We start from the raw sequence: 57,671 nt of genomic DNA on the forward strand, positions 1-57,671 counted from the left end.
AGAATTTGATAAAGAAATCATCTTGGCTGATATACGCCAAGTGCAAGACTTAAACGATTGGGGAGTACAGGCAAAAATTAGGGTGGCAGACACCATGATGGCGGATCAACTGCTCATCTATGCAGATGTTAATGGTGGAAATGGAAATTACAAATACGACTGGGGACGAGGCTACGAAAAGAACTATGGCTTTACCTATTGTGATGTGAAAGACACGGTAATTAGACTTATCGTTTCTGACTATTGGATGGAACTTTCACAACGCGAAGAAGACAGCAGCATACCCGATACCGCCTACTTGAAAATTCAAGTTAAAGGAAATAAAAACATTCCGTGCGAAGCTAATGTAGATATGTTTGGGGAGATAGAAAAAGAATACCTCAACGAAGACGGAACGCAATTCGCCATACATTTTAAACACGGTAAATCCATGTATTTCGAATACATAGATGGCAAGGGAAGTTCTGAAAACTACATAGGAGGTTACGAAATTAGTGTGAAAGAATGGGACCAACTTTCTACCATAGTAGACAACATTAAAGACATGTTGATTACCCAAGAAACGGTGGACGTGAACGGTCAATCTCAAATGCTCCTGAACAAATACAACATTAGAAGTATAAAACAAGACAGAGAAGAAATCTTCTTATGGCTCGACTTTTTAGATTTGAACGTCTACATCATACTTATACTCATGCTCTTAATAGGTATAATTAACATGGGGTCTGGACTCTTGGTTCTCATCATAACTAAAACCAATTTCATAGGTTTATTTAAGGCTTTAGGCTCTAGTAATTGGAATATCAGAAAGGTATTTTTGTACCAAGTAAGTTTCTTAATCATACGCGGTTTATTTTTCGGAAACTTAGTAGGAATAGGCTTCTGTGTACTTCAAGAATACTTTACAATAATTCCATTAGACGCCAATATATATTACCTCAACGCAGTACCAGTAAACTTAAGTTTGTGGCATATTTTGGCCTTGAATGTGGGTACATTATTGGTGTGTGTTATCGCCTTGATTATACCGAGTTACGTGATTACGAAAATTAGTCCGGTTAAGGCCATGAAACTGAAATAGTGTACAATTATTTCCCGCCAAAATTACTGTAAAGGTGGCGTTCTGTCTGCCTCTACGCCCTTTTTCTAATTTTTTCTCTGACAAAGTGTCTTATTTCCCTTAATGGCAATATCTTTGCCTCCGCAAAAGCAAATTGAAATACATGGCAAAGCAAGAAGATAAAATACAAGAAGAAATAACTCAAGAAGAGATGGATGCGCAAGCAACTGAACAAGTTGAAGGCCAAGAAGAAACTCCTCAAGAACCTACTTGGGAGGAGAAGTACAATGAGTTGAACGACAAGTATTTAAGACTATACTCTGATTTCGATAATTTCAGAAAGAGAAACATCAAAGAGAAGGCTGATTTAATTAGCAACGCTGGTGCTGGAGTTATCAAAGACTTGCTCCCAATTTTAGATGATTTTGAGCGTGCAATTAAGAGCAATGCCACGACAGAAGATGTGAATGGTTTAAAAGAAGGTTTTGAGTTAATTGCCAACAAGATGAACAACATTTTAAGTTCTAAAGGACTAAAAATGATGGAATCTAAAGAAACGGCATTTGATGCAGACTTGCACGAAGCAATTACAAACATACCTGCTCCTACAGAAGAATTAAAGGGAAAGGTAGTTGATGTTATTGAGAACGGATACTACTTAAACGACAAAGTATTGCGTTACGCAAAAGTAGTAGTTGGTCAATAGGAAAAAGATAATATGAGTCAAAAAAGAGATTATTACGAGGTACTCGGTGTTTCAAAAGGAGCGGCAGCAGCTGAAATCAAAAAGGCATACCGTAAACTCGCCTTGAAATATCACCCGGATAAAAACCCAGACAACAAGGAAGCTGAAGAGAAGTTTAAAGAAGCGGCTGAGGCTTACGAGGTGTTGAGCGACGATCAAAAACGTCAGCGTTACGACCAATTTGGTCATGCTGGAGTTGGAGGAGCTGCCGGAGGAGGATTCGGTGGTGGAGGTATGAATATGGATGACATATTCTCTCAATTTGGAGACATATTCGGTGGAGCTTTTGGTGGATTCGGTGGCGGAAGTCGCGGTGGAGGACCAAGACGCTCGAAAGGAACCAACCTTAGAGTTAAGATTAAACTTACTTTGGCAGAAATCGCTGAAGGGGTTAAGAAGAAAATAAAAGTAAACAAGTTAGTAAACGCAGAAGGAGTAACTTTCAACGATTGTTCTACTTGTAACGGAACCGGAGCACAAACGCGTGTAGCCAACACTCCATTCGGAGCCATGCAAACGCAAACGACGTGTTCTTCTTGTAACGGTACGGGTAAAGTAATTGGTAAAAAACCTTCTGGAGCAGATAACAATGGTTTAGAGCGCAAGGAAGAGGTGATAGAAATCGACATCCCTGCTGGAGTTGAGGAAGGAATGCAACTTTCTGTAAGAGGAAAAGGTAATGCGGGACCCTTCAACGGTATACCAGGTGATTTACTGATTGTTATTGAAGAAGTACCACATGAAAGCTTACGAAGAGATGGTGACAACCTTCACTACGAAGCTTACATCAACTTTGCAGATGCTGCCTTAGGTGCAAGTGTAGAAGTACCAACGGTAAGTAGCAAAGTGAAAATTAAAGTAGATCCAGGAACACAAAGTGGCAAAATGTTGCGCTTAAGAGGTAAAGGTTTACCAAGTGTTCAAGGATATAGCAATGGAGATTTGTTTGTCCACATCAACGTTTGGACGCCGAAGAATGTTTCTAAGGAAGAAAAAGAGATGTTGGAAAAATTAAGAGAAAGCGAAAACTTTATCCCTAACCCAGACGGGAAGGAAAAAGGCTTTTTCCAAAGGGTGAAGGACATGTTCCAAGCCTAGTTTTATAGTTAGTACTTAAAAATCCCGATGCATTACAGATGTATCGGGATTTTTTGTTTCTGCCCCCGATAGCAATGGCACCCCGAAGGTTAAAAAGTTAGAAATATGGGAAAAGGGCAAGCGACTTTAGAAGCTTGGTATTTGACCTAATATTACTTGCTTTTAAAACGAGGAGTAGAATGGATAGCGGGAAAAGGCAGCCTAATCTAGGAAAGGATAAACTTAGCCTTCTATATGCTGTTTACGACGTTCTTCTAAGGCTAAGAAGATGGCACATATACCCCAGATAGGAATGGAGGCTTTATCGGTATCTAAATAGTTATTTAAGAAACCGTGAACGAAATAGGTTACCAAAGCCAGGACCAACAAAAGAATGATTCTTCTGTACTCCGTATCTTCTTGTGGGTACTTAATATAGAGGGTAATTCCTTGATAGAAAATAGCGGCAACCACCAACAATATACTAACGAGTCCGAGTAAACCACTCTCTGAAAGCGGACCCAAGTATTCTGAATGGGCATTACCTCCATCTCCAAAGTTGGTAGAAATAATGGTTAAATTTTCTGGATCTTGAAAACGTGCATATTCAAAGGCATAGGTTCCTGGTCCGTACCCAAACACCGGTCTGTCTTTAAACATTTCTATGGCACAATCCCAACGGTTTAAACGTTCCAAATTGGAAGCATCTGTTGTTACGTTGGTTGCAGACTGTAAACGTTCACCAAAATCTTCTGTGGTATGCTCCTTGTCGTTACGCGCCATTTCCATTTGTATGGTATCCCAAGAAAACAGTACAATTAAACCTGCAAAAACGGTGAGTCCTGCCAAATATTTAAACTTGATTTTAAAGTGTATACACAGATAAACCAAAAAGGCTGCAACCACAGATAACCAAGCGGCACGCGTATATGAAAAGTACAAACCAACAAGGTTCACCACCAGAAAAGACACCAATACCACCAAAGTAAGGGGATCGTGTTTTTTGGAGAGTAATAAGGCCAAAACGATGTATAAATTTAAAGCTACAGCTGCTCCGTAAATGGTGTGATCTTTAAAGAAGGGTGACATAACCCAGTGCCCTTCCTTTTCACCAAATGCATATAAACTATGATTAATTACGGTGTAAATCATGGTAATGACCATACCCGTTGCAAAGAGCCATAAGAAGGTTTTGATGCGTTGTTTTTTACGGAAAACATAGGTACCGTAGAGCAATGCAGGTATGATGAACCAGAGCTTGACCAACAAAAACTTAAAACTCACCAAGACGTGAGAGCTGGTTAGCGAGGTAGTAAACATCCAAAACAGGTAGAAACCTAGGGCCCAAACGATTGGTTGTTTCCACAGATGTTGCGGTAGGAATCTTTTGTGAAAATGCTGCATTAAAATCCACAACATCAATCCAAATAAAAGGGGCTCAGTAGGAATAAAGAGTCCCATTTTACCATCTGTAAATTCTTCTAAATTGACAGATAAGGGCGTTAGCAAGGCTACTAAAAGAAAGACCTGTTCGGTATGAAAAATAGCAAAATAAACGACCAACAGCACCAAGGGAATTACATTGAGGTAGTAATTTCCATCGAGCATAAAATAAGCATTGAGGAGAATAAAAATTCCCACCAAAGGCCAGATCAATTTATTTTTTAGTAGCAGCATAGAATTACGCTACCTTTTTTAATTCCTTAATTTTCTCCGCTACTAACAAGTAGAAAATTGTTAAAACAAAGGCAGAGAAAGTAATCAAAAGAACGATAATAGAACGCTTTGGTTTTGCTTTTTTATCTGCAGGAACCGCACTCTCTACAACGAATTTGTGCGTAAAGTTTTCGTAAGCATCCGATTCAGCCTGTTCGTAAGAAACCTCTTGATCTGTTAACTTTTCGATACGGAATTCTCTTAAATCTGCCAAGGCATCGTAGCGCGAACCATACTTCACGTTTACTTCGATTTGCTTTCTGAAAAACTCTCTGTCTTCCGGTCTAGATTCATTCAATGCACTAAACAAATTTGCTCTAGCTTCTGGTCCGACTACCCCCATAGCTGCCAAACTGTCCATTTCAGCAATTAGTTCTCTTTGAGATTCATTCAACTTATCTAACTTACGTTTGTTTACTTCGTAAGCAGGAATTGTTCTTTCCTTAATCAAATCGTTTTTAACCGTATCGATTAAATCTACAATCTTGTTGGCAATGTTTGCTGCGCGTTCTGGTTGCTCATCCAAAACATCAATTAAAATAGATCCGTAACGCGTACGCTCGAAAGCAATGTGTTGTTCGTAAGCTTTACCCAATTTAAAGTAACGGTTGGGATCATCTTGGTCTATTTCGTACACTTCCATTAAGTTGAAGCGCTCTACTATCTTATTACGGATTTTAGATGATTGTAAGATTTGGATCAACTGCTCTGCTTGCTCCTCTTCTCCGAAGTCCATAGCATTTGCCTTGGCATTTCTTTGTTCTGAGAAAGAAACTGTACTTGTTGCCGCTGGGAAAACAATAGCAGTAGATTGATACAAAACGGTCATCATTAAAGAAACTACAATTCCGATTACAAAAGCTACTGCCGAAATACCTATAATCACTTTTCGTTTCGCCCACAAAAAGATAAGTAAGTCTTGCGCTCCTGAGTTGTTGGTTTCTGTTTTTTCCATAGTCGAGAAATTTTGGGCAAAAATAATCTTATTTATTTTCTTTTATGAAGGAATAAACTATTAGTTACGGGTTTTATTGTACACAAAAAAATGTCGCACCCTAAGATGCGACTTTCAATTCATTAATTCGGGTTTAAAACCTATCGAATCAGGTACATTTTACCGAAATTATTTTTAAAATATTTATCGCTTAAGTTAACCTTTTCATTGTTTTCATCGGTAATATTCACCTCTCTTCGGGTAATGTCTTCACCATCAATTTGAACATCTACACGGTAGATATAAACTCCATTGGCCAATTGATCGCCAAAATCATCTCTACCATCCCATGCATACTCCGTGATGTTTCTACCTATGCGTATAGGACCTATTTCATCTTCCGTAATGGTTCTAACAACCGTACCTGTAACGGTCATAATTTGTATACGAATTTGATCGGGCACTTTACTTCCTGTTAAGGTGAACACAAATTGCGTAGAAGTTGAAAAGGGATTGGGGTAATTCATCATTTGCGTAATTGTTGATGCATTGATTACCTCAAAGTTCACTTTGTATTCTATATCACCCGATAAATTCCCTGATCTATCTGCACCCTGCACGTAAAGTTCATACATCCCATCTTTCTTAAACAAAGAAGGATAGATAATTTTAAAGCGCTTGTTTTGATCATTGGCAGGTATCCATTCCATCACAACAGTTCCGTTATGCATGAAAGGAATTCTCTTTTGTATACCATCAGGATCTGTGATGAAAATTCCAAATTGAGTAGTATCTGCATCACTATCCATCACTAAGAAATCATTGTCGTCTTTTAAAGTGATGAGTATCTCTGCTTGAGGATTCACAATGTCACCATTCAAAATATGAATTCCATCAAAGGTAACATCTAGTATAGGATGAACATCATCTCCAGTAACGTAGAAAGAGCGTTGTAACACATTGTTAAAGTGAGCTAATTCGGGTTGGTCTGTGGTAACTAAACTTCCATTTACATAAGGGTTGACCTCCATCCAAAGTGAATTTAGTCCACTCAAGCCAAGGGTATTAAACGTAATGGTATCGCGCAACACATCAATAACTCTTAAACTATCTTGCCTTGGATATGGAAGTGGAATAATATTTCTATCCTTATCTTCTATCCAGTATTTCACCAGCAAAGAGTCCATATCTATATCATCTATGTTACGCACATCTACCGCAAAACTGATGTCCTCCCCTTCGTTTAAGGTGTCTTTACCCGGAATCCAAGTGTAGTAATTTTGCGAACCATCTATAGCCGCCTCAGGTAAAGGAGAATATAAAACGTGCCACCTGTCTACTTGCGCCGGTGTTAATTTCAATTGATCTTCATACTTGGCAATCAACCTTAAGTAGGGATAATTTGCAGCATCAATGAACTGGTTAAAATTGGTAATAGAATCGTTGTGGGTAAAGAGTGTATCATAGGTTAAAACAACATTTTTACTGTGGTCCAGAGCCTGAATAATCAACCTTGTGGAATCTGCTGTAGGTGCTTCTAAGGCATCTTGTTTCCAATACATCGTTTTCCATTCTGCAGCCGGACCAATGATGGTAGATGTTTCTGAACCCTTGTAATCGAAACCGGAAATAACGGCTTCTAACTCTATAAAATCATATACATTTTGAGCAACTGTTTCTGTTGTAAATGCTGGGTTTCCTTTTTGACCTATGTGTATGAACGCCATATCATCTTGGCCTACAAAAATACTATCAGAACCTAATGTATTTTGGAAGGTATTGAACAAGTCAGGAGCTAAGTTTTGCCAGTTATCAAACTCAGCATTTCTAGCCGTGTAAACGATGTAATAATAACCATTAGGAATACCATTGAGTAACATATCATTCAACGCCTGCAACTGTTGTGCACTGTTTTGTCTGAAAATGAAATATCCTTCAGAACGCGGTCTACACGCACAGTCATCATTAATATTCCCGAAATCCATAGCAGGATCATAGGTACCTGCGGCACAACTACTCATCCACGGTTCTAGGGTTACCGGATCGACCACTGCAACGTGTATAGAAGTAACGGGTTGACAAATGGCGTAATCCACCATAGCTCCGTTAAGCTTCCACATGGTATACACAGAGTTACTATGATCATACACCTCGGCAGAAATTGTTTTTTGTATAGGTCCGAATTCTCTTTTTCTGTGCGCACGAACGTAGTCTACGTTGTTAAAACTTCCGTTCTTAAACTGGAAGAAGTGGTCTTGTCCCCAACCTTCTTTTCCTTCTATGTATTGGAACGAATACTCGCGCCATTGCGGAACCGTACTGTCAACAGCCACTCTCCAGAAATAAGCAACACTATCTTCTAAAATTAAAGGATCTACTAGGTTCGAATTTGCGTTTTTCCATTCATCAAAGGCCACTTCATATACCCCACCTATTCCACTTTTTGTCAACTTTCTTTTTTCCGGACTGTTGAACAAATCAGTGGTGTCAATTTCGAACAAATAGGTATTAAAATCGGCAATAGGATTTACCGTGGATGCTTTGATTGTGATTCTATCCTTGGGAACCACAGCGTAATTATGTGGCAATATGGGTATGATTCCATCTACTTTATAGTAGAAAGTTTTGTCCACTTTGTTGTTCCCAAACTCATCATAGTTTTCAGGAATAAAGGAAGGTAAATCTACTTGTATTTGGAAATTGTTAACTCCCAGCGCTATGGTTGTTTGCAAGGGGATGGTTAACTTAAAAGTATCTTTATATAACAACCCATTGATGGCCAAATTATAGACACTGTCTACAGCACTAAGCGGAAAATCTCTTCTAACCTCTAAATTAAAGGTATCTGTTATGGCCTTTCCTAAATTCGTTAAAATGATGTTGACCGTTAAAGAATCGGTTGCCAAAGAAATATCTTCGGGTGTGAAGAAAACATCATCTATTTCTAAATCAATTTCTGGTTTCGCATGCCAATTTAAGCGCAAGCCGGGGTCTCCGTGGAAAATCATTTGAGCAGTTGTTGCCTGCAATAAGAAATTTCCAGCAAAATTCTGTTCATTAATTTTTATGGTTTCTTGAATTTGTTGGGCAAAGGTTTGTCCGTAATTCTTGAAGCCCATTTGTCTATACAATTCAGTAGTGTAGATATTCAACATATAAGGATATCCGTACTCCGAAGAAGATAAAAAACCTATGGTACCGGCGTTTTGCGCATGGTTAAATTCTTCGGATGCTGAAGAATAGTTGGGTAAGAAAATATTCCCACTCAAACATGCATTTCCGATTAACAAAGGGTATTTACCTTGGTTATTCCAATTTTGAGGATCTTCAACACTTAAGTCAAACCCATCTGGTGTGGCGTGACCAAAGAAGGTCATCAACGACACTCCCGTCTGCAGTTTATCAAACAACACATTCAAATCTACTGGGTTAATTGGGTTGGAAGTAGTTTTGTAAAAAGAGAAAACTTCGCCGCCAAAATCGGCACCTTCTATTGTATTTTCATAGATCCCTAAATAAGCTTTAAACAAGTTTTGCTGTGCTGCAGTAGACCCCCCCCAAAGTGGAGAATTTTCTTCTGCCATTCCTTTTCATCTTTCGTGTATACGCTGTTTTGATCTTGCGCCAGTTCAAATTCTTTTACCTTGTTGAGGTAATTGATTAATTCATTGTTGTCTTTTACGGAAACACGTCCAGTTGGAATTGCCGGCACCCAGCTGTACTGCGGAGTAAAGCCTGTGGTTAACAATATATCTGACGATGGGTAACCATAACTCGGAACCAGAGACATTTGATAGGCTCCGTTGTTTTTTCGCGTTCCTAGCCCAAAGGTTGAATTAGGAGGATTAGCTTCTCTCACCCCTTTTCCAAGAACCAATAGGGCAGCAGGTTTTACCTGAGCAATGTCGTAGATGTGGTGCAAGAATCTTTTAATCCCTAACACGTGCTTCTCAATTCCGCCTCCATATTGTAAATACAATTCCTTTACTTCGGCTGTGAGCACATTATTTTGTCCACCCGCCACAGAACCTCTATAGGCCGCATATTGAAAAGTACCTGCTTCTATTTTTTTGTTGTAAACAATAATATAAGCCGAGTCTGCATTTACCTGTGAGTAATCCGTAAAATATCCAGATGGTGTTACAGGTTCAATATCGGTAACATTACTAATTAAACTCGTTCTGCTGATAATGATTTTTTGTCGATTACCGTTGTTGGCATTAGGAATGATTGTGTGCCAAGCACCGTTAAAATATTCCATACGGGTTTTTCTGGGTACGTTCCCACCCAATACATAACATACCCTATCCGCACTTCCTCCACCGGCAAATTGAATGTAGTTTTTACCTTGAGAATGATCATCAAGTTCCACTTCTAAGTAATTGGCACTCGTGGGTGATTGGGGATATTCTATGGATAAATAATTTATGGCTTGTCGATCTGAAGCAACATTTAAATCTGGAGTTACTTGGAATAGAAAGCTGGAAGTTCCGTTGTTTAATTCGTTTACATTGAATTGCTTTTCATGATAAATGCTCTTATATCCGTTAAAGATTGTATCCGTTAAATCATAAAGAGTTCCTCCTCCTTGGTTGATAAACCATGCTCCATGATGATTACCCGGTCCGCTGAAACTTGCATTCGATGCTGAAATAGTTTTAGACTTAAATACTGCATTTGGTTGATTTAAATTTTGACCATAACCATAAATATTTGGAGTTGACAAATTGTGATAACCACCAGACCAATTCGCTCCTCCGTTATAGGTTCCACCTCCCCAACCTTCTCCAGCTTCGTAAATAGATCTATGTCCAACACCTTCTGTGGTTCCATAATAGTATTTGTTCGAATAGGCTTTAACGGATTTATTCCAAACATACCGCGTGGTATTATAGGCTGAATAATTATTATCAGTTTCTTTAAAATAACGCAAACTTGGGCTTGGAGACCAAGTAATGAAATAGATTAAGGTATCGTTATACAAAGAATATTCAGGGTTCGCAATATCACTTGGAGAAGCATACAATTGTTCATCTAACCACCCATTATTGCGCTCAGCATAAAATTCAATAAAATCTGTAGAATCAAAGGCAGGCGTACTTCCAAGTTCTATGTAGAGGGGCACTTCTTTTTCCTTTCCGAAAACTTTAATATGTTGGTGGGGAAAAGTATTCACTGGAATACCTGCTGCTAACAAGTCTTCATAGCTCAAGCGATAAATACCATCCTTTACAATTTTAAAGGAATAATACTTTTGGTTATAGTTGATCCATTCATTCCCATATTGAGAAAAAGCACCAAAACTGAGGAGTAGTAGAAGAAGAGTTAGTATTTTATTCATCGCATATTTTTAGGTTTATCCAAGCCAAATTTGAGTGAAATAATATGAGTATATGCATTCACCGCTCCACCGAGGTTGGTAAACGCGTAATCTAAAGTTACTCCTTTAAAACCTACACCTATACCAACATTGGGCTGAAAGGTGTAGCTCATATTATCGTCGAAATCTTTAACTTGTTGAACTTTATTAAGTCCTGCTCTCAAAGCAACATATTCTTTATACCCTACTTCAATTCCTAGGTGTGGATCTCCACTTAACAAATCCGTTTGAAGTAAAACATTTCTCCTTTTGTCTGTAGTCAGGTCTAAATTCGCCTCTGCATTGATAAACATTCCATTTTTACCAAGATCATGTCGGTAACTGGCTGCAAAAATCAAACGCGGTAGGGTAAGCTCTAAACCATTTTCTGGAATTTCATTACCTGTTTCGATGAAGACCTCTTTGGTGGCATCGTCTAAATTAAACATCCATGCATTGAAGGTAGAAGTAATATCTCTTCCCATCAAGGCGAAATTCCAATGTTTATTCATTTGATATTGCACACCGGCATCGAGTCCAAAACCCCAAGATTTTGCGAAATCTCCTGCTTTTCGGTGTACTACTTTAAAATTCCCTCCAAAAGACAAACCTTTTACATTTAATTCTCTTGCATAAGAAAAGAGAAAAGCCATGTCTGCCGCAGTAAATGTTGTTATTCTATCGTAGTCTATTCTACCTTCATTGTCGATAAGCTGAGTCGTATTTGGAATGTCATCTACTCCAAAACGAATAGCAGAAAATGCCACCGTACTTTTCTTATCTAATGAATGAGCGATTCCCAAGTAATCGTATTTGGCAATTCCAGCAAAATACTCTGAGTGCATTAAAGCCACCTCAGCCCAATCGTCGACTTGGGTTAAACCTGCTGGATTCCAATAAGCAGCCGTTACATCGTTTACATTTGCCACATTGGCATTACCCATGGCATAAGCGCGTGCACCTACTCCAATCTGTAAAAATTCATTCGAATATTTCGGGGCAACAGTACTTTCTTGCGCCGATGCGTTCATAAAAAATGAACTGAATAAAACAGTAAGGGCGGTTAACTTCAATGTATTTTTCATAGTCTAATAACTGCGAAAGGCTTTAAAAATTGTTCTAATCTACAGCAAAAAAAACTTCCTGCATAATATAAAACGATTTTTAGCATTAATAGTTAGTTCAACAACAATTATCTTCCTATTTTCGGGCTAAAAAGAATGTTTACACTTCCCAATATAACAACAGGTCTAAACCTCTTATCTGGATGTGCCTCAATTATTTTCGCCTTAGGTGGCAGATTAGAGCTTGCTGTTCTCTTCATCTTTTTAGCTGCGATTTTTGATTTTTTAGACGGGATGTTGGCCAGGGCCTTAAAACTTTCTGGCGAGCTAGGAAAACAATTGGATTCTTTGGCCGATATGGTGAGTTTTGGATTTGCTCCCGGCATTATCGTATTCGTCCTTTTCATACTTGGCGGAGCTATGGATATTTTCGTACAACAAGGTGGTAGCATGCAAAACTTTTGGATGAATGGTACTTTCGGGTACAACATCTCTTACTGGATACAAAGTTACTTCAACGACTTGTTGGGTAATCAGTCTGCTTTATATCCTCCTCACTTCAAAGGCTGGTACTTGTTTTTACCTTTCGTAGGTTTCATCATTCCTTTCTTTTCACTTTTCAGACTTGCCAAATTCAATTTAGACACCAGACAAACTACTTCATTTATAGGACTTCCAACACCGGCAAACACCATATTCTTTGCTTCTTTTGCCCTCATGCTATGGGATGGCTTTGGAACGGATGATTGGAGAGCAACTTTATCTACAGTACTCATACAAGATCAAGTCTTGATGACCCTAACAGTTGTTTTTAGTGTCTTACTTGTTTCTGAACTTCCTTTATTTTCATTAAAGTTCAAAAGCTTGAAATTCAAGGAAAACGGGCTTAGATACATCTTTTTATTAATAAGTTTAATATTAATTGCACTTTTATTAGTGTGGGCTCTACCAATTATTATACTTTTGTACCTGATTTTATCGATTATTGATAATTATTTGATTAAAAATAGAAAGCATGAAATTCAAAGCTGAGATTGATGTGATGCCATTAGAGGCTCTTTTAGACCCACAAGGGAAAGCTGTTAGTAACAGTATGAAAAATATTGGTTTACCGGAAATTGATGGTGTTAGAATAGGTAGACACGTAAGATTATTCGTAGAAGCATCTAACGAAACAGAAGCATCTGAGAAGGTAGAACAAGCTTGTAAAAAGTTGTTGGCTAACCAAATCATGGAGAGCTACACATTCCACATTGAAGAAGCTTAATTCGCTCAACATATTTATTAAGAAAGACTGTCTGTTTAGACGGTCTTTTTTTTTGAGGATAATTTAGGGACACAAAAAAGGGAGTAAAAACATTTACTCCCTCTTATCAATATCTTATGGAATATTACTCCATTTCATTTTCGATAGCCACGTGCAATTTAAATCCACGTAATTCATTTCCTTGAGCAACAATGTTTCCCTCTCCATCAATCAAGAAAGAGTATGGGATACTTCGAATTCCAAATTTCTTAGCTACCTCACTGCCTTCATCAAAACCGTGGTATTTCCATTTCAAACCGTCGTCTTTAATGGCTTTTTTCCATGCTTCTTTGTCTTTATCTAAAGAAACACTAAATACTTCAAAGTGCTTACCGTTTTTGAATTTTGCCTTCTTGTATTTTTGATAAGCTTCAACCACGTTGGGGTTTTCCTTTCTACATGGTCCGCACCAAGAGGCCCAAAAATCAAGAAGGACGTATTTTCCTTTGAGATCATTCAAAGAAATTTCTTTCCCTTTTTGATTTTTCAATACAACGCTGTAAGCTTTCTCATTGTTCTTGGGCATACTCGCCGTGAACAGAAAACTAACAAGGAGTATACTTAGTAATTTCATGTTTTACATTCTTCTGATATCGGCACCAAGGTTATTCAAACGTAAGTCTATGTCTTGGTAACCTCTATCGATTTGTTCAATATTATGGATAACACTTTTACCTTCTGCAGAAAGCGCTGCAATCAATAATGAAACTCCAGCTCTAATATCAGGCGAAGTCATTTGAATACCTTTTAACGAGTGTTTTCTATCCAAACCAATTACTGTAGCTCTGTGTGGATCACACAAAATAATTTGCGCACCCATGTCGATTAATTTATCCACAAAGAACAACCTAGATTCGAACATTTTTTGGTGAATCAAAACTGAACCCATGGCTTGTGTAGCTGTAACCAGAACTATACTCAATAAATCAGGCGTAAACCCAGGCCAAGGTGCATCTGCTATGGTTAAGATAGACCCATCAATAAAGGTATCTACTTGGTAAGATTCCTGACTTGGAATAAACAAATCATCTCCTCTTAATTCCATATCTATACCCAAACGTTGGAAAGTTTGAGGAATGATTCCTAAATTTTCGTAGCTCACATCCTTGATGGTAATCTCAGATTGTGTCATGGCTGCCAACCCAATGAAAGAACCAATTTCTATCATATCAGGAAGAACTCTGTGGAAACATCCACCCAATTCGCTCACCCCTTCTATGGTCAACATATTACTACTAATCCCTGAGATTTTAGCTCCCATTTTATTCAACATCTTACAAAGTTGTTGCAAGTAAGGCTCACAAGCGGCATTGTAAATTGTTGTTTTACCTTCGGCTAAAACAGCGGCCATTAATACGTTGGCCGTACCTGTAACTGAAGCTTCATCTAAATGGATGTAGGTACCCTTTAATTTTTCAGCCGTTACAGAATAAAAGTAAGCTTGCTGATCGAAATTAAATTTCGCACCTAGTTTGGCAAAACCTTCAAAGTGTGTATCTAAACGTCTACGTCCAATTTTATCCCCACCCGGTTTAGGCATAAAACCTTTACCATATCGGGCCAATAAAGGACCAACAATCATGATAGATCCTCTCAAAGACGAGGCTCTATTTTTAAAATCTTCTGTTTGTAAGTAGTCTAAATCTATATCCTTGGCTTGAAAAATAAAGGTCCCCCTTTCCACCTTCTCAATTTTTACCCCCATTGCTTGGAGTAGGTTGATGAGTTTGTTTACATCTATGATGTCGGGCAAATTGGAAATGGTAACTTTTTCAGGTGTCATTAAAACCGCACACAAAACTTGTAATGCTTCATTTTTTGCTCCTTGTGGAACCAGTTCACCTTGAAGTCTTTTACCTCCGTTAATTTCAAATGATGCCATGAATATTTATTTTTTTCTTTTTTTCGGTTTAACTACTTTCTTGCGTTTGTTGGGTTGTATACCGTATTGCTTTAATACTTGGTTGGTCGCAGTAAATACATTGAGATCATCTATTTTCAATTTCCCTTTCGACAATTCTGACAAGTGATCTGCAATTACTTTATCCTCCACGTTTCCTGTATGGAAAACGAGGTAGTGACGTTTCATCAAGTTCGCAATGGTATATTTCAAGAACTCCTTTTCTTCCCCGTCTTCTAATTTAACCGCTTCTTCTATCATTTTTTGAACATAGTTTCCAAAATGACCGAATCTGATTTTATTTTTCGGGTACTTCATTCTCGCTGGCTTCTCAGCCAATGATTCTGGAGTTGGTTTTTCATAAGGAGAATCACAATCCATTTTAAAATCGGACATGATAAAAAGGTGCGTCCACAATTTATGCTTGTAGTCGTCTACATCTCTTAAGTGAGGATTAAGTTGACCCATCACCTCTATGATTGCCTTTGCGGCTTTATTTCTTTCCTCTCTATTCTCGATTTTTACGGCATAGTTAATCATGCGTTGCACGTTACGGCCGTATTCGGGAATCTGCATTTTTCTTCGTTGAGTATTGTACTCAAGACTGTTGTATCCCATACTTTCAAATGTAATAAGTTAAAATGGTTTAGGCGACTGTAAGGTAGGTAAAATTATTGTTAAGTATCAACAATGCAGGGAGGGAAGCGCAGAGTTGTTGACACCAAAAAGTGCGTGGAGTGATCTCCACAAAACAAAAAAAATGGTTAGAAAAATTTTCTAACCAAACATTAAGATACCACCGATAATTGCTAAAGCAATAATTGTGTAAATTGTACCTACTGCTGCTGTTGATTGATCAAAAAAGTTATCAGACATTCTATTTAATTTTGATACAAAAATAATTATTCTAGCCTACTAATGCCAAATGATTTAGAAGTTTTCTTAACCCTGGCCTTTATTTCGGCAAACTAAAAGTCGTGAGTTGCTTTAAATCAATTACATATAAATCCATACTCGACTTTTCATCTTGCAAACGAATGCTACTACAAAAAGCCACTCCGTACTCTGGATAGTATTGAAAATGCGTATCACTGGTAACAGAGTTCACTTCAGGACCTAAGTTTACAGGATCGCTCCATTTATCATCTCCTAAATATTTAGACACATAAATATCGTAATCTCCGTACCCCTCTAAACCATTCGACGAAAAGAACAAATACTTCCCATCAGGAGTTAAGAAAGGAGTAGTTTCGTTTTCTCTAGTATTAATGTTATCTGGTAAAGCAACAGCACGTGTCCACTTTCCTTCTTCTTTTCTAGAAATGTATAAATCCGATCTTTTCTCCATACCATTTCTATCTGAAACGAAAATCATCGTATTTCCAAATTTATCTAGGGTTGCAGAACCTTCAAAGAAAGAGGTATTGATGTTAGCATCGTCTATAATTACGGGTTGCATCCACGCACCGCTTTCGTCCTTTCGAGAGATAGCAATATCAGACCCCTTGGTTGTAAAACTTCTCCCTACCTCAACTGTACTCGTGTTTAAAGTAATGTAAGCTGCTCCTCCATTTCTATTGAAGGCATTAATCGCATCAAAACCTATGCTGTTTAATTGGGCCAAATCATTACTTACACTATCAAATGCTGTTGCGTTTTTATCCCAAGCCACGCTGTAAATATCTTCGTAAAACCTTTGATCATCCGGGTTTACTCCCCCACCCTTTGTATTTACTCTTCTTGAAACAAAATAAAGCGTCTTTCCATCTTTGGACAAGACCGCACCGTAATCGTCAAAACCAGAATTAATGTCTTCGGGTAAAATGTGTTTAATGGCATCGTTTCCAGCAGCTGTTAAACCAGCTTCCTTCGCTCGGGTACATTCGGCCATCCTTTCTTCTATCCTCAAAACACTTACGGCGTAAGAACTCATTTCATCCTTACATTTCTTGTAATATTCAAGGGCCATATCCAACTCATTCATGCGGTGGTAAGCATTCGCTATAATGTAAAACACTTCATCATCTACCTTTGGATCTATTCCCAATGCATCTTTCGCGTAACTCAAGGCATATCCATAGTTTTTGAATTCATTGTGACACTTACTCACCCAAAAAGCTGCCGCTGCATTTGCAGGATCTTTCAATAAGGCTTGACGAAACTTAACGATAGCTGTTCTTGTGTACCCTTCTGCAAAATCTTTTTTACCGTCTTCTACCATAAGTAAAGAAGCCGTTTTTTCTCTTAAAGAGATCTTTGTTGTATCTGCAGGAGCTGCGAACAAATAAGAAGCACTTATAAAAAGTGCACATAGTAGCATGGTAATATTTTTCATTCGTCTTTTCTTTTTTCAGTTACTTTCACTGAATATTTGTTGTTATTCAGATCGACAATATCATGCATAGAAAGCGTAGCACTTACTATGGCGAGTATAGGAGCAATGGAGGCCAGAAACCATAAAACCATATTTAAGGCTATGATTCCAAATTGTTTCAAAGGAGCTTTTCCAAAGTTCGAAAAATCAAACATCACCCCTAAATCAACTGGCACTAATATAAAAATAGAATATATACTTCCAATGGCTACAGCCAAACCTCTGTGATTTCTCACAAAGAAAATACTCTGATCTATGTCCAACCTTCTGCGTTCATTTACGTAGTCGATAAAACTAAAACCATAGTAAAAGAACCCTATAACAAAGGTAAGGTAGAAAATTGGAGAAGCCTTAGGATCGTCCCAACCTATGAATGAAAAAATTAAAATAATCAGGAAGAAAAAATATTCCCACATCACATTTCTGAAGGCTATTTGTATCCCACGTTGTACATCGTGTAGGGTTTGATTGAAGTCAAAAGGATATTTTTTACCCGTTAAAATGGTCTCCACTTTCTGAGAAATCAATGAAATCATGGGCGACAGTAATACCACTACAATGTACTTGGCGAATTTCATTAAGATGAGTCCGACCGTTATAGAAAGCAGTAACTTGAGCACAAACCAAATGGTATCGTTCATGGTTTCACATTCCAAACACCCCAATTGTTCGCTCCAGGTAGACTGCCAAGTTAGGGCTTGATTACCGACAAAATAAATTCCCAGCATCAATAAAGCAGGAATGGGGAAATACCAATACAATTTGTGAGCAATAATAAATCGTACTGCCTTGTAATAATTCTTTATCCCTAAAGCGAAATGTTTAAAAAACTCCATACGTTAAACCCAGAGCTATAAATATAATATTAAAGCCCCTTAATCAAAATGCTATGTGAGATTGATTTCTTATCTTTGCGCTTTCTTTTTAAAACGCCTCTTAGATATTCTAAGGAAGCTAAAAGGTTTGAAAAGAAAGCAATACATAATTGAATCTTAAAAAAAACAGAGATGGATTTAAATGCGCTTACAGCAATTTCACCAATAGATGGTAGATACAGAAGAAAAGTTAATGAATTAGCCCCTTATTTTTCGGAGTTTGGTTTAATCAAATACAGGGTATTGGTTGAAATCGAATATTTGATTGATTTGGTAAATTCTGGAATTGCTCCCTTAGCCGATTTTCCAAAAGACAAGTTTGAAGCCTTAAGAGATGTTTACAGAAACTTCTCGGAAGACAACGCTTTAGAGATTAAAGAAACAGAGAAAACTACCAACCACGATGTTAAGGCGGTTGAGTACTTTGTGAAAGCGAGAATGACAGACTTAGGTTTAGAAAAATACTTAGAGTTTGTTCACTTTGGTTTAACGTCTCAAGATATCAACAACACTTCTATTCCTTTATCTTTAAAAGAAGCTGTAAATGATGTTTACAAGCCAGAATTAGAAGCAATTTTAGCGAAATTGGATACTTTGAGCGAAGAGTGGAAAGATATTTCTATGTTGGCTAAAACGCACGGTCAGCCAGCTTCTCCAACGCGTTTAGGAAAAGAAATTAAGGTTTTCTCTGAGCGTATTAAGGTTCAATTAGCACAATTAAACGCTGTTGATTTTTCTGCAAAATTCGGTGGTGCAACAGGAAACTTAAATGCACACCACGTTGCCTTCCCTACAGGAAACTGGGTAGAATTTGCCAATAACTTTGTAAACAATACTTTGGGATTGTCTAGATCTCAAACAACAACTCAAATTGAGCACTACGATAACTTAGCTGCTTTATTTGATGCTATGAAGCGTATCAACACTATTCTTGTTGACTTGAACAGAGATATGTGGACGTACATTTCTATGGAATACTTCAAGCAAAAATTAAAAGAAGGAGAGATTGGTTCCTCTGCTATGCCACACAAAGTAAATCCTATAGACTTCGAAAACTCTGAAGGAAACTTAGGTATGGCCAATGCTATTTTCGAACACCTTTCTGCAAAACTTCCAATTTCTAGATTACAACGTGACCTTACAGATTCAACTGTATTGAGAAATGTTGGGGTTCCTATCGGACACACATTAATTGGATTTAAATCTACTATGGTAGGATTAGAGAAATTATTGTTAAACCCAGCTGCGTTGGCAGAAGATTTAGAAAACAACTGGGCAGTTGTTGCTGAAGCAATTCAAACAGTCTTAAGAAGAGAAGGTTACGAAAAGCCATACGAAGCATTAAAAGGTTTAACGCGTAAGAATGAGGCTGTAACGAAAGAAACGGTACACAATTTCATTGAAACTTTAAACGTTAGTGACCTTATAAAAGCTGAATTAAAAGAAATTACACCAAGCAATTATACAGGTATACAATTAGTGTAAATAATTGCTGGTTTTTTGTATTTTAAAACCATGAAATTATTTATCTCCCTTATCGTTGTATGTATTTCGACTTTTGGAATCTGTCAAGATTTTGAAATTGGCCAAGCTGTAAAAAACATCGGAGCTATTAAAGAAGTTCAAATTCTTGGTCCGAACGAATACATAGCCACTTCGATTAAACAACGCATAGGGAGAAACAAGATAGTACTTGAACATTTTGTTAACCACAAAAAGGTAAAAGAGATAGAAACTCCTTACCGGGTTAATAAAAGTTTAGGAAAATTTGAAGATTTCATCTTGGTCGATGGTAAGGGCTTTGCCTTTATCAGCGACCAAGTTGGAAAAGCCCGCAACCTTTACATCGAAGACCTAGATTTAGAAGACGGAGAATTTGGCAAAGCTGAATTCATTATGGAAGATCCCCTTCCCCGTAACAGACAACTTCCTTCTGCTTTTCAATTCAAAGTTTCAAACAACAAAAAATTTATAGGAATTATGGTTGATGTTTCTCTAAAAGGAGACTCCATCAACACCTATCAATTTGTGGTTTTAAACAATAAAAAAGAAATAATTAATAGAGGAAGATTCAACCTACGCTCTCCTAAAGCAAGAAATGTAGATTTCAATTTCTGGGTAACCAAAAGTGGTAAGATAGTGGTTTACCATAAAGAAGGTGTACAAGAAAGTACGGGTATTTTTAAAAACAAATTTGTTCTGGTAAGGAGTCATCTCTACAAAGTTGATGGCAAGGAAGTGTATCATCAAGTATTGAACAACGCTAAGGATGAAATTGCTTTTGAAATTGAAGTGGAAGAGGGAAATGATGCCTCTTTATATGTCCATGGGTTTTATCAAAAACAGAGTCACGATCAATACAACACAGACATCAATGGAGCTGTATTTAAGAAATACTCACCCCAATTAGTTTTAGAAATAGAAACCTACAAAGAATTCCCTACAGATATATTACTGATAGGCTTAACTGAAGAAGAGGTGAGCAAACAACGAGAAAATCTTTCTATGTCTGATTATTTGCTAAGAAATTCATTTATAGACACTCTTCATAATTGTATTATTGGCGTAGCCGAGCAGTACTACAAACTTGAAGAAAGCTATCCAGACTCGCGGGGATATTTAAGAACGGAAACGCGTTACTATTTCAATGATATATTGAGCTATAGATTTAATTTGGATGGCAGTTTTGAATGGATGAACAAAGCGCCTAAAATTCAGGTTACAGCAAATGATAAAGGGTATTACTCCAGTTTCTTTTCTTACATGAATGAAGACCAAGATTTAGTGGTAATTTTCAACGATGACTCTGCCAATTATTTAGAAAATGGCGATTATGTTGATCCTTCTAAACAGAAAATTAGTACTCAGCGAAAATCTGCTTATACTACAACAAAATTGACCATAGATAATAGAACGGGTGATAAGGAATTTGAAAAGTTTATCGTAAAGTTTGAAAGAAAGGCACTACTTGTTCCTCGCTTGGGTTATGTTAATGGTGATGGAAGTATACGTGTAGTTCTAATTGAAGGTCAACACACCTACAAATTTGTTTCAGTCTTGAATTAAACCTGCTTTCATTTTACCTTTTTCTTCTTCTGTACATTTAGAAGTTTCATTTTTTTCTTGGCCCGATAAAACACGGTCAATTTTTTCCGAACAGGACGTATAATCTCTGCAACATTTGCACATTAAAAGGTGAAAGCGAATTCTTGTTTTTCTCAAAAAACCAACGCCTTTTGCCAATTGCTCCTCGTGCAATATTTGTATTTCTTCACAATGCTTACTCATCTTCTAAAACCATTTTGTTCCCAAACATTCTCTCAAGGTTGTTTTTGCCCTATGAACGATTACCCAAAGGTTGGACGCTGTAATGTCAAACTCCTTACTTATCTCCTCCCCTTTTTTGTTCTCAAAGTACTTTGCCCGCATAATTCCTTGCCATTGCTCTGGTAATTTGGCCATACAATCTTCCAACAGCATTTGCTCTTCGTCAAAAATCAGAGCTGATTCGCCATCATTTTCGTGCTTTTCTCCGGTTTCCAATAACCAATCTTGCGATCCATCTTCATCAGATCCATAATGTGAAATCGGTTTAGTTTTCCTAGATTGTTGTTGCCTCCAGTGGTCAATAATTTTTCGATTCAATATACTCACCAACCATGTTTTAGGCGAGCTTTTTCCTTGGAAGGTATGGAGGTTTTTAAGGGCAGACACATAAGTATCTTGTAAAAAATCTAAGGCCAAATCTCTGTCTTTTATTTTTGACAATGCAAAGTTCAGCAAGTAGTCACTATATGCATCTACCCACTCTTCTAAAATTGCGGCATTGGATTTTTCCATAAAACGAAGATAGTAGAAAAATCTTTGCGTAGAGAACCCCCTTGGTCATTATGATTACAAGTTCTAAAATGGTCTAGATCTGTTTCTTTTTTGGAATTGTTTAACAATAATTCTAGACAAGCAACGTAATCTTCTTTAAATTTGTGGCATGACAAGATTTGTACTCCTTATTAGCCTTTTTGTTTTGGTAGGAAATACCTATGCTCAAAGAAATGTGAAAGATAAAGCCATAGGTACACCTTACATTGGATTGCAGTATACTGCATCCCTACCTCAAGCCGATTTGGCTAAGCGATTCGGATTTTTCAATCAAATCGGGAGTTTTGCAGGATATAAAACAGCCAAAAACTGGATTTATGGTGTAGATGGAAACTTCTTTTTTGGCGGTGATATCAAAGACAAATCACTACTCTCTAACTTTGTAGATCCTAATGGAAATATAACAGAGGCAGAAGCAGGAAATGCGGGTACTGTTTTGTTATTCATGAGAGGTTTCAATGCCAATGTGAGTGTTGGTAAAATCTTCCCTGTTCTATCTCCCAACCCCAACTCGGGAATTATGGTACAATTCGGTGCGGGTTACTTACTTCATAAATATAGAATAGAGACGAACGATGATTTCATACCGCAATTTGAAAATGACTATAGAAAAGGTTATGACCGTTTAACCATAGGCGTGAATACTTCTCAATTCGTAGGATACAGTTTTATGGCCAATACGGGAGTTTACAATTTCTACGCAGGGTTCTATTTCCAACAAGGTTTTACTAGAAACCAGAGAGATTTGAACTGGGACCAACCAGATGTACCTGTTTCTAAAGACCTCCGTTTTGATCATCAAATAGGTATAAGAGCAGGTTGGTTAATACCCGTATACAAAAGACAACCTAAAGATTTTTACCTAAACTAGATGCTCTTTTATTCCATAGGTATTCGCACATATGCACTTTTGGTAGCCGTGGCGTCCATATTTAACCCTAAGGCGAAATTATGGTTAAATGGACGTAAGAATTGGCGGGATAAATTACCAAAAACAGACAAAGATGTGGTTTGGTTTCATGCTGCTTCATTGGGAGAGTTTGAACAAGGTAGACCTATCATAGAAGACTATAAAAAGGAACACCCAGAAGCTTTTATCTTGTTGACATTTTTTAGTCCGAGCGGCTATGAAATACGCAAGAATTACGAGGGTGCAGACTACATTTGCTACCTTCCTCTCGATACTAAAAAGAATGCAAAAGACTTCCTTGCTCACTTTCAACCCAAGACTGTATTTTTCATAAAATATGAATTTTGGTTACGCTATATATTTGAAGCAAAAAAACAGGGAAGTAAACTCTATGTTATTTCAGCGCTATTTAGAGAAAACCAACGTTTTTTCAAGTGGTATGGAAACAATTTCAGAAAAGCCTTAAATCAATTTGATCAGTTCTTTGTACAAAATCAAAAGAGTGCAACATTGCTGGAAAGTATAGGGATAACAAAATATAAGATCACAGGTGATACCCGTTACGATCGCGTTATGGAAAATGCACGTAAGGTAAAATCCATATCCAAAATAGAAAATTGGTTACAAGGAGAAAAGGCATTGATTATTGGTAGTTCATGGAAGGCGGATGAAGAAATCTTAGCTCCATTTATCAATGAAAACTACGGGGGAAAAGTTATACTAGCTTCTCATGAAGTGGGAGAAGAAAGAACCCATGAAATTTTAAAAACATTTTCATTAAAGTCTCAACGATATACTGAACTTGGTGAGGAAATAAATACCGATACACAGCTATTGGTTATTGACTGTATAGGAATTCTGGCCAACGTTTATCAATATGGAAAAATGGCCTATGTGGGAGGTGGTTTCGGCACAGGACTCCACAATATTCTTGAACCAAGTGCTTTTGGGTTACCTGTAGTATTTGGCCCTATACATAAGAAATTTCCAGAAGCGCAAATACATATAGACCAAGGCATTGCTTTTTCAGTTTCAACAACTGAAGAACTTCAACGTAGTTTTGAGAACATCTCAGAAAATTTAGAGGTATTAAAAAGCTCCTGCCTTTCCTTTATGAAAGAAAGCACAGGAGCCCGAGAAATTATCAAAGGATTTGTTGCCTAATCATCTCTTCTTCCCAATAAAAGAGAAACGTAGTATAGAACAGTAACCACCGCGCCAATTGCTGCTACTACATAGGTCATAGCAGCCCATTTTAATGCATCCTTAGATCTTTCATACTCCGTTTGAGTAGAAATACCGGTTGATTTCAACCAAACCAAGGCTCTTTTCGATGCATCAAATTCTACCGGCAAGGTTACCAAAGCGAAGAGTGCAAAAATTCCATAGGTTATAATGAGTACCCATAAAATTAAATCTAAGGGAAAAGATTGAAACAAGACGGCACCTCCAAAGATGGATGCGAGCATGATAATGTTTAAAATCTTACCGCTTGCATTTTGTAAGGGCACTAATCTCGACCTCAATTCTAAGGGTTTATAAGCTTGCGCGTGCTGAAGAACATGGCCACATTCGTGAGCCGCGACGGCAGCAGCTGCTGCATTTGCACCATAGTACACATCTTTGGAAAGATTGACTGTTTTATTGAGCGGGTTGTAGTGATCACTTAATTGTCCAGGTACACATACAATGTCCACATCATAGATATTATTGTCTTGCAACATCGCCTCGGCAATTTGCTTACCTGTCATACCATGTTGCGAAGGAATTTTGGAATAACGCTGAAATTTAGCTCGGAGCACATTACTTACGACTGCACCGATAATCATAAATACAAAGCCAATCAGCATGGCCGGACCTATAGATACTCCCATTGTTTTTTTATTTAAAAATAGTGAATTGTTTGGTGAATTAGTCGGGTGAGGTAAAGGATTCTTAATGGTTTTTGGGGTGAAATTCTTAAGAAATGTTAAGGGGGAGGTGGAGGTGACTTTATGGGGGAAGTTGAGTAATAATATTATTGATTAGTCGCATGTTTGCCAAGTCTTAAAACTACCTAATAATACTGGGAATAACGACGAAAATCCTTTCCTATTCAACAGTAAATACACCCTAAAAATGATGAAATTCATAGAAATTAAGACAAATCAATTCTTTAAAGATCATTCGATTTCACTACACTACCTATAAACACTATACTTCCAGCCTCTGGCAAACATGCGACTAATCAAAGTATATCTCATCATTATTTTACTTTTAGATATTATAATCTTGATACATGCAAACGTTGAATTTTCTTAATAGTCCGCTGATTACGCACAATTTTAGCAACGAAGAAAAAGAGCATATTTCCACTTATTTCACATTTGAAAAACATCCTAAAAAAGCCACCTTACTTCATGGAGGGAAAATCTGTAAGAACCTCTATTTTGTAAATAAAGGATGTCTACATTTGTACTTTATCGATCAGAATGGAACCCAGCGTACAACCCAGTTTGCTTTGGAAAATTGGTGGTTGACCGATTTCTTAAATTTTCCATTACAGACCACAACAGAATTCTATATAGATACGGTTGAACGATCAGAAGTACTTCGCATTACAACGGATCAGTACAATCAATTACTTTCTGACCATCCACATTTAGAACCGTACTTCAGAAAAACTTTTGAAATTGGATATGGTGCAGCACTACAAAGAATTAAATACATGCAGTCTTACACCAAAGAAGAAATGTACCTTTACTTTGCAGAGGCTTTTCCTCATTTTGTGAATAGGGTTCCTCAATATTTATTAGCCAGTTTTTTAGGGTTAACCCCTGAGTATCTCAGCGAATTGAAAAAGAAAAACATTTCTTAAACTGGCTTAAGATTTAAGGTAATTGTACTCCCTAAATTTGTGAGAAAAAGATTATGAAGACAATACTTATCACCTTAGGGGTAGCAATTTTATTCGGTTCTTGTAAACAAGAAAATACTCCATCTAGTATAGAAACCCAAAGTAAAGTTCTAACGGATGGACTTATAAATACCGAACTACCAACCATAGGATTATTAATCTTTGAGGGAGTTTTGCAAAGCGAGGTTGTAGCTACCTCTGATGTATTTTCAAAGACAAATTTTTCAGGTTCAAAATTATTTAATGTTGTTACCATTTCAGAAACACTTTCACCCATAAAAACTGAAGAAGGTTTACACTTTGTCCCTGACTTCAACTATGATAATTGTCCTGAATTAGATGTATTATTTGTACCTAGTGGTTATGACATGTACGGTCAAGTTAACAACAAAGAAACCATAACATTTATTCAGAGGAAAAACAAAGAGGTTGACCATGTGGTTAGCAATTGTGCAGGTGCACAACTCATAGGAAAATCTGGTATTGCAGACGGACATAAAATCGTTACTTGGATAGGTGGTGGCAAGGATTTGCAAAATGATTACCCCAATCTATTGGTTCAAAATGACAGCCTAGTAAGCTTTGTGGAGGATGGAAGGTTTAGTTCTTCTAATGGTAATTTAGCCAGTTATATTTCTGCATTGAATTTATTAGAGAAAATGACTGACAGTGCACATGTTGAATTTGTTAAAAGTTACTTGTATTTGGATAGGTTGCAGGATTGGGAGAATTGATTGAAAAGCAGAAAAAATTTGTTGATTAGACGCATGTTTGCCAAGTCCTGAACGCCTTACCAATGCTGACTTTTATCTACCTCTAAGAGTTGATTGATACATGAATCTCAGCTTTATATTACAAAATATCGACTTAAGATCAGACTTCTTCTACGTACAAAACCTTTCAAACATCAGTATTCACAGGATGATTAGGCATTGGCAAACATGCGACTAATCAATATTTAATAGCATTAAAACAACATCCAAACAGCGATAGAAATGGCAGCGCCGCACACCGAGACTTTAGTATATATAAGCAAAAAAGACACGACCATAAGGAAGTGCCTTTCTTGCTTTAAATATTACTTAAGTCTTGGCGTGGGGACTACAATGGATAGCGCGCCCGTTTGCCCAATTAATCTCTGTTTAAAATTCTTAATAAAGACATGAAAAGGTTGATGAACAAAATGTACAGCTGCAACCCTCCAATCAAGGCCAGTTTTCTTTTATCTACTGCTCCTATGGAGGTATCTTCTGCAATGGCCTTAAAGTTTTGCATGTAATAAGCTGTTAAACCTGTAAAAACAAAAACTCCAACAATAGAAATAATCCAATCCATAGTTTCACTTCCCATCCAAAAGTTAACTATACTCGCTATAAATATTCCTATGAAAGCCATGTATAACAAACTTCCCATTTTTGTTAGGTCAGTTTTCGTAGTATAACCTAATACTGCCATTGCTGCAAAAGCTCCTGCACTAATAAAGAATGTACTTGCTATTTGCCCTATTGAATACAGTAAGAAAATAGTAGATAAACTCATTCCTATCAGCACTGCATAGGCTATAAAAGACACCAACAATACAGGCATAGACAATCTATTGTACGCCATTTGAACCAACAAGGCTAACCCTACTGGAGCAAAAACAACAATGTAGAAGAATGTGCTAATAGCACCTGTTTCTTGGTTAAGAAACCATTCAAAAACATTTCCAGATGCTGCCATCCAATAAGAAATTGCTCCGGAAAGAACCAAAGCTAGTACCATGTAAGAATAAACGCTTCTAAAGAACTCTTTAGATTGCGCTTTACTTAAGGATTGATTTGACTCGGTGAAGTCAAGTATTTCGTTACTCATAATTTGTGATTAATGTAATTTAGCTTGCACCAAATTAATAAATTCTTTTCTAGTTGAATCGTTGCTTAAAAAAAGTCCGGTAAAAGCAGAAGATGTAGTAGAAGAATTTTGTTTTTGCACTCCACGCATCTGCATACACATGTGGTTACATTCTAATACCACGGCAACACCTTTCGGGTTCAAAGTTTTCTCGATACAATCTCTAATCTCTATGGTCAAACGTTCTTGAACTTGTAATCTTCTTGCAAAGGCATCTACTACACGAGGCAGTTTAGAAAGTCCGACAATTTTACCATCAGGAATGTACGCGATATGCGCTTTTCCAAAGAAAGGTAACATGTGGTGCTCACACATAGAATATACTTCTATATCCTTAACGATAACCATTTCAGAATACTCTTCATTGAAAAGTGCTCCTTTAAGGATTTCTTCTGGATCTTCGTCGTACCCCTTGGTTAAATATTGTAATGCTTTTGCTACGCGTTCTGGTGTTTTAAGGAGTCCTTCCCTGTTTGGATCTTCTCCAATTTCACCCAATACCTCTTTGTATACTGCGCTTAATTTTTCGGTTACTTTATCGTCGTATATGAGTTTTTCTTGCACTTTCGAGTATTAAAATGTTAGTTGTTTGATGAACAAACTTAGAATTAAAATGGTTCGTTACCACCAAAATATTCTACAAAGTTATTTTCTGTCTCCACCAACTTAATTTTAGCTAACTCACCGCCAGCCCTTTGGATAGAATCTTTGATTTGCTCCCAAATTTCTATCACCAAGTTTTCTGTAGAAGCTAATTTCCCTTTCATGAAAGGAACATCCAGGTTCAAATTTCTATGATCGAGTTGTTCTACCACTTCTTCCTTTACAATTTTACTCAAATCTTTAAGATCAATTACGAATCCTGTATCTGGGTTTGGTTTTCCTTTTACGGTAACGTAAATCACAAAATTGTGTCCGTGCCAATTTTTGTTGGAACACTTTCCAAAAACGGCTTCATTTTTTTCGTCGCTCCACTCTTCTCTCCACAATTTGTGTGCGGCGTTAAAATGCTCTCTACGTGTAATGTATACTGTTTTCAAAGCTCTTTATTTAAAGAAAATGCAAAGATAGGGTTAATGTGGGAGATTTTGGGGGTTGGGGGGAGGGAGATTTTGGTAGAAAGAGCTATAAAATTGTTGATTAGTCGCATGTTTGCCATGAAACTTTATTTGAACTCAATTTATTTTTTTCGTAACTTCTTGACAACCTAATCTAAAATGTCATGAATATCAACCAATTCATTCGCCTTTATGGCTCCGAAAAAAAGTGCATTTCATTTATCAAAACTCACCGAGAAGCTTGCGGAATTAGCTGTCCAAAATGTAATTCGAACGTCACTAATTGGAAAGAAAAACACCTCTACTGGCGTTGTAAATGTGGTAAGAAAATCAGCTTGAAAAGTGGGACCTTACTGGAATCTACAAAATTAAAATACGCAGTTTGGTTCAAGGCAATTTTCTTAATGACCCACGTTAAAAAATCTTACTCTACGCTAGAACTAGCAAGACTCCTAGGAATTAAACGATATAGAACTGTATGGTATTTATGTATGAAGATTAGAACAGCTATGGGACAAGAATTACTCGCTAGAGAGTACTTTCAGTTTCTATATATTCTTTCCAAGGAAAATAAGTCTGAATACAACATCAACTCTTTGCGGCATAATTCAATCAGCGCCATCTTAAAAAAAGCAGAAAAAGGTCGAGATGAAATAAATTTAATTGCACCTCAAATTTTACATGAGAGAGTACATGCTAGAGAAGTGCAATTAGCACGAAAAAAGTACAGATGTTTGAAAATTTTAGGCGCTCATGAAAAAATAGAACTCAAACCTGCCTACACACCTACAAAACCAGGTATTCAGTTGTGGATGAAAAAGCTATTACGTAACTCCAATAAACTGCTCAATGGAATCCATCATGGCGTTAGTTTCCTGCACCTACAGAAGTATATGTTCGAATTTTCGTTTAATTACAACTATCGTTATAAGGACAAATTCAATCCCATTATTCAACAATTATTAACTTAGGATTTGGCAAACATGCGACTAATCAACAATTTTCTATAACCAACCCCAAATTTGTCCCCAAATCACCCAACCCAAACTTTCCCCGCGCTTTTTCCCATTTTAGCTCCTCCCTAACTCCCCTTTTTAATAAATCATTTTTATATTCGTTACATATTAATTGAAACACGAAATACAATGTTTGATAATAACGAGTTTAACAAATTTGCTACCAAGCACATGGGGATTAGCAGCATGCATTTAGGGCACTATGTTGAATCTTCTCTTACACCATATATCATCGAAGAAAGACAAATGAACATGACGCAAATGGACGTGTTCTCTCGTTTAATGATGGATAGAATTATTTTCTTGGGTACGGGTATTAACGACCAAGTTGCCAACATCATTAACGCGCAATTGTTGTTCTTAGAATCTGTAGATCCTAAAAAAGATATCCAAATCTACTTGAACTCTCCTGGAGGTTCTGTTTACGCTGGATTGGGTATTTACGATACGATGCAGTACATCAACCCAGATGTAGCTACAATTTGTACAGGTATGGCAGCTTCTATGGGTGCTGTTCTATTGTGTGCAGGTGCTGAAGGTAAAAGAACGGCTTTGAAACACTCAAGAGTAATGATACACCAACCTTTAGGTGGAGCGCAAGGACAAGCTTCTGATATCGAAATTACAGCAAGAGAAATCTTGAAATTGAAAAAAGAATTGTACGATATTATTGCACACCACTCTAAGCAACCTTTCGAAAAAGTAAGCGATGATTCTGATAGAGATTACTGGATGACTTCTAGCGAAGCAAAAGAATACGGAATGGTTGACGAAGTTTTGGTAAGAAAGTCAAAATAACGTAATTTTGTAAAAATTTATAAGAAAGGTCGTACCTAGGTTATGACCTTTTTTCAATTATAACTATGGCAAAAAAAGATAGTTCTTCTTGTTCCTTCTGTGGACGTCCTCGTGCACAAGTTGGCCTGTTGATCGCAGGAATCTCTGGTCATATCTGTGACCATTGTGTTGGACAAGCACAAACTATAATTAAAGAAGAGGTGGTGGATGATGGATACAACGGTGAAGATGCACCTTTGAATCTTTTGAAGCCGCAAGAAATTAAAGCTGCACTAGACGAGTATGTAATCGGTCAAGATGACGCCAAGAAGACATTGTCTGTTGCAGTTTACAATCACTACAAAAGGTTGAACCAAAGAGTTGAACCGGGTGATATAGAAATCGAAAAATCTAACGTTGTTTTGGTGGGTAGAACAGGTACGGGTAAAACTTTACTTGCAAAAACTATTGCCAAAATGTTAAACGTTCCTTTCTGTATTGCAGATGCGACGGTGTTAACGGAAGCAGGTTACGTAGGAGAAGATGTGGAAAGCATCTTGTCACGACTTTTACAAGCTGCCGATTACAATGCAAGTGCTGCAGAAAGAGGTATCGTATTTATAGATGAGATAGACAAGGTAGCGCGTAAGAGCGACAACCCTTCTATCACACGTGATGTTTCTGGTGAAGGTGTACAACAAGCTCTTCTTAAATTGTTAGAAGGAGCTACGGTTAACGTTCCACCGCAAGGAGGGCGTAAGCACCCAGAGCAGAAAATGATACAAATCGATACGAAAAACATCTTGTTTGTTTGTGGTGGTGCTTTCGACGGAATTGAGAAGTTGATCGCTAGCCGTGTGAACAGACAAACCATAGGTTTTGGGTCTTCTGAAGAAGAAAGAATTGATGGGGAAAGCTTGTTGAAATACATCAACCCTACAGATTTGAAAAGCTTTGGTTTAATACCAGAATTAATCGGTCGTTTCCCTGTGTTAACGCACTTAAACCCATTAGATGGAGCTTCTTTAAGACGTATTTTAACTGAGCCTAAAAATGCCTTGGTAAAACAATACGTGAAGTTGTTCGAATTGGACGGAATCGATTTGAAATTCGACGGAGAAGTATTGGATTACATCGTTGAGAAAGCCATAGAATTTAAGTTGGGAGCACGTGGATTAAGATCCATCTGTGAAGCCATCTTAACCGAAGCGATGTTCGATCTTCCTTCTAAAAACGAAACGGAATTCAAAGTAACCTTGGATTACGCGCAAAAACAATTCGCAAAATCAAAAATGGCCAAGCTCAAAGTAGCCTAAACTTTTTTTAAGAATATCGAAAGGACTGTCTGAAAAGATGGTCCTTTTTTATTAGACGCCTGGACAACTAGATGCCTAGACTGCTAGAAATGACTTTTTGAATTTTGATTTTTAAATTTTGAATTTCATTTGGCAAACACCCGGGTCTTCCGCTAAAGTTTACTTGTACAAATGTGTTTTTACCTCCTTCTTATTTTAGCTTCTTTGGTCGCTAAAAACAAAGCCTAAAAACTACCTTTCTACAGCGCAAAGCTACCACTCCACCCCCTGTTTGATAAAACTCTTTACTCTTGCTCAAACTCTTGCCTCCTCAATTCTCACCCTCTCCCTCAAACTGAATAACTCACACTCAACCTCACACTGACCTACTCCACCAATCCTTCTATCTCATCTTTTGCCACTACTCCAAAGGCAGAGTTTCTCCATTGCTTTTGCATCTTTCCATCCTTCACCAAAACAAATGTTGGATAACTCGAGGTAATTGTTCTGTAAAACGAATATGCCGAAGTCGTATCGACCTCATATTTACCTTCCGCTACTTCCTTATACAATTCCATATCTGAAATTCTATCCGAAAGCACAACCTGTCTTATCGCCAAATCAGGAGTTCTTTCCTTCAACTTTTTCAAAGTAGTCGTGGCTTCAAAACAATACGGACAACCCGGAATAGAAATCATTAACAATCCTTCCTCAAATCCATCTATGGTTGATTCTTCTTGCATCACAACTCCAGCTCCGGCAATATCTCCATCATAAATAGGATATTCCACAAAATGAAACGCGGCCATGGTTGTTGACAAAACAAAACTTAAAACAGGAAGTACAAATCGTTCTTTCCTTTGTTGTCTTCTACGCATATCCACTATATAGTAAATCGGTAAAATCCAAAGTAAAATGTATATCCACCATTTACTCATTGTCCAAGACCACCCCAAATCTATCAGGTACGCCGAAATAGCCTCACTGTAAAACGCCAATACGGCAACAGGAAGCAGAAGTATGTATTTTAAAAATTTCATCAGTCTATGATTTCTATATTGAAGTCAGGAGTAAAAGCCAATTTACCATCTACCTTTTCTTCACTACCTGGTTTTTCCAAGCCTTTGATCTTGGTTGTTTTTCCTTTTTGAATCAAATCCACCACTTGTTTACTGGTCAATTTTTTATTCAAGAATTGGAAAGGCAGTACAAATTTACATCCTGCTTTAAATTCGGAACAACCATAGGCTTTTTTACCTGTGAGTATGCTTCCTTGTTTACATTTCGGACATTTCAATTCGTCTATGCTTACCTTCTTTTTTGGAGCTGCTTTTTTCTTCGGCGCTTTCTTTTGCGCAGCCAATTCTTCGTCCGTTAAAATGGTGATTCCTTGCTCCACTTTTCTAAACATTACCTCATTGGTAATGCCCACAACCATTTCTATCAGCTCCTTTTTAAAGTCTTCTGCAGAATATTCTCCTTTCTCAATTAAACGCAACTTCTTCTCCCAATCTCCGGTTAATTCTGGAGATTTTAGAGTTTCATTGTGTATCGTATTGATCAAATCTATCCCCGTTTGTGTTGCAACTATATTCTTACGCTGACGCGCAATGTATCTTCTTCTAAAGAGCGTTTCTATGATATTGGCACGTGTAGAAGGTCTACCTATACCGTTATCTTTCATCAATTCACGCGCTTCTTCATCGTCTACATTTCTACCTGCAGTTTCCATGGATCGCAGCAGTGTTGCTTCCGTATAATACTTCGGAGCGGTAGTTTGCTTTTGGTCAACTCTGGGTTCATGCGGACCACTTTCTCCCTCTTCAAAAACAGGCATCAAGTTTTCTTCGTCCTTTTTCTTGGCTTTATCACCTGCATAAACTTCTCTCCATCCCGGACTTAAAACCTGTTTACCCGTCGCTTTAAATTCTAATTTTAAAACTTCTCCTAAAACCGTTGTATTACTTACGATACAATCTGGATAGAATACACTGATAAAACGTTTGGCCACCAAATCGTAAATCTTTCCTTCTTCAGGAGAAACACCACTTGGTACTACCCCTGTTGGAATAATAGCATGGTGATCGGTTACCTTTTTGTCGTTAAATACATTCTTCGACTTTGGAATAGGTTTCTCTAATAAAGGCGCCGTAAGTCGGGAGTAATACTGCATCTTTTGCAATATTCCCGGAACTTTTGGGTGTATATCTTCAGAAAGATAAGTGGTGTCTACTCTTGGGTAGGTCACATATTTCTTTTCATAAAGTCCTTGAATATATTTCAAGGTTAAATCTGCAGAATAACCATATTTCTTGTTGGCTTCTACCTGCAGTGCTGTAAGGTCAAACAATTTGGGAGGAGATTCCTTCCCTTCCTTTTGCTCAAAAGTTGTAATCGTAAATTCAGCTTCTTTGATTTTCTCCAAAGCATAATTTGCTTTTTCAACCTTTTGTATTTTCCCCAAAACACTGTTGAATTCGGTATCTCTGTACACCGTTCTTAATTCCCAGTAATCTTGAGGTTTAAAGTTTTGAATTTCTACTGTTCTGTCTACGATCATTGCCAAAGTTGGAGTTTGAACCCTACCTATAGAAAGCACTTGTTTTTGCTGACCATACTTCAAGGTAAACAAACGCGTAGAATTGATCCCCAACAACCAATCCCCTATAGCTCGCGAAGATCCTGCAGCGTATAGATTGTTGTAATCGTTGGCATCTTTTAGTTTTTCAAAACCTTCTTTAATTGCCTCTTCGGTCAAAGAAGAAATCCACAAACGCTTCACAGGAACCTTGCATTTTGCTAAATGCAATACCCAACGTTGTATCACCTCTCCCTCCTGGCCGGCATCGCCACAGTTTATAACTTCATCACAATTTTGAACGAGTCGAGATATGATAGAGAATTGTTTCTTAACCCCACTATCCTCCATCACTTTAATACCAAAACGCGAAGGAACCATGGGCAAATCCATGATGTTCCACCAGCGCCATCTTTCTACATAGTCGCGCGGTTCTTTCAATGTACACAAATGCCCGAAGGTCCATGTTACTTGGTAACCGTTTCCTTCGTAATAACCATCGTTGCGTTTCTTAGCACCTAATACTTCGGCTATATCTTTTGCTACACTGGGTTTCTCCGCTATGCAAACTTTCATAGAATACTTTAACCTTAGGCTTTGGTATATTTTTTAACTACAAAATCGTAAATGTCTTTCTCATCTTTCTGATGCGTCATCACCACTTCTTCCTTCCATTGAGAATAATCTACTTCCGGAAAAAAAGCATGTGCATCAAAGCTTTCTGCGATGTGGGTAATATACATCTCTTCCACTACCTCTTTTTCTAAAGCTAACTTATAAATCTCAGCTCCTCCAATTACAAAAAACACCCTATCATCTTTCAATGCTTGGTAATGTACAATGGCATCTTCCAAGGTATTGAATACAGTAGCTCCATCTAACTCCAAACCTTCTGAACGGGTTAAAACCACGTTCTCTCTTCCGGGTAAGGGTCTGTATTTTTCAGGAATAGAATCCCAATTTTTTCTACCCATCAAAACAACTTGACCTTTGGTAGAATCTTTAAAAAACTGCATGTCTTTCGGCAGGTGCCAAATCAGATCATTGTCTTTACCAATTTCTCTGTTTTCACCCATCGCAACGATTAGTGCTATCTTCATAAATGCGGTATTATACAGCTACTGGAGCTTTAATGTGTGGATGCGGTTCGTAATTCAACAACTCGAAATCTTCAAATTTGAAAGAGAAAATATCTTTCACATCAGGATTGATTTTCATTGTTGGAAGCGGTCTAAAATCTCTAGACAATTGCAATTCAGTTTGCTCAAAGTGATTTGAATACAAGTGTGCATCCCCAAAGGTATGGATAAACTCTCCTGCTTCTAACCCACAAACTTGCGCCAACATCATTGTAAATAAGGCATAACTCGCAATGTTAAAAGGCACACCTAAAAATACATCTGCAGAACGCTGATACAACTGACAGCTTAATTTACCATCCGCTACATAAAATTGGAACAAACAGTGACAAGGAGGTAAAGCCATGTTCTCAACATCGGCTACATTCCAAGCACTTACCAACAAACGTCTGGAATTTGGATTGTTTTTAATTTGATCTACTAATTGAGAAATTTGATCTATCGTCTCGCCATTCTTTCCAGGCCAAGACCTCCACTGGTGTCCGTAAACTGGTCCAAGATCTCCATTTTCATCAGCCCATTCATCCCAAATAGACACACCATTATCTTTCAGGTATTTGATATTTGTATCTCCTGAAATAAACCACAACAATTCGTGAATAATAGAACGCAAGTGAAGTTTTTTTGTGGTTACACACGGAAAACCTTCTGATAAATCAAATCTCATTTGATAACCAAAAACTGAACGTGTTCCAGTTCCAGTTCTGTCACCCTTGTCGGTTCCATTTTCTAAAATATGTCGAAGTAAATCGTGATATTGCTGCATCTCTTTCTGTATTAAGCTTTTGCCCACCCACTAAGAAAATAGGGATATAATTTGGCGTAAATCCGGTTTAAAAATAGTGAAAATAGCCGTTCATTACTAGGTCGAATATGAACACCAAAAGCCAGTTTTCAACAAAACAGCTCCGCCACTAAGAAGAACTTTCGTCTAACTAATTTATTAATGATTTATACAAAGAACTTCTATCTGTGATGATAAGGTTCATTTCGTAAAATTGTCATAGCCCTGTAGACTTGCTCCAAAAAGAACATTCGTACCATTTGATGAGAAAAGGTCATTTTACTTAAAGAAATCTTAGCATTTGCTTTCGCATACATCTCTGGTGAAAAGCCGTAGGGTCCGCCAATCACGAACACCAACCCATGTCCACCCTGATTAAATTTCTGTTGTAAGAAATCTGCGAACTGCTCAGAACTAAAAGTCTTCCCACCTTCATCCAATAAAAAGATCGTTTCACCCGCATTGATTTTAGAGAGTATCATTTCTCCTTCGGCTTGCTTAATCTGTTCTTCTGTGAGTTTCTTTGCGTTTTTCACATCAGGCAACTCTATGCGTTCGACAGGAAGGTAGTGTTTCAAACGTTTCAAATATTCGTTTTCCCCCTCCACTAAAAAGGACTTGGAAGTTTTCCCTACACAGATTAATTTTATTTTCATCGAACTTTGTATTTATAGAACAAAAGTAACATCTTTGAAAAACTTTACTAGTCTATTACTATGGGCATAATTATTGCGCTTAAGCAATAAAACACGAAGGAGAGAATGAAGTTATTACTTACTGTATTAACCACAATAATTTTTAGCATTAGCATAGCTGGAGAGATCCCTTATGATGCTCTCGCGAAAAATTTTAGTTCTCAACGGGCCGGTGAAATCATCAAATTAGGGAAGGAAAAGATTGCTATTACAGTTTACGGAAAGACGGGAGTATATAGTCACCAACAAGGAGAGCTTGTACTGAATAATTTTTTCAAAGCAAACCCTGCCCAATCCTTTAAGTTCATCTTTAAAGGAAAGAAACACGGAAACAGTTCTTATGCTATTGGAACCTATGTTTCCGACAAAAGTAATTTTCGGATCACACTTCAGTTTAAACTGGGTTCGGAAGGAAATTATTTAATTGAGCGGTTGACGATAGAAAAGGAATAAATGAGCTTTAGAGATTGGGCTCATTTTTTTTGGTTTTCACTTTGATTGGTCGCATGTTTGCCAAAACCTGAACTAGCCGTAAACACTATGCTTTGAACACGTTTTCACTCCTACTAGAGCACTTTTAAACGGATACAAAATCCATTATTGAGAGAAAATTCTAGCTATCACCTCGATATGTAAGATCAAAAAGCCCCGAAACTCCTTATGAATATTGACTTTTGAGGATTGGCAAACATGCGACTAATCAATAAATATAATCTTCTTCATCCACCAACCTCCTCAATAATTCCAAAACAAAAAAAGTCCGTACACCAAAAGCATACGGACTTTAATATTTTAAAACAAAGACTGAATTAAGCCTCAGCTCCTTCAAATGGAACTATAGATACGTAAGATCTATTGTTTTTCTTTTTTCTAAATTCAACTACACCGTCAACTAACGCGTATAATGTATGGTCTTTACCAATACCTACGTTGTTACCAGGGTGGTGCGCTGTTCCTCTTTGACGAACGATGATGTTACCAGCGATTGCTGCTTGTCCTCCAAAAATCTTAACTCCTAATCGTTTCGATTCTGATTCTCTACCGTTCTTCGAACTACCGACTCCTTTTTTATGTGCCATCTTTTTAAGTTTTTATTTCCGACCTGCGGAATTTATTTCTTACTAAGCTTTAATATCTGTAATAGTGATCGCAGTTAAATACTGACGATGACCATTTTTCTTTTTGTAACCTTTTCTTCTTTTCTTTTTGAAGACGATTACTTTATCTCCTTTCAAGTGCTCTTCAACTTTCGCTGAAACTTTTGCACCTTCTATAGCTGGGGCGCCAACATTTACAGCTCCTTTATCGTCTGTTAACAAAACTCTGTCAAACTCTACAGTTGAACCTTCTTCTGCTTGCAAACGGTGAACGTAAACCTTTTGGTCTTTTTGCACCTTAAACTGCTGCCCTGCTATCTCTACAATTGCGTACATAGCTTAATTATTAAATTAATTTCAAAAATCGAGCTGCAAAGATAGAAAATTAAATTCAACCATCAAACTCTTTTCACCGCAATTTTATTCGCAATATAGACTCCAGCCAATATAACTGTCATGGCCAAGACCTGATAAACGGTAATTCTCTCACCGTCTAACATGCCGAACAATACTGCTACCATTGGGATAAAGTAAGTTACACTACTCGCAAACAGAGCTGTTGAATTGGCTATCAATTGATTAAAAATAATTACAGCCAAAGCCGTTCCCACAAGAGAAAGTATAGAAATATATCCTAAACCACTCAAAGCGTGTGGATTGCTAGACAAGGTATCTTGCACCCCGAAATACCAACCTAAAACAAGGGCGGGTAGCAAGGTAAACAAGAAGGCCATACTCGTAATCGCAAAGGGCTTTATGCCTTGTAGGTTGTTTTTTATAGTATTCACCGAAGTTGCATAACACAAGGTAGCTAAGACTATGGCCAAAATATGCCACCATGATCCAGAACTGCTCAAATCTGCTCCGGCCATCATCAACCAAACAATACCTACCGCGCCTATTACAACTCCAACTACCTGTAGTCGGTTTAAGCGTTGTTGAAAAACAATCATACCTATTAATAAGGTAAAAATTGGGGTGAAGCTGTTCAACATCCCTGCATAACCCGACGAAAGTTCCGTTTCTGCGTAGGTAAACATAAATGCCGGAATAAAGTTCCCTAAAAACCCTACTACCATAATACTTAGTACGGTTTTTAAATTCTTAATTTTCGACAAATGTTGAAATGCGAACGGACCTAATGCTAGTCCTGCTAAGGCCATACGTAATGCCCCGACTTGTGTATTGGAAAAAATCTCATCTCCAGAAGCCTTGTCTATCATCCCCCTTTTCATTAAAATAAAGGAAGACCCCCAAACACAGGCCAGAAATAAAAGCGTTAACCAGTTTTTTGTTTCTTTTTGCATGGCGCAAAGATAGTTCAAGTATCTAGATTAAGAAGCGCACTTTTACACCTCCCCGAGGATTGCTATTTATTTGTATTTGAACATCAATCCGGTTCCTATAAAACTTAATTCACCACACTGCGATATATCACAAATCATTTGTATATTTGTTGGAAATTAAACAGCGATGAAACCCTTCACCCTCATAGCATTACTAGGTATAGTTTCCTTAAGCGCATGCAACAATGAAGCGAATACAGAAGAGATTACTTCCGAGCACAATGAAGTGGTGAGGCAAGAACAGGCGCATGACCCTGCTAGTGTTGATGCCAACGCAAGTGTTAATCTTGAAGTTGAAGGCATGATGTGTGTGATGGGCTGCGGTTCGGAAATCAGAAAGCACTTATATGCCACCAGAGCCGTGAAAAGCGTAAGTTTTGATTTTCTAGAGGGACGTAAAAAAAATACGGCAACCATACACTACAACGCCAACGCAATAACAGCTGATAAATTAATTGAAACCATAGAAGATATCGAAAGTTCTGACTTTAACGCAAATCTTCAAGAAGAAAAGGAAGAGGCTAAAGATAAAGCAGAAAATTTTGAAAACGATGAGGACGCGAGTTTGATTAACGTAAAAACTAAAAATATTTCTTTACCTAATCTTACAGAAATTTTACACCATTTGTTCTTCTAGGCTCCAACCACTATTTTCCACCATCAATACTTTCCTTTCTCCTCGAAACTTTCTATTTTCATCTCATGATAGAGGTGATAAATCCATTTACAAAAGATAAGATAAAAGCGCTTGCCCTGCATACTGATGAAGAGGTAGAGCAAAAAATAATTAATGCTCAAAAGGTTCAAAAAGAACTCAAGGACTTTACTCCTTTTGAGCGTTCTCAAGCCTTACATTTCATTGCTCAAGAAATAGAACGAAGAAAAGGCGAATTCACCGACCTCATCATTCAGGAAGCTGCGAAACCAAGAATTTATGCCGCGGGAGAAGTCGATAGAGCCATACAAACTTTTACCATAGCCGCTGAAGAAGCCTTGAGGCCGCCACACGAATTAATGGAACTGGGAAGATCTTTAAAAACGGCTCAAAAAATTGGGGAGATACGTTACTTTTCCGCAGGCATCGTATTTGGAATTTCTCCCTTTAACTTCCCCCTTAATTTAGCCGTGCACAAAGTAGCCCCTGCCATTGCAACGGGTTCCCCCATTCTTTTAAAACCTTCTTCAAAAACTCCATTGACTGCTGAATTGCTTTTAGAAGTAATTCAGGCGAGTAAGCTCCCTAAACACAGCGTTCAACTCGTGCATTGCTCTCGAGAAAAAGGCAATGAATTAGTTGCTGATGAAAGAATTGCAGTTTTATCCTTCACGGGGTCACCAGCAGTAGGTTGGAAAATGAAACAAAATGCTGGCAAGAAAAAAGTTGTGCTAGAACTAGGAGGGAATGCAGCAGCTATTGTGTGCAAGGATGCGGATATAGAAGATGCCGTAAACAAACTTATGGTTGGAGCTTGGGCCTACGCTGGACAAGTATGTATACACACCCAGCGTATTTATGTAGCCGAAGAAATTTATGATCAATTTTTAGAGATGTTTAAAATCGCTACACTAAACCTTGTTCATGGAAATCCAGATGAAGATACCACCAACTTTTCGTGTATGATAGATGATGCGAATACACAACGCGTTCTGTCATGGATAGAAGAAGCCGAAAATCAAGGGGCTCAATTAGAATTTGGAGGAAAAGTGGAGAACAATATTCTTTCTCCCACCCTACTTTCTGCTACCACAAAAGGAATGAAAGTTAGGGATGAAGAAGTGTTTGGACCTGTGGTTTGCATTGCCCCTTTTGAGAACTTAAAACAAGCTATTGAGGAGGTAAATGATACCAAATGGGGACTACAAGCCTCTATTTTCACTGATTCTATTTCTAATTTAAACCTCGCTTTTAATGAATTGGAAGTGGGCGGTGTGATACACAACGAAGCCACTACTTTTAGAGTAGACAATATGCCTTATGGAGGAATAAAAGACTCAGGTTTTGGAAGAGAAGGAGTGCGATACGCGATGCACGATTATCTCGAGGCTAAAATTCTTGTGAAAAACAAATAACTACTTGCTGGGGAGGTAGATAACATCTCCGTTGATTCGCAGATACCCTACCTTTCCATCTTGTATCACTTGAACTACATCTGATGCTACTTTCTCTAAATAATCATAAACGGGTGGAATGACTTCCTTTCCCTGCGCATCAATGAGTCCAACTTTTGCACTTTCTTTGGTCTGAAAATATCGTCCCCCACAGTTACTTAATTCTCTATACCCTGGATAAGCTTGTAATTCACCAGTCTTGTCTATCAGCGTCCATCCTTCTAAATATTTAACCGCGGCATACCCATTTACAAAAGGTTTTGCATCTTCAAAAAAGTAATAGAACTGCTTTTCTAAAAGGGTATCAATAAAATAAAATTGTTGATCTTTTTCTACAAGTAAAAATCCATAATCACAAAATTCTCCCTCTACCTCATCACATAAAAAAGATAGATCTTCCGAAGGATTGTACACGTTCACTTTATAATCTTGCTTGCGTACACGCATTTTGATAAACCCATTTTTCAGGTAACGACAAGAGTAATTTTCTTCCAAAAGAAACACCTGGTTATTGGCTGTAACAAAAGCAATACATTCCTTCATTGCTCTCCCCATTAAAAGTCGCACGCCATCTTCTTGTTCTTCTAGGTAATCGAAACTAGGAACAGTAGTTTTCAAGTGATCTCCTTCGAAAATGTTTACACTATCCTCCTTCCACACAAAAACTAAACCTCCGCTCAAGACAACTTTTTGTCCTTTGTATTTAACTCTCCCTTTTCCCTCAGGTGAAGGGTAATATATGCTCTTATCCCCTTTCAACAACAGATACCCTTCTCCCAACTTGTCCAATTCTATCTTCTTTTGCAAGGGAAATTTTTCCACCAATTCAAAGTCTTTGGAATAAAGCTTTTGCTCATAGCCTGTTGTCAATAAGATATAGGCATTATTTACTACGGCCTCTTTTATATCAAACGGACTCAATGTATCTCCATTCACATGTATCACAGCCATTTTGCTTCCTTTCTTGGCTAAATACAATTCATCACTCAACCATTGTTCAGCCTCTGGCATTTCTATGGCCTTTTCTAGACCATCAGTCCCATACAAGAACATTCGTCTTTTCTTTCTAAAATAATAATCTTCAAAAGGCGTAAACTTTATGTATTTCGATCCTTCATACAATACATTCCCCGCTTGATTTAACAATAGCTTCTCTCGCCCTTTTGTCAACAACAAAAACTCCTTAGTGAATTTACTCGGTTGATAATTCACATAAGGCAATTGATTCAATTGTGCATCGTAGACCACACTTTCCTTGATAAAGCGATAAGCCTTAAAAAGAGTATCTCCAAATTCCTTTAAACGCTTGATATTGGAATACTCCAAGGGTGTAATTACAGAATCGGCTTTAATAATTCCATACTTTCCTGCTCGGGCAACAATTGCAGTTCCCTTTTGAAAGGGATAAGCATCCGTAAAGGCCTCTTCAAAAATAGCTTGAGCTTGTTCGTCGTAAAAATTGAATTCCTTTTCTACAATCACATTACTTCGACGCTTAATAAAATCCGCTTCCTGTTTTAGACCATTCAACTCGTATTCAAAAGAATACCTATACAATTTAAAGTTATCCCTTTTAAAGCGGGTATCACTTTCCGTCCTTTTTAACAAAACATTTTCTCCATTGGTCATTTTCACCCCCAACCTATAATCTGTAAAACCTTGGAAAACAGAAAATACTTCTTGCGTATTATCTTTTCGTATGACACTGAAATTTTCTGGCGTTAAAACACGTACAAACTCTTCACCGTTAAGATGATAAACCTTCGTAAACTCTTGGTTAAATGGAAAAACTCCCATAAGCTCATGATTAACCAGCAAAAGAACTTGCCTATTGTGAGACCAAGAGAAGCCTACACTGTCCATCACTTTAGGTTTAAAAAATCTAGGAGAAACAATGATAGAATCATTCATCTTTACTCCCCATCTCACAGCATGTATGTAGACGCTATCTCGTGCTGTTCGTAATTCTGGTGCCAAAAGGCGAAAAATAGTATCGCTGTACCAAACATCCGGCAAAGTGTATTCTTTCTCCTCTCGAAAGCTAATATCCATTTCTTGGTTGGAGGACCTAAAACCGTAAACACTCACCACATTCTCGAATTCCTTGCTCCCTACAACTTTATTGTCTTGAAGGTAGTATTGAGTCATCCCTGTGCCAGTATACCCCTTTATTATGGGTAAATTGATTCTGATCTGATCAAAATACTTCCCCAGTAAATCTCTACCATCCTCCGTATACAACTTATACCTTCCCTTCTCCTCTACTTGAAAATACTTTTGAGTCGAGAAATAAACTACACGCTCAAATTTCATGGGAAGTACGGGCCGTAATAAACTATCAACCACCCCATGCTTAGCTCCGTTTTTGATTTCAAAATAAGTCTTATTTATTCTTCGGGTAATACAACCTTTTGTGGCGGTAATTTGACCTTCCTTGGAATAAAGCGTAGTACTATCTTCTTTAGAGAGGTATAAATAGTCTCCCCTTACATGTATATCCTGAATGCTTTGCCAAGTGGTATCCTCATTCTTTTTATAAAACAAAACACTGTCCTCAAAACTTAGTAATTGAGCCTCATGTCCTACCAAATAACTATAGCTCATGGATTTGTAAACAAAACTATTTAAGTAAGCATCGAAATACATTTTATAGCCTTTATCATTGTAATGAAAAGCTATCAAATCATCTCTAATTTCACTTACCGTTGGTTTGATATCAAGCACCTTGAATCTAACGGTTTGAGTATGTAATAAAACTGTTTGCTGCTCGCAACGAAAAAGAAACCAATGCGCTCCCATGGCGGAGGCTTGTTCGATATCCTTGAATAAAACTTTCTTGGTAGAAATTTGATAAATATTATCTTGATTGCCTTGAAACAAACGTACTAGATCAGGACCTAACACCTCAATTTTATCATAGGATAACGGAAGTACAACTTCATTTTGTAGGTTTACCAAACCAAATTTATCACCCTCACCTTTCGCTACAGATAACCCGTATTTAAATACGGAAAGACCTCTATATTTTGGTTGCACGATGATCTGACCTTCTTCATTAATCACACCCCACCTTCCATCTTTTAGGATGGGAAACTGACCAAAAGACCAAGCACTAATAAATACTATGAAAAGAATCAGGTACTTCATGGTGCTAGATATAATCTTGCATAATTGCTTCTAACTCTTCATTGGTTTTAAACTTCCCTTTCAAAGGAGTAAATGGAGGCAAGTATTCTAATTCACCCTTAGCAAAAGCCGCGATATCCTTCGCTCCAATGATACTCACATCTCCATATTTAGAGATGGCCATTAGTAACATTTTACTATCCAAATACAAAGGAAGCTGAGTTCGAATAGATGGCGTTCTCTCAAACACTCCATTTCTTTCATATACCAATAACTTAACCCTATAATCACTTGGCATTAAGGAAGGAAAAGCAAGGGTTGAAACCGTAGCAAAATACTCCGGCACCTTCATAATTTTGTCCCAATTATAATATCCAAAACTATTGATGCTTGCCCTTCTGAATGATTTGGTTTTGGACCTATAGGCGTATAACATATTTGTATTCATGCCTTCTTCCACTTCCATTTCGGTTAACAAAACGGGATCTACTGTAAGTTCATACATCCTACCACCTCCAATGCATGACATCACATATTCACCCTCTATTTCTTTTACGAATTGCGGACTTAGTTTTTCTAAATCGGCATTTTCTCTGTCATCCAAAACCTTCCAAGCTATCACTACCTCACCTTTCAAACTTTCTAAATGTTCATACCTTAATTCGTCATTCACATCTAAAAATAACTCCTCTTCTTTTGGCTGTAATTGAGAACTATCCGTTTTTAAATATTCCCAATTTTCAGTTTCCTCATTCAAGGCATAAAAATTATAGCATTTTGTATCCTGATAATTTGCCAGATCAACTACCACATCCTCTCCTTCTTTAATATGAACAGGTAAGTTATTTTGAGTAGCATCTATGTTAAACATTCCAGCTGATTGAAAATCATATTCCACTCCGGCACTATCGTAACGCATGGGCAAACCCGACGCAATGATATCCACTAAGGAATGGTATTCTTTAAAACTCAGCGTCACTTTACCTTGAATCACCTCTCCTTTTTCATTCACCAAACTATTGGGTAAAACGCGAATACGGCCTCCATTTTCCAGCGTAAGTTCAGCGCCTTCCTCACTTAAAAACTCAAAATTTTCGCTTGGAATATCTTCAATTTTTAATTCTGTAAAGCTCAATTCCTGAGCGATAACCGTTTCAGATGCTTCATTAATTTCTGGTTCTTGTTCCCTTGTGCAGGCAAACAACAACAGCGTACTAAATGCGAGGGGTAAAATATACTTGTTCATAGTTTTTGATTTGGGTACATAGGTGTAACTCAATTTCTCTTAAAAGTAACAAGCCCCAAGATAACAATCTTGAGGCTTGTGTGATATTAGTTGTTTTCCTTTCTTTTAAAAATAAGCTGAAAGCGCAGCTTCCAATGCTTGTAAATCTGCCACGGTTGTAAAATCTGAGGCTGTTAAAGTCTCTGTATGGTTTGTGGTTATGATTGAATTTGAAATGACTGCATATTGTATTTGGCTGCCATTGTCACTGATCACCACAAAAGAAACATCCATTCCTTCTGGTACCGTATAATAATTTCCTGTTGAGAATACACTTGAAGCATAGTTGTACACACCCGTAACAGCATTTTCGTTCGTAAAGACCATAAATACCGTCGTATTGGTGTTGTCATATCCACTTGGAACATTTACACTTACCCCTGTTTGAGGGCCTGTGTTACCCATAAAATAATCACAATTGATCCAGCTTAGAGAATCTGTCCATCCATAACCATAACCTGTTCCTGATGAATCCTGTACGATCGTTAACGTGTCATTATTGGCTGTCCAAGTTATATTTCCTAAAGCATCTGTAGTTCCATCAAATAGCTGCATGCTTCCCACTGGAGATGCTTGCCCAGGGGCTGTTACTACTTGAATAGGATTTACAACCTCCACAAGGTTTCCATTTTGAGCAATTTCCATATAAAATTCACCCCCAGAAATTAACACCTCAGCACCACCACTACCGTTGGAAGCCAGTGTAACTTTATTGGTCATCAACATATCTAACTTTGAATAATTCTCAACCAAAGTAATATCCACGGTTCCTGTAACAGGATTTCCATTTCCATCTTCAAAATTATTTCCCGATAAGTAGAACATCGTTCCTTTCTGTCCTTGGAAGTAATAGGTATTGGAAAGATCTACTGTTATATTTTGTTTCTGCGACTCGAAATAAGTATTTAAGAGCTGAGCTGCTTTATTATCTGTATTAACCGTTGGATTTCCTGAGGGTGGATTGGTTGTCGGTTCATCCACATCCTTTTTACAACTTACTGCAACAACCAAAATACTCAAGGCCATTGTCAATAATACATTTCTCTTTTTCATAATAGTTTCATTTAAGGTTCTTTGTAAATACCCCTCCTATTTCAACAAGGTTGTCTACACCTCAAAAAAAAATCCTGTAAAACACTTTTTCACAGGATTCTAAAACTTAAAAACAAAAAATTTAACTCAGGTTTTTAGTCCCTCTTTGAAACTTTCAAAATCCGCTCTTTCAATACATCCTGCATAGGTATGTATTCTTGATGAGCCGAAAATTCCTCAAGGTCTACTTATAATACGCTTTAGGCTGAAACACAGTTGCCTTAAAAAACTCATAAAAAATTCAAAAAAAACAATTCCAATTATCTACATACTCCTAAATTTGCAGCATGGAAAAAAAGGAAGACAAATTAAAAGAGGTGATATCTCATGCTAAAGAGTATGGATACATTTTCCCTTCATCAGAAATATACGACGGATTATCAGCGACTTACGACTACGGTCAGTTAGGTAGTGAGTTAAAGAATAATATTAAAAATTACTGGTGGACTGCCATGGTTCAAATGCACGAAAACATTGTTGGTATAGATGCTGCAATTTTCATGCACCCAAAAACTTGGAAAGCCTCTGGTCACGTTGATGCCTTTAACGATCCATTAATCGACAACAAAGATTCTAAGAAAAGATATAGAGCCGATGTATTAATCGAGGAACACATCGAAAAATACAGAGCAAAAATTGAAAAAGACGTTGCCAAAGGAATTAAGAAATTTGGAGACGACTTTGACGAGGCTCAATTTAGAGCAACAAACCCAAACGTTTTAAGAAATCAAGCAAAAATTGATGAAATAGAACAACGCATGGGTGAAGCTCTAACCAATGAAGATCTACCAGCAGTTAAAGCTTTGATAGAAGAATTGGGAATTGCTTGTCCTATCTCTGGTTCTAAAAACTGGACAGATGTAAAGCAATTTAACTTAATGTTCTCTACAGAACTTGGAGCCGTTGCAGGAGATGCTTCTACGATTTACTTACGTCCGGAAACGGCACAAGGTATTTTCGTTAACTTCTTAAACGTTCAGAAATCAGGAAGAATGAAGATACCATTTGGAATTGCTCAAATTGGTAAAGCTTTCCGTAATGAGATTATTGCGCGTCAGTTTATTTTCAGAATGCGTGAATTCGAACAAATGGAGATGCAATTCTTTGTACGTCCAGGAGAAGAAATGAAATGGTACGAGCACTGGAAAAACGAACGTTTAAAGTGGCACAAAGCTTTAGGATTAGGTGAAAACAACTACAGAGTTCACGACCACATCAAATTGGCACATTACGCCAATGCTGCTTGTGATATAGAATTCGATTTCCCAATGGGATTCAAAGAGTTGGAAGGTATTCACTCAAGAACGGACTTCGATTTAAAACAACACGAAGAGCACTCTGGTAAAAAATTACAATACTTCGACCCTGAATTGAACGAAAACTATACGCCTTACGTAATTGAAACTTCTATTGGTTTAGATAGAATGTTCTTGGCGGTATTGAGTAACTCATTAAAAGTAGAAGATTTAGGAGAAGGTAAAACGAGAACTGTACTTCAAATTCCAGCAGCACTTGCACCTTACAAAGTAGCTGTTCTTCCTTTATTGAAGAAAGACGGTTTACCAGAAAAGGCAAGAGAAATCATCAACAGCTTAAAATTTGATTTCAACTGTCAGTACGACGAAAAAGATACAGTAGGAAAACGTTACAGAAGACAGGATGCTATTGGTACTCCTTTCCATGTAACGGTAGACCACCAAACATTGGAAGACAATACTGTAACTTTAAGAGATAGAGACACAATGGAACAAACGCGTGTAAACATCTCAGACCTTAAAGCCATTATTGGAGATAAGGTAAGTTTAGCTTCGTTATTGAATTAAGGATAATTTACATTGAAAATAAAAAATGCGGTTCTCAAATACGGGAATCGCATTTTTTATTTAACTTCCGCCTAAAACCAAAAAGCTACTATGATAAGTTCTCAAGAATTTACTCTAAAAGACCTCCACCAATGCACAGAACAAAAACACCAACTCGTGTTTGTTTTTGGTTATAGAGAACAATTCGAAAAAGAGTTTGACTTTGACCTAGTAAGAGCCAAATTTCCAAATGCTCAGATAATTACGACTTCAACGGCTGGACACATTCATGAAAATCAATTTGATGAAAACATTGTTATCTCTGCGCATCATTTTGAAAAATCTCAAATAAAGGCCTTTGCTAAAAATGCAAAAGTTGAAGGTAAGGAAGTAAGCAAACGCTTGATTAGCGAAATCCCCAAAGAAAATTTAAAGGGACTTTTAATCATTGCAGACAATACGTTTGGAAATAGTACAGATTTGATCAATGATCTTAACGAAGAATATAAAGGAGAGATAAATATTTTTGGTGGACTAGCTGGGAACTTGGATTTAAAAGTACCTTCTATTTCCGGCTTAAATGAAGCCCCGCACGAAAACAACGTAATAGCGGTTGGTTTTTATGGCGAAAGTCTAACGATAAAAACCAACAAAGTAATTACTGCGAAAGGCTTTGGTTTAGACTACATGGTATCTGATTACGATAGGAATGTACTCATTGGATTGAATGGAAAACCCGCCTATGAGGTGATGTACAAACTACTTGGAGCAGAATCTGAGAAACATTTCGAAGAAAAAATTATGCTCTATCCTTTTCTGGTAAAAACAAAAAACCGAACAAAATTTGTGAGAAGCCCAATAGGGGTAGATCACAACACTAAAACTTTGATATATGGTGGAGATTTTAGGTTGGGCGACAAAGTTCAACTAACAAGATCTGACATTATTGAAGGACTCGAAGAAACCGAAGAAGAAGCTTCCTTTTTAGGGAAGCATAAACCCCAAATGGTGTTTTTAACTTCCTGCTATGGTAGGCGTATATTTTTGAATGAATTGATTCATGACGAAGTAACATCCCTACACCGTGGCTTTGGAGAAAATATTAAACTCACCGGATTTTACTCGTATGCCGAATTTTTAACAGAGGCGAACAACAATAACGCTTGTGAAATCCATAATAATTCCATTGCACTTGTTGCATTTACAGAATGAACCTAAGAAATAAAATATTAATTAAACAAATAGAACGTCTAGCTCCAGACCAAAACTTGAGTGAATGGGAACCGCTCTTTCATGCCGTAGACAGGGTTTACGAGCAATTGCACACAGAGGTAAGGTTACTGGAAGAAATTGCCAATAAGATGGTGGATGACATGACGGATGCTAATAAGAATCTGGAGCGTATTAATGAATCTTTAGATGGATTCAATTACCACGTTTCTCACGATTTAAAATCACGCTTTATGAATACCCAAAGTTTAGTGATGATTTTAAAGAAATATGTAAACCAACCCGGACAAGAAGATAAAGTAAATGAAATCTGCGAAAAATTAGAATGGAACTCAGAAAAAGCCATAGAAACCGTAAATGAGTTTTTGGAAATTAGCAGACTTGAGTACGAAAACGAAGAGAAAAGAATAGAAATTTGTGATATAGCAGAATGTATTACCAACCAGGTGGAGAGCATTAACGGTTTACTCTACAAACACATACAGTTGGATTTAGATGCGTTTGATAAAATACATTTTGATAAAACATCTTTAAACAGTGTACTGAGAAATATTCTCACCAATGCGATTAAATACAAAAAAGAAGACGAAGAACCGAGGATAGAAATCAAAACATCTTTTAACTTTGACCACCCCATGATTATTATTCGTGATCACGGTATTGGGTTGGACACAGAAATATTAGGAGATGAACTTTTCAAACCCTTCAACAGATTTAAAAACAGTAAATTTATTGAAGGAAATGGTGTAGGTCTATTTTTAATTAGAAAAACCATGGAGTCTGGAGGAGGCTCTGTAAGTATATACGGAAAAGAGAACGAGGGTGTAACCCTCTCTTTAAAATTTAAAAAAGATGCAGTTAGATAGGAACAAAATACTCTTGATTGATGACAATGAAATCACCAACTTTTGTAACAAAGACATTATCGGTGATTTAAACATTTTCAATGAAATTTTAGCATTTACAAGTCCGGGAGAAACCTTAGACTACTTGAAGTCTTTGTTCGAAAACAAAAAAGACATACCTGCTATTTTCATCGTTGACGTGAAGATGCCAGAAATGGATGGTTTTGAGCTCATCGATGAGATCGATGAATTGTTTGAAGAGCATGATTTTGAATTGATGCCGCTCTTCTTTATTCTAACGACTTCGAATCACAAAAGAGATTACGAGCAATTCGATAAAACTCCTCAAGCCAAAGAATACATCACCAAGCCCCTCAGTGAAGAGAAGCTTAAGGAGATGTTGTCTAAATTTAGTTTTTTGGACTAGTAAATATTTTCTTAAAGGGTTCTACTAACTGCGAAAAGAACCCTTGTGGATACTCCTCGTCGTCATCAAAACCTAACTCTATATCTCTTCCAGAATGTGGGATGTAATTTGTTCCGAATACATAATCCCATAAACTTAGAGAAATACCAAAATTCATCCCCTTAGGGTGGCTTTCTGGCAAGTCTTTAGCATGATGCCAAATATGCATCTTAGGGTTATTTAATATGTACTTTAATGGTCCGTAATCCCAAGATACATTGGCGTGATTTAAATGTCCTATCAAAATGGTAACACCATGGATAATAAAGGCATCTTGAAGCGAAAAGTTAAACAACATGATCAAGCCTAAATATTTCAAAGAATTATAGACCACCGTTTCCATAAAATGGTAGCGCAAATGAGCGGCAAAGCCCATTTCTTTTACTGAATGATGCACTTTGTGAAACTGCCATAAAAAATCTACCCTGTGCAGTAGGTTATGTACCGACCATTGGATAAAATCAGACAATAAAAAGAAGGCCAAGAACTGTATCCACATGGCCTGACCCGAGAAATCATAAAGAGTAACACTCTCTATACCCACAGCGGATAATACTCGGTTCAAATAGTAAACACTCACATCACTTAAGGCCGTATACAGCAATAGATTAAAAAAGAAAAAGTTGAAAAACATGTAGAATGCATCCAACCAAAAATCCTTTCTAAACAAGGCTTGTTTCTTGCGCCAAGGCAATAAAATTTCTAATCCCCATACGGCTAAAGAAACGAGAATTAAATAATAGAAATAGTTTAAATCCCCCTCAAAAAAAGGATGAATTAAACTACGCCAAAAATAAGATGCGTAATTGCTATACGCATTGCTAATTATTTCAATAATACTATCCAAAATACGGTTTCATTCTTGACCAAGCACCTCCATTGTAAGCATCAATACCAGCCGCTTTCAATTTAGACTTTGCCATGTTACTTCTTACACCTGATGCACAAACACAAACAACAGGCTTGTTTTTACTTTTCAATTTTGTAATTTCTTTCGACGAAAGATTTTGCAAGGGAATGTTGATCGCAGCCTTTATCCCAGCCGACTTCACTTCCCCTGGATTTCTCACGTCCAGTAAAATTGCACCTTTATCTTTTAATGCTTGGAAATCTGTTTTCGGTCCAAACAATTTTTGTAATAATCCCATCGTAATTTTTTTTCTCTTTCAAATATACGTTAATCAGCAGCTTTTGGACGTAGCTTTTGTTACACAGTAGGTAAAAATGTGATTTGCGTTCTAGTGTGTATATTTGCTGGTATGATGAAAAACATCTTCTTGGCTTGCTTTGGTATACTGTTCACATTTCTTGTAAATGGTCAGCAGTTGAATTTCACCAATTTTTCCGTTTCTGAAGGATTAGCACAATCTCAAGTCTATTCCATGTTAGAAACAGATGGAGGTGAATTAATTATTGCAACCCAAGGTGGTGGAGTATCTGTTTTTGATGGTAAGAACTTTACAACCATTAGCAAAAACAACGGATTACTTTCTAACAATGTAAACATCCTCTACCCGTACAGAGATAGCATACTCATAGGTACAGACAAGGGCTTGAGTGTATATTTCAACAAACAAATTATACGCTCCTTACCTTTGGTAGCACAAGTAAGCAGCATACATAAAAAAGGTACAGCTTACTTGATAGGAACTACAAATGGCGTTTTTTTACTCAAAGAAGGTAAGACCTATCAGCAGAAAAACGTTCAACTCTACCACAAGAAAGTAACAGGATTTTTTAGCGATAGTCTCAATCAATATTGGGTTACAACTACAGAAGGGGTGTATAATCTATCCAATCCTTTTAAAAGAATTACGACCACCCAAGGTTTACCCACCAACGTCATTGCCTGTGTTACAGAAAGTGATGATTATATTTATTTAGGAACGGAAGGGCATGGAGTAGTTACCTTAAACAAAGGTCTCCAGGTCATCGCCGACAAATCTTTCAACAGAAAACTATCTGTTAGCAGCTTACTCATTGACAGTCAAAACAAAATATGGGTAGGGACTCAAAATCAGGGAGTTTTTAGAATCAATAAAAAACAAATTGATCACTATACCTTAAACGAAGGACTTCCAAGTAATTATGTAAAATCCTTTCACGAAGATCATTGGGGAAACATATGGATAGGCAGTTTCGGAGGAGGTTTAAGTCGATTTACCGAAACCCAATTTGTTCATTTCGACAACTATTCGGGTTTGAGTAGTGATTACATCCTTCACTTAGTGGCTATCAAAGAAAACAAAGTATGGGCTTCTACGGGGACAGGAGGAATAAGTCTTATTGGTCCCAACCGCATCCACAACTTAACAAAAGATGACCAAGGAAGAACCTTGAACCGCATACCTGTATTCGACATAGATAAAAACGAAAATGCTTGGGTTTTTGAAGAGGAAAAAGGTTTGGCCTACATTAGTTTCTACAACGGTAGATTTGGTTTCCAACGCATCAATACAGATTACAAACTTTCCAAAATAAATGATGTAAAAATCTACAACAACGATATTTACGTTGCCACACAAGACAAAGGAATCTTAAAAGCAAAACTCTCGGGCTCTAAACGAAGCTTGCGCTTTGAAAGAATAGAATTACTTTTTGACAATACCGGACAAAACATTCTTCTCTTACAATTCGACCCCCAAGGAAACCTCTGGTTTGTTGATGAGAGAAAGGGACTTGCCAAGTTAAGTAGAAACGAACTCCTTTACATAGACAATACCATAGATTTAGATATACGATCCATCACTTTCAACAAAACAACACCTGTTTTAGGAACGTCAAACGGACTGTATACGATAGAGGGCACGCACCTTTTGAAATGGAAGAACAATCAGCGTTTAAGTTCTGAAAATATCTATCAAGTTGCCGTAGATAAAGATCTAAACCTTTGGGTGGGTTCTGAGCAAGGGCTGGATAAAATCAGCACCTTCTTTGGCGCTCCCAACTTTCAACATTATGGTCCACGAGAAGGTTTTCAGGGCTTAGAAACTACACGAAATGCGGTAGACGTTGACCCCAATGGAAACTTGTGGTTCGGAACCGTTAAGGGCATAGAAAAATACGCCAAGAAATCCTATGTTAGAAAGAAAATCGCACCGCTCTTATCGGTACAAGATATACGTATAGGCTACGTTCCTATAGAACAAACGGAGTATTTTTATTTTGTAAAAGACGGACTCCAAGAAACAGACTCTCTCATCCTTCCTTTTGATAAAAAACCCATAGAAATTGAATTAAAAGCCTTGGATTTGTCTACTGCGCAAGGAGCAAACTTCACACATTTCTTAGAAGGTTATGATGAAATGTGGGCCCCCATCACAAAAAGAAACACCATACTCTTTAACAATTTACCCCCAGGAGATTACATCTTGCGCTACAAAACAGGAAACTCTCAAGCATGGACACCCGTTAGAAGCATACGCTTAATCATTACGCCTCCCTTCTACTCTGCATGGTGGTTTGTGTTGCTCGTTGTTTTGGGAATTATAGGTTTTATCTACCTCATCTTTAGAATAGCATTAGAACGTTTGAGAAAAAACAATGCGGCCCTAAAAGAAAAATTAGAAATGGAACGCAACCTAGTAGAATTAGAGCAAAAAGCATTGCGTTTACAAATGAACCCTCATTTTGTGTTCAACGTTTTACAATCTATCCAAGAACAAATTATCAAAGACGATAAAAACAAAGCCCGTTTGGTGATTGCCAAATTTGCCAAACTTATGCGTTCAATTTTGGAAAACTCACGCGAAAAATACATCAGTATAGAAGAGGAACTCAATACAGTTGAACACTACATGAAATTGGAGCAACTTATCAAGTCTTTAGATTTTACTTACGACATTGAAGTAGATGATGAATTAGATGTTAATGAAGAAATCATCCCACCCCTTCTCATTCAACCTTTTATTGAGAATGCCATCATTCATGGATTCAAACATATAAAAAGGGCTCCCCATATTGCCATAAAAGTAATGTTAGAAACCGACAACAACATTTTGATAACGATAGACGATAATGGTTGCGGTCGACAAAAATCACAATCTACCAAGAGTCAGGTAGACCACCTCCATAAATCACTGGCCCTTCAGGTAACTCAAGAAAGGCTCTCAATTTTGGATCAAAGTAAGAATGACAAACCGCTTTTTGCCATTATCGATAAGGAAGAAAACGGCGAAGCAATGGGTACGCGAATTGAATTAAGAATAGGAATATGAGTAAAGCGAAGTTAAAAAAGCACTTACAAGAATTAAACGAAGAGCAGTTGCGTGAACAAATCATAGAGCTTTACGAAAAATTTGCACCCGTAAAAACGTACTTCAATTTTGCTTTTAATCCTAGAGAGGATAAACTCATAGAAGATGCGCGCGTGAAAATTAGCAAGGAGTATTTCCCTACAACAAAACGCAGGGCTAAGCTAAGAAGAACCACGGCTACAAAATTAATCAAGCACTTTCAAAGCTTGGAAATGTCGCCCGACAAGGTTGCCGACATCATGCTTTACGCCATAGAAGTTGCTCAAACCTACACTTCAACCTACACCTTAAGAAACGACAATTTCTTTGTAGGAATGTTTCGCCAATACGAAGAAGCTTTGCAGTGGATTTCTGGGAACAACCTCATGCATATTTTTAAACCCCGATTAGAACGCATCGTTGAAGAAGCTTGGGAACAAGATTGGTTCAACAGAACAGCCTTTCAAGATATGGCGCCTTAAGACAATATTTTAACCGCAATTACGTTACTTTTGAACAAAATTAGAACATGAAATTTCTTCTTGCCTTTTTATTGATACTGAGTGTAAGTTTTGGGTGTAACAAAACCAAAAATCATCCGGTACCTAGTCTACCCTTTGATACAGAAATTAACCTCACACTTCCTTCGTATTCAAATTTGCAAAACGTGAGTGGATATGCCTATGTCTTAGGCGGGGTAAAAGGCTTGGTGGTATACAGAAGAGGTCCAAATGATTTTGTATGTTTCGATAGAATGTCTACTGCCGAAAATGCTGCAGAATGTGATTCAGGCTTATTAATAAATCCAGACAATTTCTTGGTTCTCGACGATCCTTGTTCAGACGCACAATACTCGCTGTATGACGGTTCTATCGTAAAAGGTGAAGTGGAGTTCGGACTCAGACAATACATTACCGTTTGGGATGGAAACACCAAATTGCGCATCTACAACCAGTAACATTGGTCAATAAAGCACGCTTAGCTCCTGAATAGCTTCTCATATTTCCTAGAGATGTATATCTTTGGGGCATGATAGATGAAATAATCGATTTTGCATTGAGAGAAGATCTCCAAGATGGAGACCATTCCTCGCTATCTACTATTCCGGCAGACGCTACAGGAATAGCGAAACTATTGGTAAAAGACCATGGAATTGCAGCGGGTGTTGAACTTGCCGTAAGAATCTTTCATAGGTTTGATCCCAACTTAAAAGTAGAAGTTCTCATCCAAGATGGTGAAGTTATAAAAGAAGGTGATATCATACTTACCGTTGAAGGAAGTTCTCGCTCTATTTTATCTACAGAACGTCTTGTTTTAAACTTTATGCAACGCATGAGTGGTATAGCAACACACACCAATAAGATCGTAAAAATTTTAGAGGGTTGCGAAACCAAACTTCTCGATACCAGAAAAACAACTCCGTGTATACGTGCCATGGAAAAATGGGCCGTAAAAATTGGTGGAGGCTACAATCATAGATTTGGTTTGTATGACATGATCATGATTAAAGACAATCACATCGATTACGCTGGAGGAATAGCCCAAGCCATTAAAGGTGCTAAAGATTATCTAGAAAAAACGGGCAAAGACCTGAAGATAGAGGTTGAAGTTAGAGACACCAAAGAATTGGAAGAAGTTTTAGCTGTGGGAGGTATAGACCGAATCATGCTCGACAATTTCACACCCGAAGAAATAAAAGCCATTCTTC

53 protein-coding genes (2 of these 53 running past the window's edge) are annotated in these 57,671 nt (G+C 37.4%); 25 read left to right on the forward strand and 28 right to left on the reverse strand.

The window, feature by feature from the left end:
- From BM327_RS14490 to dnaJ, 3 genes are all read left to right on the forward strand, one after another.
- Nucleotides 1-1,081, forward strand: the 3' portion of a protein-coding gene (locus tag BM327_RS14490) for an ABC transporter permease (protein ID WP_170853777.1). 611 nt of this gene lie to the left of the window's left edge; 1,081 of the gene's 1,692 nt are visible here — the last part of the coding sequence; its start codon lies beyond the left edge, outside the window; its stop codon occupies nt 1,079-1,081.
- A 142-nt stretch (nt 1,082-1,223) separates the two neighbouring features.
- Complete coding sequence (locus tag BM327_RS14495) at nt 1,224-1,766, forward strand: nucleotide exchange factor GrpE (RefSeq protein WP_090252403.1); 543 nt, start codon at nt 1,224-1,226, stop codon at nt 1,764-1,766.
- A 12-nt stretch (nt 1,767-1,778) separates the two neighbouring features.
- Nucleotides 1,779-2,903 carry a molecular chaperone DnaJ gene (dnaJ, locus tag BM327_RS14500; protein ID WP_090252407.1) on the forward strand — a complete coding sequence of 375 codons (1,125 nt, stop codon included), beginning with the start codon at nt 1,779-1,781 and terminating at the stop codon, nt 2,901-2,903.
- Nucleotides 2,904-3,125: 222 nt separating this feature from the next.
- Here dnaJ and BM327_RS14505 read toward each other — a convergent pair whose 3' ends face one another.
- From BM327_RS14505 to BM327_RS14525, 5 genes are all read right to left on the reverse strand, one after another.
- A complete protein-coding gene (locus BM327_RS14505; protein ID WP_090252412.1) occupies nt 3,126-4,559 on the reverse strand; it encodes an O-antigen ligase family protein in 1,434 nt (477 codons plus the stop codon).
- Between the two features lie 4 nt (nt 4,560-4,563).
- On the reverse strand, nt 4,564-5,553 hold the full coding sequence (locus tag BM327_RS14510; RefSeq protein ID WP_090252416.1) for a Wzz/FepE/Etk N-terminal domain-containing protein: 990 nt from the start codon (nt 5,551-5,553) through the stop codon (nt 4,564-4,566).
- Nucleotides 5,554-5,693: 140 nt separating this feature from the next.
- A complete protein-coding gene (locus BM327_RS14515) occupies nt 5,694-9,116 on the reverse strand; it encodes a C25 family cysteine peptidase (protein WP_090252419.1) in 3,423 nt (1,140 codons plus the stop codon).
- A complete protein-coding gene (locus tag BM327_RS15990; protein ID WP_090252424.1) occupies nt 9,044-10,873 on the reverse strand; it encodes a C25 family cysteine peptidase in 1,830 nt (609 codons plus the stop codon). The genes BM327_RS14515 and BM327_RS15990 overlap by 73 nt, the downstream gene beginning before the upstream one ends.
- Nucleotides 10,870-11,976: a putative type IX sorting system protein PorV2 gene (locus BM327_RS14525; protein WP_244526234.1), complete on the reverse strand. Its 1,107-nt coding sequence runs from the start codon at nt 11,974-11,976 to the stop codon at nt 10,870-10,872. Before BM327_RS14525 ends, BM327_RS15990 begins: the two co-directional genes overlap by 4 nt.
- Before the next feature lie 135 nt (nt 11,977-12,111).
- Here BM327_RS14525 and BM327_RS14530 point away from each other — a divergent pair, with 135 nt between their 5' ends.
- Together BM327_RS14530 and purS are read left to right on the forward strand one after the other, a co-directional pair.
- Nucleotides 12,112-12,987, forward strand: a complete 876-nt coding sequence (locus BM327_RS14530; protein ID WP_090252430.1) for a CDP-alcohol phosphatidyltransferase family protein — start codon at nt 12,112-12,114, stop codon at nt 12,985-12,987.
- A complete protein-coding gene (gene purS, locus BM327_RS14535) occupies nt 12,971-13,222 on the forward strand; it encodes a phosphoribosylformylglycinamidine synthase subunit PurS (RefSeq protein WP_090252434.1) in 252 nt (83 codons plus the stop codon). Before BM327_RS14530 ends, purS begins: the two co-directional genes overlap by 17 nt.
- 124 nt (nt 13,223-13,346) lie before the next feature.
- On the opposite strand, the gene BM327_RS14540 is transcribed toward purS, so the two are convergent.
- The 5 genes from BM327_RS14540 to BM327_RS14560 all read right to left on the reverse strand — a co-directional run bounded on the left by BM327_RS14540 (nt 13,347) and on the right by BM327_RS14560 (nt 18,371).
- Complete coding sequence (locus BM327_RS14540; RefSeq protein ID WP_090252439.1) at nt 13,347-13,835, reverse strand: TlpA family protein disulfide reductase; 489 nt, start codon at nt 13,833-13,835, stop codon at nt 13,347-13,349.
- A gap of 3 nt (nt 13,836-13,838) precedes the next feature.
- Nucleotides 13,839-15,143: a UDP-N-acetylglucosamine 1-carboxyvinyltransferase gene (gene murA / locus BM327_RS14545; RefSeq protein ID WP_090252442.1), complete on the reverse strand. Its 1,305-nt coding sequence runs from the start codon at nt 15,141-15,143 to the stop codon at nt 13,839-13,841.
- A 6-nt stretch (nt 15,144-15,149) separates the two neighbouring features.
- Nucleotides 15,150-15,779 (reverse strand): DUF4290 domain-containing protein, encoded by a 630-nt coding sequence (locus BM327_RS14550; protein WP_090252447.1) that lies wholly within the window; start codon nt 15,777-15,779, stop codon nt 15,150-15,152.
- Nucleotides 15,780-16,116: 337 nt separating this feature from the next.
- A complete protein-coding gene (locus BM327_RS14555) occupies nt 16,117-17,496 on the reverse strand; it encodes a PD40 domain-containing protein (protein WP_090252451.1) in 1,380 nt (459 codons plus the stop codon).
- Nucleotides 17,493-18,371, reverse strand: coding sequence for an EI24 domain-containing protein (locus BM327_RS14560; protein WP_090252454.1), 879 nt, complete (start codon nt 18,369-18,371; stop codon nt 17,493-17,495). Before BM327_RS14560 ends, BM327_RS14555 begins: the two co-directional genes overlap by 4 nt.
- Nucleotides 18,372-18,542: 171 nt before the next feature.
- Between BM327_RS14560 and purB the strand changes: the two genes are divergently transcribed.
- Both purB and BM327_RS14570 read left to right on the forward strand, forming a co-directional pair.
- Complete coding sequence (gene purB, locus BM327_RS14565; protein WP_090252461.1) at nt 18,543-19,895, forward strand: adenylosuccinate lyase; 1,353 nt, start codon at nt 18,543-18,545, stop codon at nt 19,893-19,895.
- Nucleotides 19,896-19,925: 30 nt separating this feature from the next.
- Nucleotides 19,926-21,476 carry a hypothetical protein gene (locus BM327_RS14570; protein ID WP_090252466.1) on the forward strand — a complete coding sequence of 517 codons (1,551 nt, stop codon included), beginning with the start codon at nt 19,926-19,928 and terminating at the stop codon, nt 21,474-21,476.
- Nucleotides 21,477-21,701: 225 nt separating this feature from the next.
- Here BM327_RS14570 and BM327_RS14580 read toward each other — a convergent pair whose 3' ends face one another.
- Entirely contained in the window at nt 21,702-22,250 is a 549-nt protein-coding gene (locus tag BM327_RS14580; protein WP_090252476.1) for an RNA polymerase sigma factor, read from the reverse strand.
- A gap of 148 nt (nt 22,251-22,398) precedes the next feature.
- Between BM327_RS14580 and BM327_RS14585 the strand changes: the two genes are divergently transcribed.
- Together BM327_RS14585 and BM327_RS14590 are read left to right on the forward strand one after the other, a co-directional pair.
- Nucleotides 22,399-23,160: a hypothetical protein gene (locus tag BM327_RS14585; protein WP_090252481.1), complete on the forward strand. Its 762-nt coding sequence runs from the start codon at nt 22,399-22,401 to the stop codon at nt 23,158-23,160.
- Nucleotides 23,161-24,363 carry a 3-deoxy-D-manno-octulosonic acid transferase gene (locus BM327_RS14590; protein ID WP_090252485.1) on the forward strand — a complete coding sequence of 401 codons (1,203 nt, stop codon included), beginning with the start codon at nt 23,161-23,163 and terminating at the stop codon, nt 24,361-24,363. It abuts the gene before it with no gap.
- On the opposite strand, the gene BM327_RS14595 is transcribed toward BM327_RS14590, so the two are convergent.
- Nucleotides 24,360-25,073: a zinc metallopeptidase gene (locus BM327_RS14595; RefSeq protein WP_090252489.1), complete on the reverse strand. Its 714-nt coding sequence runs from the start codon at nt 25,071-25,073 to the stop codon at nt 24,360-24,362. The two genes, BM327_RS14590 and BM327_RS14595, sit on opposite strands and share 4 nt — an antisense overlap.
- Before the next feature lie 404 nt (nt 25,074-25,477).
- Between BM327_RS14595 and BM327_RS14600 the strand changes: the two genes are divergently transcribed.
- Together BM327_RS14600 and BM327_RS14605 are read left to right on the forward strand one after the other, a co-directional pair.
- Entirely contained in the window at nt 25,478-26,056 is a 579-nt protein-coding gene (locus BM327_RS14600; protein ID WP_090252493.1) for a Crp/Fnr family transcriptional regulator, read from the forward strand.
- A gap of 53 nt (nt 26,057-26,109) precedes the next feature.
- On the forward strand, nt 26,110-26,829 hold the full coding sequence (locus BM327_RS14605) for a DJ-1/PfpI family protein (RefSeq protein WP_090252499.1): 720 nt from the start codon (nt 26,110-26,112) through the stop codon (nt 26,827-26,829).
- Nucleotides 26,830-27,226: 397 nt separating this feature from the next.
- Here the strand turns inward: BM327_RS14605 and BM327_RS14610 are convergent, their stop codons facing one another.
- Genes BM327_RS14610 through BM327_RS14620 form a run of 3 tightly spaced genes read right to left on the reverse strand, consistent with a single transcriptional unit; the run spans nt 27,227 to nt 29,028 of the window.
- On the reverse strand, nt 27,227-27,949 hold the full coding sequence (locus BM327_RS14610) for a Bax inhibitor-1/YccA family protein (RefSeq protein WP_090252504.1): 723 nt from the start codon (nt 27,947-27,949) through the stop codon (nt 27,227-27,229).
- A gap of 9 nt (nt 27,950-27,958) precedes the next feature.
- Nucleotides 27,959-28,552: a GTP cyclohydrolase I FolE gene (gene folE, locus BM327_RS14615; protein ID WP_090252510.1), complete on the reverse strand. Its 594-nt coding sequence runs from the start codon at nt 28,550-28,552 to the stop codon at nt 27,959-27,961.
- 44 nt (nt 28,553-28,596) lie between these two features.
- A complete protein-coding gene (locus tag BM327_RS14620; RefSeq protein WP_090252513.1) occupies nt 28,597-29,028 on the reverse strand; it encodes a 6-pyruvoyl trahydropterin synthase family protein in 432 nt (143 codons plus the stop codon).
- 182 nt (nt 29,029-29,210) lie between these two features.
- Between BM327_RS14620 and BM327_RS14625 the strand changes: the two genes are divergently transcribed.
- The 3 genes from BM327_RS14625 (at nt 29,211) to clpX (ending at nt 32,155) form a co-directional block, all read left to right on the forward strand.
- Entirely contained in the window at nt 29,211-30,017 is an 807-nt protein-coding gene (locus BM327_RS14625; protein WP_090252518.1) for a hypothetical protein, read from the forward strand.
- 174 nt (nt 30,018-30,191) lie between these two features.
- Nucleotides 30,192-30,860: an ATP-dependent Clp endopeptidase proteolytic subunit ClpP gene (gene clpP / locus BM327_RS14630; RefSeq protein ID WP_090252524.1), complete on the forward strand. Its 669-nt coding sequence runs from the start codon at nt 30,192-30,194 to the stop codon at nt 30,858-30,860.
- Nucleotides 30,861-30,925: 65 nt separating this feature from the next.
- Entirely contained in the window at nt 30,926-32,155 is a 1,230-nt protein-coding gene (gene clpX, locus BM327_RS14635; protein WP_090252528.1) for an ATP-dependent Clp protease ATP-binding subunit ClpX, read from the forward strand.
- Nucleotides 32,156-32,520: 365 nt separating this feature from the next.
- Here the strand turns inward: clpX and BM327_RS14640 are convergent, their stop codons facing one another.
- The 5 genes from BM327_RS14640 to rlmH form a co-directional block, all read right to left on the reverse strand.
- Nucleotides 32,521-33,174, reverse strand: a complete 654-nt coding sequence (locus BM327_RS14640) for a thioredoxin family protein (protein ID WP_090252531.1) — start codon at nt 33,172-33,174, stop codon at nt 32,521-32,523.
- Nucleotides 33,174-35,288 (reverse strand): type IA DNA topoisomerase, encoded by a 2,115-nt coding sequence (locus BM327_RS14645; RefSeq protein WP_090252535.1) that lies wholly within the window; start codon nt 35,286-35,288, stop codon nt 33,174-33,176. The genes BM327_RS14640 and BM327_RS14645 overlap by 1 nt, the downstream gene beginning before the upstream one ends.
- Nucleotides 35,289-35,302: 14 nt before the next feature.
- Nucleotides 35,303-35,812, reverse strand: a complete 510-nt coding sequence (locus BM327_RS14650; RefSeq protein ID WP_090252540.1) for a dihydrofolate reductase — start codon at nt 35,810-35,812, stop codon at nt 35,303-35,305.
- A 10-nt stretch (nt 35,813-35,822) separates the two neighbouring features.
- Nucleotides 35,823-36,617 carry a thymidylate synthase gene (locus BM327_RS14655; protein WP_090252545.1) on the reverse strand — a complete coding sequence of 265 codons (795 nt, stop codon included), beginning with the start codon at nt 36,615-36,617 and terminating at the stop codon, nt 35,823-35,825.
- A gap of 200 nt (nt 36,618-36,817) precedes the next feature.
- Entirely contained in the window at nt 36,818-37,291 is a 474-nt protein-coding gene (rlmH, locus tag BM327_RS14660) for a 23S rRNA (pseudouridine(1915)-N(3))-methyltransferase RlmH (RefSeq protein WP_090252549.1), read from the reverse strand.
- A 105-nt stretch (nt 37,292-37,396) separates the two neighbouring features.
- Between rlmH and BM327_RS14665 the strand changes: the two genes are divergently transcribed.
- On the forward strand, nt 37,397-37,783 hold the full coding sequence (locus tag BM327_RS14665) for a DUF4783 domain-containing protein (RefSeq protein WP_090252552.1): 387 nt from the start codon (nt 37,397-37,399) through the stop codon (nt 37,781-37,783).
- Between the two features lie 356 nt (nt 37,784-38,139).
- Here the strand turns inward: BM327_RS14665 and rpmA are convergent, their stop codons facing one another.
- From rpmA to BM327_RS14680, 3 genes are all read right to left on the reverse strand, one after another.
- Nucleotides 38,140-38,409: a 50S ribosomal protein L27 gene (gene rpmA, locus BM327_RS14670; RefSeq protein WP_090252556.1), complete on the reverse strand. Its 270-nt coding sequence runs from the start codon at nt 38,407-38,409 to the stop codon at nt 38,140-38,142.
- Nucleotides 38,410-38,451: 42 nt separating this feature from the next.
- Nucleotides 38,452-38,763 carry a 50S ribosomal protein L21 gene (rplU, locus tag BM327_RS14675; RefSeq protein ID WP_090252559.1) on the reverse strand — a complete coding sequence of 104 codons (312 nt, stop codon included), beginning with the start codon at nt 38,761-38,763 and terminating at the stop codon, nt 38,452-38,454.
- 62 nt (nt 38,764-38,825) lie between these two features.
- Nucleotides 38,826-39,734, reverse strand: coding sequence for a DMT family transporter (locus BM327_RS14680; RefSeq protein ID WP_090252565.1), 909 nt, complete (start codon nt 39,732-39,734; stop codon nt 38,826-38,828).
- Between the two features lie 166 nt (nt 39,735-39,900).
- On the opposite strand from BM327_RS14680, the gene BM327_RS14685 reads away from it, so the two are divergent.
- Complete coding sequence (locus BM327_RS14685; RefSeq protein ID WP_090252573.1) at nt 39,901-40,410, forward strand: cation transporter; 510 nt, start codon at nt 39,901-39,903, stop codon at nt 40,408-40,410.
- A 65-nt stretch (nt 40,411-40,475) separates the two neighbouring features.
- Nucleotides 40,476-41,843 carry an aldehyde dehydrogenase family protein gene (locus BM327_RS14690; RefSeq protein ID WP_090252576.1) on the forward strand — a complete coding sequence of 456 codons (1,368 nt, stop codon included), beginning with the start codon at nt 40,476-40,478 and terminating at the stop codon, nt 41,841-41,843.
- Here the strand turns inward: BM327_RS14690 and BM327_RS14695 are convergent, their stop codons facing one another.
- The 3 genes from BM327_RS14695 to BM327_RS14705 form a co-directional block, all read right to left on the reverse strand.
- The gene (locus BM327_RS14695; protein WP_090252581.1) at nt 41,844-45,029 is read right to left on the reverse strand and encodes a WG repeat-containing protein; all 3,186 of its coding nucleotides are present in this window, start codon (nt 45,027-45,029) and stop codon (nt 41,844-41,846) included.
- Nucleotides 45,030-45,033: 4 nt separating this feature from the next.
- Nucleotides 45,034-46,254, reverse strand: a complete 1,221-nt coding sequence (locus BM327_RS14700; RefSeq protein WP_090252585.1) for a hypothetical protein — start codon at nt 46,252-46,254, stop codon at nt 45,034-45,036.
- Between the two features lie 105 nt (nt 46,255-46,359).
- Nucleotides 46,360-47,346 (reverse strand): hypothetical protein, encoded by a 987-nt coding sequence (locus tag BM327_RS14705; RefSeq protein WP_090252589.1) that lies wholly within the window; start codon nt 47,344-47,346, stop codon nt 46,360-46,362.
- A 326-nt stretch (nt 47,347-47,672) separates the two neighbouring features.
- Between BM327_RS14705 and BM327_RS14710 the strand changes: the two genes are divergently transcribed.
- The 4 genes from BM327_RS14710 to BM327_RS14725 all read left to right on the forward strand — a co-directional run bounded on the left by BM327_RS14710 (nt 47,673) and on the right by BM327_RS14725 (nt 51,689).
- Complete coding sequence (locus BM327_RS14710; RefSeq protein ID WP_090252592.1) at nt 47,673-49,208, forward strand: glycine--tRNA ligase; 1,536 nt, start codon at nt 47,673-47,675, stop codon at nt 49,206-49,208.
- Nucleotides 49,209-49,298: 90 nt separating this feature from the next.
- Complete coding sequence (locus BM327_RS14715) at nt 49,299-50,399, forward strand: FIST signal transduction protein (protein WP_090252596.1); 1,101 nt, start codon at nt 49,299-49,301, stop codon at nt 50,397-50,399.
- The gene (locus BM327_RS14720) at nt 50,396-51,283 is read left to right on the forward strand and encodes a sensor histidine kinase (protein ID WP_090252599.1); all 888 of its coding nucleotides are present in this window, start codon (nt 50,396-50,398) and stop codon (nt 51,281-51,283) included. Before BM327_RS14715 ends, BM327_RS14720 begins: the two co-directional genes overlap by 4 nt.
- Entirely contained in the window at nt 51,270-51,689 is a 420-nt protein-coding gene (locus BM327_RS14725) for a response regulator (protein ID WP_090252603.1), read from the forward strand. Before BM327_RS14720 ends, BM327_RS14725 begins: the two co-directional genes overlap by 14 nt.
- Here the strand turns inward: BM327_RS14725 and BM327_RS14730 are convergent.
- Nucleotides 51,673-52,575, reverse strand: coding sequence for a sterol desaturase family protein (locus BM327_RS14730; protein WP_090252607.1), 903 nt, complete (start codon nt 52,573-52,575; stop codon nt 51,673-51,675). The two genes, BM327_RS14725 and BM327_RS14730, sit on opposite strands and share 17 nt — an antisense overlap.
- On the reverse strand, nt 52,568-52,876 hold the full coding sequence (locus BM327_RS14735) for a rhodanese-like domain-containing protein (protein WP_090252610.1): 309 nt from the start codon (nt 52,874-52,876) through the stop codon (nt 52,568-52,570). Before BM327_RS14735 ends, BM327_RS14730 begins: the two co-directional genes overlap by 8 nt.
- 111 nt (nt 52,877-52,987) lie before the next feature.
- Here BM327_RS14735 and BM327_RS14740 point away from each other — a divergent pair, with 111 nt between their 5' ends.
- From BM327_RS14740 to nadC, 4 genes are all read left to right on the forward strand, one after another.
- A complete protein-coding gene (locus tag BM327_RS14740) occupies nt 52,988-55,945 on the forward strand; it encodes a sensor histidine kinase (protein ID WP_090252613.1) in 2,958 nt (985 codons plus the stop codon).
- Nucleotides 55,942-56,445 (forward strand): DUF6155 family protein, encoded by a 504-nt coding sequence (locus tag BM327_RS14745; RefSeq protein ID WP_090252617.1) that lies wholly within the window; start codon nt 55,942-55,944, stop codon nt 56,443-56,445. Before BM327_RS14740 ends, BM327_RS14745 begins: the two co-directional genes overlap by 4 nt.
- A gap of 47 nt (nt 56,446-56,492) precedes the next feature.
- Nucleotides 56,493-56,921: a hypothetical protein gene (locus tag BM327_RS14750; protein WP_090252620.1), complete on the forward strand. Its 429-nt coding sequence runs from the start codon at nt 56,493-56,495 to the stop codon at nt 56,919-56,921.
- Between the two features lie 71 nt (nt 56,922-56,992).
- A protein-coding gene (gene nadC / locus BM327_RS14755) for a carboxylating nicotinate-nucleotide diphosphorylase (RefSeq protein ID WP_090252625.1) crosses the window boundary here: on the forward strand, nt 56,993-57,671 show its 5' portion. It continues 161 nt past the right edge of the window; 679 of the gene's 840 nt are visible here — the first part of the coding sequence; the start codon lies at nt 56,993-56,995; the stop codon falls past the right edge of the window.

It is taken from the genome of Lishizhenia tianjinensis (assembly GCF_900116425.1).
GTDB classification, from domain to species: Bacteria; Bacteroidota; Bacteroidia; order Flavobacteriales_D; family Crocinitomicaceae; genus Lishizhenia; species Lishizhenia tianjinensis.

Coding starts and splice junctions, on each gene's coding strand:
- BM327_RS14560 (WP_090252454.1), bottom strand. CDS start 18,371: ATGGAGTTTTTTAAACATTTCGCTTTAGGGATAAAGAATTATTACAAG.
- BM327_RS14700 (WP_090252585.1), bottom strand. CDS start 46,254: ATGAACAAGTATATTTTACCCCTCGCATTTAGTACGCTGTTGTTGTTT.
- BM327_RS14515 (WP_090252419.1), bottom strand. CDS start 9,116: ATGGCAGAAGAAAATTCTCCACTTTGGGGGGGGTCTACTGCAGCACAG.
- BM327_RS14625 (WP_090252518.1), top strand. CDS start 29,211: ATGAATATCAACCAATTCATTCGCCTTTATGGCTCCGAAAAAAAGTGC.
- BM327_RS14510 (WP_090252416.1), bottom strand. CDS start 5,553: ATGGAAAAAACAGAAACCAACAACTCAGGAGCGCAAGACTTACTTATC.
- clpX (WP_090252528.1), top strand. CDS start 30,926: ATGGCAAAAAAAGATAGTTCTTCTTGTTCCTTCTGTGGACGTCCTCGT.
- BM327_RS15990 (WP_090252424.1), bottom strand. CDS start 10,873: ATGAATAAAATACTAACTCTTCTTCTACTACTCCTCAGTTTTGGTGCT.
- rpmA (WP_090252556.1), bottom strand. CDS start 38,409: ATGGCACATAAAAAAGGAGTCGGTAGTTCGAAGAACGGTAGAGAATCA.
- BM327_RS14550 (WP_090252447.1), bottom strand. CDS start 15,779: ATGGGATACAACAGTCTTGAGTACAATACTCAACGAAGAAAAATGCAG.
- BM327_RS14650 (WP_090252540.1), bottom strand. CDS start 35,812: ATGAAGATAGCACTAATCGTTGCGATGGGTGAAAACAGAGAAATTGGT.
- rlmH (WP_090252549.1), bottom strand. CDS start 37,291: ATGAAAATAAAATTAATCTGTGTAGGGAAAACTTCCAAGTCCTTTTTA.
- BM327_RS14540 (WP_090252439.1), bottom strand. CDS start 13,835: ATGAAATTACTAAGTATACTCCTTGTTAGTTTTCTGTTCACGGCGAGT.
- BM327_RS14525 (WP_244526234.1), bottom strand. CDS start 11,976: ATGAAAAATACATTGAAGTTAACCGCCCTTACTGTTTTATTCAGTTCA.
- BM327_RS14595 (WP_090252489.1), bottom strand. CDS start 25,073: ATGGGAGTATCTATAGGTCCGGCCATGCTGATTGGCTTTGTATTTATG.
- BM327_RS14695 (WP_090252581.1), bottom strand. CDS start 45,029: ATGAAGTACCTGATTCTTTTCATAGTATTTATTAGTGCTTGGTCTTTT.
- rplU (WP_090252559.1), bottom strand. CDS start 38,763: ATGTACGCAATTGTAGAGATAGCAGGGCAGCAGTTTAAGGTGCAAAAA.
- BM327_RS14655 (WP_090252545.1), bottom strand. CDS start 36,617: ATGCAGCAATATCACGATTTACTTCGACATATTTTAGAAAATGGAACC.
- BM327_RS14715 (WP_090252596.1), top strand. CDS start 49,299: ATGATAAGTTCTCAAGAATTTACTCTAAAAGACCTCCACCAATGCACA.
- BM327_RS14495 (WP_090252403.1), top strand. CDS start 1,224: ATGGCAAAGCAAGAAGATAAAATACAAGAAGAAATAACTCAAGAAGAG.
- BM327_RS14710 (WP_090252592.1), top strand. CDS start 47,673: ATGGAAAAAAAGGAAGACAAATTAAAAGAGGTGATATCTCATGCTAAA.
- murA (WP_090252442.1), bottom strand. CDS start 15,143: ATGGCATCATTTGAAATTAACGGAGGTAAAAGACTTCAAGGTGAACTG.
- BM327_RS14610 (WP_090252504.1), bottom strand. CDS start 27,949: ATGAGTAACGAAATACTTGACTTCACCGAGTCAAATCAATCCTTAAGT.
- BM327_RS14590 (WP_090252485.1), top strand. CDS start 23,161: ATGCTCTTTTATTCCATAGGTATTCGCACATATGCACTTTTGGTAGCC.
- purS (WP_090252434.1), top strand. CDS start 12,971: ATGAAATTCAAAGCTGAGATTGATGTGATGCCATTAGAGGCTCTTTTA.
- BM327_RS14600 (WP_090252493.1), top strand. CDS start 25,478: ATGCAAACGTTGAATTTTCTTAATAGTCCGCTGATTACGCACAATTTT.
- BM327_RS14680 (WP_090252565.1), bottom strand. CDS start 39,734: ATGCAAAAAGAAACAAAAAACTGGTTAACGCTTTTATTTCTGGCCTGT.
- BM327_RS14750 (WP_090252620.1), top strand. CDS start 56,493: ATGAAATTTCTTCTTGCCTTTTTATTGATACTGAGTGTAAGTTTTGGG.
- BM327_RS14640 (WP_090252531.1), bottom strand. CDS start 33,174: ATGAAATTTTTAAAATACATACTTCTGCTTCCTGTTGCCGTATTGGCG.
- purB (WP_090252461.1), top strand. CDS start 18,543: ATGGATTTAAATGCGCTTACAGCAATTTCACCAATAGATGGTAGATAC.
- BM327_RS14530 (WP_090252430.1), top strand. CDS start 12,112: ATGTTTACACTTCCCAATATAACAACAGGTCTAAACCTCTTATCTGGA.
- BM327_RS14570 (WP_090252466.1), top strand. CDS start 19,926: ATGAAATTATTTATCTCCCTTATCGTTGTATGTATTTCGACTTTTGGA.
- BM327_RS14735 (WP_090252610.1), bottom strand. CDS start 52,876: ATGGGATTATTACAAAAATTGTTTGGACCGAAAACAGATTTCCAAGCA.
- BM327_RS14690 (WP_090252576.1), top strand. CDS start 40,476: ATGATAGAGGTGATAAATCCATTTACAAAAGATAAGATAAAAGCGCTT.
- BM327_RS14505 (WP_090252412.1), bottom strand. CDS start 4,559: ATGCTGCTACTAAAAAATAAATTGATCTGGCCTTTGGTGGGAATTTTT.
- dnaJ (WP_090252407.1), top strand. CDS start 1,779: ATGAGTCAAAAAAGAGATTATTACGAGGTACTCGGTGTTTCAAAAGGA.
- BM327_RS14585 (WP_090252481.1), top strand. CDS start 22,399: ATGACAAGATTTGTACTCCTTATTAGCCTTTTTGTTTTGGTAGGAAAT.
- BM327_RS14665 (WP_090252552.1), top strand. CDS start 37,397: ATGAAGTTATTACTTACTGTATTAACCACAATAATTTTTAGCATTAGC.
- clpP (WP_090252524.1), top strand. CDS start 30,192: ATGTTTGATAATAACGAGTTTAACAAATTTGCTACCAAGCACATGGGG.
- BM327_RS14685 (WP_090252573.1), top strand. CDS start 39,901: ATGAAACCCTTCACCCTCATAGCATTACTAGGTATAGTTTCCTTAAGC.
- BM327_RS14705 (WP_090252589.1), bottom strand. CDS start 47,346: ATGAAAAAGAGAAATGTATTATTGACAATGGCCTTGAGTATTTTGGTT.
- BM327_RS14745 (WP_090252617.1), top strand. CDS start 55,942: ATGAGTAAAGCGAAGTTAAAAAAGCACTTACAAGAATTAAACGAAGAG.
- BM327_RS14555 (WP_090252451.1), bottom strand. CDS start 17,496: ATGAAAAATATTACCATGCTACTATGTGCACTTTTTATAAGTGCTTCT.
- BM327_RS14605 (WP_090252499.1), top strand. CDS start 26,110: ATGAAGACAATACTTATCACCTTAGGGGTAGCAATTTTATTCGGTTCT.
- BM327_RS14645 (WP_090252535.1), bottom strand. CDS start 35,288: ATGAAAGTTTGCATAGCGGAGAAACCCAGTGTAGCAAAAGATATAGCC.
- BM327_RS14725 (WP_090252603.1), top strand. CDS start 51,270: ATGCAGTTAGATAGGAACAAAATACTCTTGATTGATGACAATGAAATC.
- BM327_RS14580 (WP_090252476.1), bottom strand. CDS start 22,250: ATGGAAAAATCCAATGCCGCAATTTTAGAAGAGTGGGTAGATGCATAT.
- BM327_RS14720 (WP_090252599.1), top strand. CDS start 50,396: ATGAACCTAAGAAATAAAATATTAATTAAACAAATAGAACGTCTAGCT.
- BM327_RS14740 (WP_090252613.1), top strand. CDS start 52,988: ATGATGAAAAACATCTTCTTGGCTTGCTTTGGTATACTGTTCACATTT.